Annotated in this window: 58 protein-coding genes, 1 other RNA gene and 2 pseudogenes (1 of these 61 running past the window's edge); 28 read left to right on the forward strand and 33 right to left on the reverse strand. The window is 38.2% G+C overall.

Annotated elements, in window-relative coordinates; all coding sequences use genetic code 11:
- Window positions 1–311: pseudogene (locus CL42_RS17175) on the forward strand (hypothetical protein); the annotation flags it as partial.
- Window positions 312–460: 149 nt separating this feature from the next.
- On the forward strand, window positions 461–937 hold the full coding sequence (locus CL42_RS00010) for a hypothetical protein (RefSeq protein WP_035263591.1): 477 nt from the start codon (window positions 461–463) through the stop codon (window positions 935–937).
- 44 nt (window positions 938–981) lie between these two features.
- Here the strand turns inward: CL42_RS00010 and CL42_RS16415 are convergent, their stop codons facing one another.
- From CL42_RS16415 to prmB, 3 genes are all read right to left on the reverse strand, one after another.
- On the reverse strand, window positions 982–1,335 hold the full coding sequence (locus CL42_RS16415; protein ID WP_155756931.1) for a hypothetical protein: 354 nt from the start codon (window positions 1,333–1,335) through the stop codon (window positions 982–984).
- Window positions 1,336–1,433: 98 nt separating this feature from the next.
- Window positions 1,434–2,519, reverse strand: a complete 1,086-nt coding sequence (aroC, locus tag CL42_RS00020) for a chorismate synthase (protein WP_035263593.1) — start codon at window positions 2,517–2,519, stop codon at window positions 1,434–1,436.
- Between the two features lie 14 nt (window positions 2,520–2,533).
- Complete coding sequence (gene prmB, locus CL42_RS00025; protein WP_035263595.1) at window positions 2,534–3,544, reverse strand: 50S ribosomal protein L3 N(5)-glutamine methyltransferase; 1,011 nt, start codon at window positions 3,542–3,544, stop codon at window positions 2,534–2,536.
- Between the two features lie 371 nt (window positions 3,545–3,915).
- Between prmB and CL42_RS00030 the strand changes: the two genes are divergently transcribed.
- From CL42_RS00030 to CL42_RS00055, 6 genes and pseudogenes are all read left to right on the forward strand, one after another.
- Window positions 3,916–4,125 (forward strand): cold-shock protein, encoded by a 210-nt coding sequence (locus CL42_RS00030; protein ID WP_035263597.1) that lies wholly within the window; start codon window positions 3,916–3,918, stop codon window positions 4,123–4,125.
- 124 nt (window positions 4,126–4,249) lie between these two features.
- On the forward strand, window positions 4,250–4,555 hold the full coding sequence (locus tag CL42_RS00035; protein ID WP_035263599.1) for a hypothetical protein: 306 nt from the start codon (window positions 4,250–4,252) through the stop codon (window positions 4,553–4,555).
- A 143-nt stretch (window positions 4,556–4,698) separates the two neighbouring features.
- Window positions 4,699–6,071: pseudogene (locus CL42_RS00040) on the forward strand (ABC1 kinase family protein).
- A gap of 226 nt (window positions 6,072–6,297) precedes the next feature.
- Complete coding sequence (locus CL42_RS00045) at window positions 6,298–7,593, forward strand: acyl-CoA dehydrogenase family protein (protein WP_035263601.1); 1,296 nt, start codon at window positions 6,298–6,300, stop codon at window positions 7,591–7,593.
- Window positions 7,594–7,623: 30 nt separating this feature from the next.
- The gene (locus CL42_RS00050; protein WP_035263603.1) at window positions 7,624–8,823 is read left to right on the forward strand and encodes an acyl-CoA dehydrogenase family protein; all 1,200 of its coding nucleotides are present in this window, start codon (window positions 7,624–7,626) and stop codon (window positions 8,821–8,823) included.
- Window positions 8,824–8,896: 73 nt separating this feature from the next.
- A complete protein-coding gene (locus tag CL42_RS00055; RefSeq protein WP_035263605.1) occupies window positions 8,897–9,382 on the forward strand; it encodes a GNAT family N-acetyltransferase in 486 nt (161 codons plus the stop codon).
- A gap of 38 nt (window positions 9,383–9,420) precedes the next feature.
- Here CL42_RS00055 and CL42_RS00060 read toward each other — a convergent pair whose 3' ends face one another.
- Complete coding sequence (locus CL42_RS00060; protein WP_035263607.1) at window positions 9,421–10,632, reverse strand: alkane 1-monooxygenase; 1,212 nt, start codon at window positions 10,630–10,632, stop codon at window positions 9,421–9,423.
- Between the two features lie 188 nt (window positions 10,633–10,820).
- Between CL42_RS00060 and CL42_RS00065 the strand changes: the two genes are divergently transcribed.
- Entirely contained in the window at window positions 10,821–11,753 is a 933-nt protein-coding gene (locus CL42_RS00065) for an AraC family transcriptional regulator (protein WP_035263609.1), read from the forward strand.
- Window positions 11,754–11,829: 76 nt separating this feature from the next.
- On the opposite strand, the gene CL42_RS00070 is transcribed toward CL42_RS00065, so the two are convergent.
- The 3 genes from CL42_RS00070 to CL42_RS00080 all read right to left on the reverse strand — a co-directional run bounded on the left by CL42_RS00070 (window position 11,830) and on the right by CL42_RS00080 (window position 14,693).
- The gene (locus CL42_RS00070) at window positions 11,830–13,695 is read right to left on the reverse strand and encodes a SurA N-terminal domain-containing protein (protein WP_035263611.1); all 1,866 of its coding nucleotides are present in this window, start codon (window positions 13,693–13,695) and stop codon (window positions 11,830–11,832) included.
- A 128-nt stretch (window positions 13,696–13,823) separates the two neighbouring features.
- Window positions 13,824–14,096 (reverse strand): HU family DNA-binding protein, encoded by a 273-nt coding sequence (locus CL42_RS00075; RefSeq protein ID WP_035263613.1) that lies wholly within the window; start codon window positions 14,094–14,096, stop codon window positions 13,824–13,826.
- 168 nt (window positions 14,097–14,264) lie between these two features.
- A complete protein-coding gene (locus tag CL42_RS00080) occupies window positions 14,265–14,693 on the reverse strand; it encodes a phasin family protein (RefSeq protein ID WP_035263849.1) in 429 nt (142 codons plus the stop codon).
- 233 nt (window positions 14,694–14,926) lie between these two features.
- Between CL42_RS00080 and CL42_RS00085 the strand changes: the two genes are divergently transcribed.
- From CL42_RS00085 to fdx, 8 genes are all read left to right on the forward strand, one after another.
- On the forward strand, window positions 14,927–15,577 hold the full coding sequence (locus tag CL42_RS00085) for a hypothetical protein (protein WP_035263616.1): 651 nt from the start codon (window positions 14,927–14,929) through the stop codon (window positions 15,575–15,577).
- Between the two features lie 139 nt (window positions 15,578–15,716).
- On the forward strand, window positions 15,717–16,190 hold the full coding sequence (locus CL42_RS00090; protein WP_035263618.1) for an Rrf2 family transcriptional regulator: 474 nt from the start codon (window positions 15,717–15,719) through the stop codon (window positions 16,188–16,190).
- A gap of 1 nt (window position 16,191) precedes the next feature.
- Window positions 16,192–17,409 carry an IscS subfamily cysteine desulfurase gene (locus CL42_RS00095; RefSeq protein ID WP_035263620.1) on the forward strand — a complete coding sequence of 406 codons (1,218 nt, stop codon included), beginning with the start codon at window positions 16,192–16,194 and terminating at the stop codon, window positions 17,407–17,409.
- 103 nt (window positions 17,410–17,512) lie between these two features.
- Complete coding sequence (iscU, locus tag CL42_RS00100; protein ID WP_035263622.1) at window positions 17,513–17,899, forward strand: Fe-S cluster assembly scaffold IscU; 387 nt, start codon at window positions 17,513–17,515, stop codon at window positions 17,897–17,899.
- Window positions 17,900–17,929: 30 nt separating this feature from the next.
- Complete coding sequence (gene iscA, locus CL42_RS00105) at window positions 17,930–18,250, forward strand: iron-sulfur cluster assembly protein IscA (RefSeq protein WP_035263624.1); 321 nt, start codon at window positions 17,930–17,932, stop codon at window positions 18,248–18,250.
- A gap of 101 nt (window positions 18,251–18,351) precedes the next feature.
- Window positions 18,352–18,867, forward strand: coding sequence for a Fe-S protein assembly co-chaperone HscB (gene hscB, locus CL42_RS00110; protein WP_035263626.1), 516 nt, complete (start codon window positions 18,352–18,354; stop codon window positions 18,865–18,867).
- A gap of 37 nt (window positions 18,868–18,904) precedes the next feature.
- A complete protein-coding gene (gene hscA / locus CL42_RS00115; RefSeq protein WP_035263628.1) occupies window positions 18,905–20,764 on the forward strand; it encodes a Fe-S protein assembly chaperone HscA in 1,860 nt (619 codons plus the stop codon).
- A gap of 16 nt (window positions 20,765–20,780) precedes the next feature.
- The gene (gene fdx, locus CL42_RS00120; protein WP_035263630.1) at window positions 20,781–21,119 is read left to right on the forward strand and encodes an ISC system 2Fe-2S type ferredoxin; all 339 of its coding nucleotides are present in this window, start codon (window positions 20,781–20,783) and stop codon (window positions 21,117–21,119) included.
- A gap of 65 nt (window positions 21,120–21,184) precedes the next feature.
- Here the strand turns inward: fdx and CL42_RS00125 are convergent, their stop codons facing one another.
- The 7 genes from CL42_RS00125 to CL42_RS00155 form a co-directional block, all read right to left on the reverse strand.
- Entirely contained in the window at window positions 21,185–22,627 is a 1,443-nt protein-coding gene (locus CL42_RS00125) for an adenylate/guanylate cyclase domain-containing protein (RefSeq protein WP_035263632.1), read from the reverse strand.
- A gap of 52 nt (window positions 22,628–22,679) precedes the next feature.
- On the reverse strand, window positions 22,680–23,117 hold the full coding sequence (locus tag CL42_RS00130; RefSeq protein WP_035263634.1) for an HIT domain-containing protein: 438 nt from the start codon (window positions 23,115–23,117) through the stop codon (window positions 22,680–22,682).
- A 224-nt stretch (window positions 23,118–23,341) separates the two neighbouring features.
- On the reverse strand, window positions 23,342–26,800 hold the full coding sequence (mfd, locus tag CL42_RS00135; protein WP_035263636.1) for a transcription-repair coupling factor: 3,459 nt from the start codon (window positions 26,798–26,800) through the stop codon (window positions 23,342–23,344).
- Window positions 26,801–26,901: 101 nt separating this feature from the next.
- A complete protein-coding gene (locus CL42_RS00140; RefSeq protein WP_035263638.1) occupies window positions 26,902–27,252 on the reverse strand; it encodes a hypothetical protein in 351 nt (116 codons plus the stop codon).
- A gap of 99 nt (window positions 27,253–27,351) precedes the next feature.
- Window positions 27,352–28,137, reverse strand: a complete 786-nt coding sequence (locus CL42_RS00145; protein ID WP_035263642.1) for a glutathione S-transferase N-terminal domain-containing protein — start codon at window positions 28,135–28,137, stop codon at window positions 27,352–27,354.
- 30 nt (window positions 28,138–28,167) lie between these two features.
- Window positions 28,168–28,677, reverse strand: coding sequence for a ribonuclease E activity regulator RraA (gene rraA, locus CL42_RS00150; protein ID WP_035263643.1), 510 nt, complete (start codon window positions 28,675–28,677; stop codon window positions 28,168–28,170).
- An 11-nt stretch (window positions 28,678–28,688) separates the two neighbouring features.
- Complete coding sequence (locus tag CL42_RS00155; protein ID WP_035263645.1) at window positions 28,689–29,354, reverse strand: nucleoside-diphosphate sugar epimerase; 666 nt, start codon at window positions 29,352–29,354, stop codon at window positions 28,689–28,691.
- Between the two features lie 215 nt (window positions 29,355–29,569).
- On the opposite strand from CL42_RS00155, the gene rpsT reads away from it, so the two are divergent.
- Window positions 29,570–29,839 carry a 30S ribosomal protein S20 gene (rpsT, locus tag CL42_RS00160; protein ID WP_035263646.1) on the forward strand — a complete coding sequence of 90 codons (270 nt, stop codon included), beginning with the start codon at window positions 29,570–29,572 and terminating at the stop codon, window positions 29,837–29,839.
- A 77-nt stretch (window positions 29,840–29,916) separates the two neighbouring features.
- On the opposite strand, the gene CL42_RS00165 is transcribed toward rpsT, so the two are convergent.
- The 3 genes from CL42_RS00165 to CL42_RS17180 all read right to left on the reverse strand — a co-directional run bounded on the left by CL42_RS00165 (window position 29,917) and on the right by CL42_RS17180 (window position 32,023).
- Window positions 29,917–30,654: a histidine phosphatase family protein gene (locus CL42_RS00165; RefSeq protein WP_035263648.1), complete on the reverse strand. Its 738-nt coding sequence runs from the start codon at window positions 30,652–30,654 to the stop codon at window positions 29,917–29,919.
- A 61-nt stretch (window positions 30,655–30,715) separates the two neighbouring features.
- On the reverse strand, window positions 30,716–31,564 hold the full coding sequence (locus CL42_RS00170; RefSeq protein WP_035263649.1) for a 3'(2'),5'-bisphosphate nucleotidase CysQ family protein: 849 nt from the start codon (window positions 31,562–31,564) through the stop codon (window positions 30,716–30,718).
- 321 nt (window positions 31,565–31,885) lie between these two features.
- Window positions 31,886–32,023 carry a hypothetical protein gene (locus CL42_RS17180; protein WP_171076720.1) on the reverse strand — a complete coding sequence of 46 codons (138 nt, stop codon included), beginning with the start codon at window positions 32,021–32,023 and terminating at the stop codon, window positions 31,886–31,888.
- Window positions 32,024–32,320: 297 nt separating this feature from the next.
- Here CL42_RS17180 and CL42_RS00175 point away from each other — a divergent pair, with 297 nt between their 5' ends.
- The 4 genes from CL42_RS00175 to CL42_RS00190 all read left to right on the forward strand — a co-directional run bounded on the left by CL42_RS00175 (window position 32,321) and on the right by CL42_RS00190 (window position 35,321).
- Window positions 32,321–33,013: an HAD-IA family hydrolase gene (locus CL42_RS00175; RefSeq protein ID WP_035263650.1), complete on the forward strand. Its 693-nt coding sequence runs from the start codon at window positions 32,321–32,323 to the stop codon at window positions 33,011–33,013.
- Window positions 32,997–33,437, forward strand: coding sequence for an RNA-binding S4 domain-containing protein (locus tag CL42_RS00180; protein ID WP_035263651.1), 441 nt, complete (start codon window positions 32,997–32,999; stop codon window positions 33,435–33,437). Before CL42_RS00175 ends, CL42_RS00180 begins: the two co-directional genes overlap by 17 nt.
- Before the next feature lie 146 nt (window positions 33,438–33,583).
- A complete protein-coding gene (gene recA / locus CL42_RS00185) occupies window positions 33,584–34,627 on the forward strand; it encodes a recombinase RecA (RefSeq protein WP_035263652.1) in 1,044 nt (347 codons plus the stop codon).
- A gap of 67 nt (window positions 34,628–34,694) precedes the next feature.
- Entirely contained in the window at window positions 34,695–35,321 is a 627-nt protein-coding gene (locus CL42_RS00190) for a regulatory protein RecX (protein WP_035263653.1), read from the forward strand.
- A 27-nt stretch (window positions 35,322–35,348) separates the two neighbouring features.
- On the opposite strand, the gene ffs is transcribed toward CL42_RS00190, so the two are convergent.
- Window positions 35,349–35,445, reverse strand: an RNA gene (ffs, locus tag CL42_RS16590) — signal recognition particle sRNA small type.
- A gap of 285 nt (window positions 35,446–35,730) precedes the next feature.
- Here ffs and CL42_RS00195 point away from each other — a divergent pair.
- Complete coding sequence (locus CL42_RS00195; protein ID WP_035263655.1) at window positions 35,731–36,558, forward strand: YbgF trimerization domain-containing protein; 828 nt, start codon at window positions 35,731–35,733, stop codon at window positions 36,556–36,558.
- 46 nt (window positions 36,559–36,604) lie between these two features.
- On the opposite strand, the gene lpxA is transcribed toward CL42_RS00195, so the two are convergent.
- The 12 genes from lpxA to rimO form a co-directional block, all read right to left on the reverse strand.
- Window positions 36,605–37,393, reverse strand: a complete 789-nt coding sequence (gene lpxA / locus CL42_RS00200) for an acyl-ACP--UDP-N-acetylglucosamine O-acyltransferase (protein WP_035263657.1) — start codon at window positions 37,391–37,393, stop codon at window positions 36,605–36,607.
- Window positions 37,390–37,872, reverse strand: coding sequence for a 3-hydroxyacyl-ACP dehydratase FabZ (gene fabZ / locus CL42_RS00205; protein ID WP_035263658.1), 483 nt, complete (start codon window positions 37,870–37,872; stop codon window positions 37,390–37,392). Before fabZ ends, lpxA begins: the two co-directional genes overlap by 4 nt.
- Before the next feature lies 1 nt (window position 37,873).
- Window positions 37,874–38,944 carry a UDP-3-O-(3-hydroxymyristoyl)glucosamine N-acyltransferase gene (gene lpxD, locus CL42_RS00210; protein ID WP_035263660.1) on the reverse strand — a complete coding sequence of 357 codons (1,071 nt, stop codon included), beginning with the start codon at window positions 38,942–38,944 and terminating at the stop codon, window positions 37,874–37,876.
- A gap of 3 nt (window positions 38,945–38,947) precedes the next feature.
- Window positions 38,948–39,436 carry an OmpH family outer membrane protein gene (locus CL42_RS00215; protein WP_035263662.1) on the reverse strand — a complete coding sequence of 163 codons (489 nt, stop codon included), beginning with the start codon at window positions 39,434–39,436 and terminating at the stop codon, window positions 38,948–38,950.
- A gap of 29 nt (window positions 39,437–39,465) precedes the next feature.
- Window positions 39,466–41,976, reverse strand: coding sequence for an outer membrane protein assembly factor BamA (gene bamA, locus CL42_RS00220; protein ID WP_035263663.1), 2,511 nt, complete (start codon window positions 41,974–41,976; stop codon window positions 39,466–39,468).
- Between the two features lie 41 nt (window positions 41,977–42,017).
- Window positions 42,018–43,373: an RIP metalloprotease RseP gene (rseP, locus tag CL42_RS00225; RefSeq protein WP_035263664.1), complete on the reverse strand. Its 1,356-nt coding sequence runs from the start codon at window positions 43,371–43,373 to the stop codon at window positions 42,018–42,020.
- A gap of 1 nt (window position 43,374) precedes the next feature.
- The gene (gene ispC / locus CL42_RS00230; protein ID WP_035263665.1) at window positions 43,375–44,571 is read right to left on the reverse strand and encodes a 1-deoxy-D-xylulose-5-phosphate reductoisomerase; all 1,197 of its coding nucleotides are present in this window, start codon (window positions 44,569–44,571) and stop codon (window positions 43,375–43,377) included.
- Window positions 44,572–45,396, reverse strand: a complete 825-nt coding sequence (locus CL42_RS00235; protein ID WP_035263666.1) for a phosphatidate cytidylyltransferase — start codon at window positions 45,394–45,396, stop codon at window positions 44,572–44,574.
- A gap of 2 nt (window positions 45,397–45,398) precedes the next feature.
- Window positions 45,399–46,145, reverse strand: a complete 747-nt coding sequence (gene uppS / locus CL42_RS00240; protein WP_035263667.1) for a polyprenyl diphosphate synthase — start codon at window positions 46,143–46,145, stop codon at window positions 45,399–45,401.
- Between the two features lie 8 nt (window positions 46,146–46,153).
- Window positions 46,154–46,708: a ribosome recycling factor gene (gene frr / locus CL42_RS00245; protein WP_035263669.1), complete on the reverse strand. Its 555-nt coding sequence runs from the start codon at window positions 46,706–46,708 to the stop codon at window positions 46,154–46,156.
- 76 nt (window positions 46,709–46,784) lie between these two features.
- Entirely contained in the window at window positions 46,785–47,513 is a 729-nt protein-coding gene (pyrH, locus tag CL42_RS00250) for a UMP kinase (protein ID WP_035263670.1), read from the reverse strand.
- A 47-nt stretch (window positions 47,514–47,560) separates the two neighbouring features.
- A complete protein-coding gene (rimO, locus tag CL42_RS00255) occupies window positions 47,561–48,904 on the reverse strand; it encodes a 30S ribosomal protein S12 methylthiotransferase RimO (protein ID WP_035263671.1) in 1,344 nt (447 codons plus the stop codon).
- A 361-nt stretch (window positions 48,905–49,265) separates the two neighbouring features.
- Between rimO and glnL the strand changes: the two genes are divergently transcribed.
- From glnL to CL42_RS00270, 3 genes are all read left to right on the forward strand, one after another.
- On the forward strand, window positions 49,266–50,375 hold the full coding sequence (glnL, locus tag CL42_RS00260; RefSeq protein ID WP_035263674.1) for a nitrogen regulation protein NR(II): 1,110 nt from the start codon (window positions 49,266–49,268) through the stop codon (window positions 50,373–50,375).
- Window positions 50,362–51,852, forward strand: coding sequence for a nitrogen regulation protein NR(I) (glnG, locus tag CL42_RS00265; protein ID WP_035263676.1), 1,491 nt, complete (start codon window positions 50,362–50,364; stop codon window positions 51,850–51,852). The genes glnL and glnG overlap by 14 nt, the downstream gene beginning before the upstream one ends.
- 104 nt (window positions 51,853–51,956) lie before the next feature.
- A complete protein-coding gene (locus CL42_RS00270) occupies window positions 51,957–52,610 on the forward strand; it encodes a hypothetical protein (RefSeq protein WP_035263677.1) in 654 nt (217 codons plus the stop codon).
- A gap of 32 nt (window positions 52,611–52,642) precedes the next feature.
- Here the strand turns inward: CL42_RS00270 and prpC are convergent, their stop codons facing one another.
- Window positions 52,643–53,773, reverse strand: coding sequence for a 2-methylcitrate synthase (gene prpC / locus CL42_RS00275; RefSeq protein ID WP_035263678.1), 1,131 nt, complete (start codon window positions 53,771–53,773; stop codon window positions 52,643–52,645).
- Between the two features lie 4 nt (window positions 53,774–53,777).
- Window positions 53,778–54,662 carry a methylisocitrate lyase gene (gene prpB, locus CL42_RS00280; RefSeq protein ID WP_035263679.1) on the reverse strand — a complete coding sequence of 295 codons (885 nt, stop codon included), beginning with the start codon at window positions 54,660–54,662 and terminating at the stop codon, window positions 53,778–53,780.
- Window positions 54,663–54,880: 218 nt separating this feature from the next.
- Between prpB and CL42_RS00285 the strand changes: the two genes are divergently transcribed.
- Together CL42_RS00285 and argF are read left to right on the forward strand one after the other, a co-directional pair.
- On the forward strand, window positions 54,881–55,534 hold the full coding sequence (locus CL42_RS00285; RefSeq protein ID WP_035263681.1) for a TetR/AcrR family transcriptional regulator: 654 nt from the start codon (window positions 54,881–54,883) through the stop codon (window positions 55,532–55,534).
- A gap of 117 nt (window positions 55,535–55,651) precedes the next feature.
- Window positions 55,652–56,572, forward strand: coding sequence for an ornithine carbamoyltransferase (gene argF / locus CL42_RS00290; RefSeq protein ID WP_035263683.1), 921 nt, complete (start codon window positions 55,652–55,654; stop codon window positions 56,570–56,572).
- 49 nt (window positions 56,573–56,621) lie between these two features.
- Here argF and CL42_RS00295 read toward each other — a convergent pair whose 3' ends face one another.
- Window positions 56,622–57,671, reverse strand: the 3' portion of a protein-coding gene (locus CL42_RS00295) for an MFS transporter (protein ID WP_035263684.1). The gene runs 243 nt beyond the window's last position; only the last 1,050 of its 1,293 coding nucleotides appear in the window; its start codon lies off the right edge, out of view; the stop codon is at window positions 56,622–56,624.

The raw sequence follows: 57,671 nt of genomic DNA on the forward strand, positions 1-57,671 counted from the left end.
TTACCAATCTATTTGATCGAAAATCTTTTGATATCAAGCAAGTGATTTTCACGCTAGATGGTCAAACTTATCCTTACACAACTTTAACTCAAACCAATACACGATCAGTCAACAATTCCGATCTCATTAACTCTTCAAATTACATTGATGTACCAATGAATTTTGTCGTTATGTTTGATCAGTCTAAATCTATCGATATTGCTGTAGTGACAGATCAAGGTGCTATTACGCATAGCATTTTAAAAGATGGGCATGCATCATTTGCCTATCAAACATTTAAAAGTGGCTACCAACAATTTAAGCAAAAGTAAAAAAAAGACCCACTATGGGTCTTTTTTTAATCATCGATACAAAACTGCAACGTGTTATTAGACTGCTAGGCATTTCATTTTTTAGAATTTTTCGTTAGATTTAACAAATTGTGTACACAGTTATAATAAACAAGACAATAGGTAAAATCATGAAAATCAAACTAGCGCTTATTTCAGCATTGGTTGTATTAACAGGTTGTGCAGGAAGTTATCCAGAACGTGTTGTAACCAAAGGACCTCTCATCTGTGCTACTGATGAAATTTGCCCTGAGCTTGCACTCCGTTGGAATGATGAAAAGCGTAATGGTTTTAAAATAACTGCAGATGTAAATGACACTATACAGCACGATATAAAACAATTGAACTTTATTGTTGATGGTCAGCCTTATGTCTATTCAACAATTCAACCAACCCAATATGCAACTGCAGCTGGTGTAACGAATTCATCTAATTTTATTGTCGTTCCTGTAAGTTTTTTAAACTCATTTAGAGACGCAAAACAAATTGATCTAAAAATCGTGACAGCTAACGGCGAAGTGACTCGTCCCATCCTGCAAGCTGACGGTCAGAAGTCTTCTGCTTACTTAACATTTATCAAAGGTTATACAGGTCAAACTATCGAATAAATGAATTATTCACTAAAAAGCCAGTTCGTTGAACTGGCTTTTTTTTAAGGCTTACAACTTTTTTGATAACTTGTTCCTAAATCTTGGAATGATAACTCAAAAGAATTTCTCATTTTTTTTGCAAATAATGCTTCTTCTTTTGCTTTAGCCATATGAATATTCTTTTGTGCTATTCGCTCTAAAGCATATAATGCATCTGCATATTCACAAGCTCTTTGAATGATCAACGAAATATTCTGCTTACTATCGACCGATTGATGTAATCGAATTTGACTCGCTTCAATTTCGTTATAAATTGACTTCACTTCAATATCAAACTGAGATTGTGTTAAGCCATTCGCATAACTATACGATAATCCGCATAAGACCATCGCCCCTACCAATATCCTTATTTTCAATTGAATTCCCCATAAAACGTTCAATTGCAATTTTAAAATTATATTAAAAAGCCAGATCAATCATCTGGCTTTTTACATCATACGCTTTTTTACTTTGGTTAAATTGGCTCAAATGGCGCAACAACGTCGGCATTTTGGGCACGATGACGCATAAAGTGATCCATTAACACGATTGCAAGCATCGCTTCAGCGATTGGTGTCGCACGAACACCCACACAAGGATCGTGACGACCTTTAGTAAGAACATCCGTATCTTCACGATTAATGGTAATCGTTTTGCCTGGTGTGGTAATAGAAGCAGTAGGTTTTAGTGCAATTGATACACGAATATCTTGACCACTTGAGATACCACCTAATATACCACCAGCGTGATTCGCTAAGAAGCCATCAGTTGTCAGTTCATCACGTGTTTCATGACCAAATTGTTCAGCCACGCCAAAACCATCACCAATCTCTACACCTTTAACCGCATTAATTGACATCATCGCATGAGCGATATCAGCATCTAAACGGTCGAAAACAGGTTCTCCCCAGCCTACGGGTACTTTAGAAGCAATAATTTCAAGTCGTGCTCCACAGCTTGTTCCTTTTTCACGCAATGATGTCACAAGTGCTTCAAAGCGTGGTACGGCATCAACATCACCACAAAAGAATGGATTATTCGGCACTTCATTCCAATCTAGTTTTTCTGTTTTTTCAGTTCCGATTTGTGTTACATGCCCTCGGATTTCAATACCAAACTTTTCAAATAAGAATTTTTTAGCAATTGCACCCGCTGCAACACGCATCGCTGTTTCACGTGCGCTTGAGCGACCACCACCACGGTAATCACGAAAACCATACTTTTGTGTATAAGTATAGTCTGCATGACCTGGACGGAAAGTTTGTGCGATATTACCGTAATCTTTAGATTTTTGGTCTGTATTACGAATTAAAAGACCAATGGATGTCCCAGTGGTTTTACCTTCGAACACACCTGAAATAATTTCAACTTCATCTGGTTCTTTGCGTTGTGTTGCAAATTTAGAGGTACCTGGTTTACGACGATCTAAGTCTATTTGTAAGTCCTCAGCTGATAACTTCAGACCTGGTGGAACTCCATCTACAATCGCCATCAAACCAACACCGTGAGATTCACCACAAGTTGTTACACGGAACAATTGTCCAATACTATTGCCAGCCATGTTCAACAACTCCTTTAAACTTGAACAGATTGAATGAATAAATCACGATATTGACGGCATTGTGCTGCAGTCAGTGCAAAAATACCTGATCCACCACGTTGGAATTGCAACCAGTAGAAATCAACAGTATTAAAGTTTTGCTTCATCGCCCATTCTGAGTTGCCCACTTCAATGACGATTAAACCATCTTCAGTTAAATAGTCTGCGGCTTGAGCCAGCATTTTACGCACAAGATCCAAACCATCTTGACCCGCTGCCAATGCCAATTCTGGCTCGTGATGAAACTCATCTGGTAAATCTGCCATATCTTCAGCATCGACATACGGCGGATTAGAAACAATTAAATCATATTGATTTTCGGCAGGTATTTTAGCGAAAAGATCAGATTCCAATAAAGCGACTTGATACTGTTTATTGTGATGCTCACAGTTGATTTGTGCAACTTCAAGGGCTTCTTTTGAAATATCAGTAGCATCGACTTCAGAATCAGGGAATGCATATGCCAAAGCAATTGCGATACAACCAGAGCCAGTACACATATCCAAAATACGCTGTGGAGTTTTAGGATTTGGATTCACTGGCAAATTATTGACCGCTTCACCCATTTCACCATTTTCAGTCAAACAATAAGGTGCAAAACGATTTTCAATCAGCTCAACGATTGGTGAGCGTGGAATCAGTACACGCTCATCTACATAAAATGGTTTACCAAAGAAATAAGCAAGATTTAATAAATATGAAGTAGGAACACGGTCATTGATACGACGTTCGAGTAAACTCAAGAATTCCGCAACTTCGCTTGGCAGCAATTTTGAGTCTAAAATCTCAGCATCGGCATTCCAGTCTAGTGACAAAGTTTGTAAAACTAAAGCAGAACTTTCAGCAAAATAATCTTCAGTACCTTGACCTAAGTGTGCATCGTATTGACGTAATGCTGTAACTCCAAAACGAATAAAATCTCGAATAGTTGTTAAGTTTTCAGCGGCTTCCTGTAGATGTTCAGGGCTAATAGTCGGTCGATCCACTTAAGGCGTCTCCAAGGTCAATTTTTTAAAAACGGTCTATGATACCTTGTTTTATCCTATTAATAAAAAGTTCTATCCGTGTTATTCGGCAAATTTGTATTGAAAATTTGAATAGTTAGAATTATCCATTGAATAAGGTCTACTCATTCAGGTTTTAAAATAGCGAGAAAGTTGATTAAAACTAACGATATTGAAAATAATCGTGTATACTCGAAGCCAACTAGAAAATTTATGTTGTTTCATTAAATCTTTTATTTCGCAGTGTTAGTCATAATCCTACGTTTGGTTTCAGATTTTAAGTTTCATTTTTTTTCCAAGTTACATCATTGAGTTCAAACTCATAACATTAAAGTTTTATTAGGATTCCTATTATGTCTAATACTGTTAAAGGTACAGTTAAATGGTTCAACGAAACTAAAGGTTTCGGTTTCATCCAACAAGAAAACGGTCCTGACGTTTTTGCTCACTTTAGCGAAATCAAAGGTTCAGGCTTTAAAACTTTGGCTGAAGGCCAACAAGTTGAATTCAGCGTAACTCAAGGTCCTAAAGGTCCTAACGCTGTTGACATCGTAGCAGTTTAATTAACTGTTAAAAAAAAGCGGGCTTTGCCTGCTTTTTTTTGTCTCTCGAAAAGCTCACCAGACTTGAAAAAGAAAATTTAGACTCAAACTAATAAAAGTTAAAGTGAATTTCAAAAGTTAAAGTATGAGTTATAAACACAATAATTTAATGGCAATGCGTCAAAATTACTGGAGTGATGATTCTTCCCCTCGTGTCACAACAGAAAAACAATTTCTTAAGCAATTTTTGATGGATCATCAAGTTTTTGAAAATCCAAGTTTGGATGATGTTAAATATTTTGTCTTCAGCTTACCTAGCGTCATTATTATCAAAGCATATGCCCTTGGATTTATTCATGAAACTGTTGTCAACTTAATGAAGTTATTCATCTCTGAGTATCGCGTGTCTCTGTCTAATCGAGCTCAACTCCCAGTTAAATATCGACTTTAAAAAGCTTAGGCTATTTCAGTTTGAATAAATTGACCATTTATACACCTGATATTGAAATACTTGAACTATTTTAATACGTTCATAACATGTAATATTCAATACAATGATTTCTCTGCGCGATTCGCTTAAAGGACCTAAACTTCATGTCAGATCAGAATGAAAAGCTTAAACAATTAAAAACTTCTTCAATGGATCGCCGTCTTTCGATTGCGAAAGCTTCTCTACTGGCTGGCACACGCTGGGCTGCTTCAAGTGCGAGTTCTATTTTTTCAAGCGAAGAAGAAAAAGAAAAAAACGTAAACAAGCGATGAAAGAACAAGCTGACTATCTCGTTGCTGAAATCGGTAAATTAAAAGGCTCTATCGTCAAAATTGGTCAAATGATGGCGTTATATGGTGAGCATTTTCTACCTGAAGAGATCACGCAAGCTTTAAACACTTTAAATAATCAGACCGTTGCCCTCGCGTGGCCTGCGATCCATGAGCAACTGCGCAACCAACTTGGCTCTAAACTCGATGATCTCACCATTGATCATGAGCCTTTAGGCACCGCATCATTAGCACAGGTTCACCGTGCAACACGTAAGTCTGATGGTCTTGAATTGGTGCTCAAAGTTCAATATCCCGGTGTAGCAAGCGCAATTGACTCAGATATGAGCTTGTTTAAGAACATGCTCAAACTTACACGCATGGTTCCTCAAACTCGTGAATTTGATCAATGGTTTGATGAGGTTCGCGAAATGATGCACCGTGAAGTAAATTACAAAATTGAAGCTGAAACAACACGTCGTTTTAGAGCGCGTTTAAAAGATGATCCGCGTTATGTTGTTCCACAAATTATTGATCAATATTGTACAGATCAAGTGCTTTGTATGACTTTTGAGCGTGGTGTTCCGATTAATAGCCCAGTCATGCTTTCACTCCCTCAGGAACGTCGCAACAAATTAGGTGAAGCATCGCTTGAAATTGCCGTTCGTGAAGTATTTGAATGGGGCGAGATGCAGACTGATCCTAACTTTGGTAACTACCTAGTACGCTTAGGTGACGGCGCGCAAATTGAAGATAAAATCATTCTTTTAGACTTCGGTGCGATCCGTCAATTTGATGATCAACTCCTCAAGGTAGCTCGTAATTTAATTACCGCGGGCTATCATCATGATGCTCAAGCCATGGTCAATGCTATGACAGGTTATGAGTTTTTCGATGCAATGCCATTAAGCATTAAACCTGACATGGCAAAAGTGTTCCTTCTAGCTACTGAAGCTTTTAGTACTTATAGCAATAATCCAGACCTACCAACAGGCATTATGGATGAACAGCAGCGCTATGATTGGAAACAAAGCCACCTGCATAGCCGTGTGATGCAACGAGCATCCAAGTCGATGGCATCGCGCTATTTTTCAGTTCCACCAAAAGAATTTATGTTCATCAGTCGTAAGTTCATAGGTGCATATACATTCATGACTGTGATCGAAGCAAAAACAAATGTACGTAAAATGATCCAATCATATATTTAATGAACTAAGACCATAGTGATCTATCGTGTCACTATGGTCAATTTATTAAATAAAAAATTTAATTACTAAAAAGAATATATCTTAAATTTCATTAAAATACCTATTGAATTACCATTTATCTGTTTGGTCAAAAAAGTCTTTTAAGCTAGTCATTTTCGACATAGTCATTTCACTAAACACATGTCACGATCTTGTTGTATAAAAAACCATCAGGGAATTTACAACAATGAATGATATCGCAAACAAAGCGCAAGGTTTAGGCTTAGCCTTGATCACTAAGCTCGCAGGCAGTGATTTAATCGATCAATTAAAACTAAGAAAAATTATCGAACGCTCGCTTTATCAAGGTTCTAAGGCTGGATTTAAAACCTTGGGCTCTACACAGAAAATTTTTAAACAAAAATCCAATACTCCGACTCAACGTCTATCCAATCAGCAAAAAGGGTTATTTGATCTCAGCCTTTCTGAAGAACAACAGATGACTGTTGATGCGATGCAACAATTTGCTCATGAAGTTCTCTACCCCCTAGCACATACAGCCGACCACCAAGCTACTTTTCCAGAAAACTTATGGGCTCAATTTAAAGATTTAGGTGTCAATTATTATGCATTGCCTGAACAATACGGCGGCGTTGCTTCAGAAAAGAATGTGGTTACAAATGTGCTGATCGCAGAGCAACTTGCACAAGGTGACTTCTCATTAACAGCTACATTACTCTCCTCGTTCTCAGTCATTAATGCAATTACACAGTGGGGTTCAGCAGAGATTCAAAATAAGTATTTGTCGGCATTTAGCGAACAAGATGATCTATTTGCAACTTTTGCTGTTCAGGAAAATACACCTGCTTTCAACCCTTTCCAATTAAAAACAAAAGCGACACGCCAAGGCGATCATTTTGTCATTAATGGTGAAAAAACTATCGTTATTCTAGGTGAGCAGGCAGATCTTTTATTGGTTTCCGCAGATTTAGATGGAACAGCTCAGGTTTTCATTGTTGAGCGAAATGAAACGATTTCATATAAAGCAAATCCAGCAATGGGGCTTAAAGCAACCCAATCTGTGAGCCTAAAATTTAACAACACACCAGCATTTAAACTAAATGAGCAAGATTTTGATTATTCAGCGTTCATTGATCTGGGCAATTTAATGTGGTGTGCAATGGCAGTGGGTACATGCCAAGCGGTTAAACAATATTGCATTCAGTATGCCAATGAACGCACCGCATTTGGTGAACCAATATCCCACCGTCAAAGTGTTGCATTTATGATCGCGGATATGGCTATTGAAATTGATGCTATGAAAATGTTGGTTTTGAATGCTGCAAGCCGCGCAGAATCAGGTTTAAGTTTCCATCGTGAAGCATACTTAGCACGAATTTTGTGTGCAGAAAAATCAATGAAAATTGGCACTGATGGCGTACAACTCTTAGGTGGACATGGCTTTACCAAAGAACATCCAGTTGAACGTTGGTATCGGGATTTGCGTGCTACTGCCATTATGCATTCTGGTTTACATGCTTAATCAAATAATAAAAATTTAAGGACAAAGATGATGAATTTAGAGAATCCGAAAAAATTTAAAATGCTTGTTGATCAAGCTCATCAGACAGCGTTAAACGTGCTTCGCCCTATTTCACGCAAATATGATAAAGCTGAACATGCTTATCCCAAAGAACTCGACATGTTAGCATCCCTATTGGATGGTATGAATGAAGGTGGCGATGGCATGAATGCTGGCGCTGCCGTCAATAAACGTGGAGATACGACTCAAGGCAACAAAAATGGCGTGAACATGTCTACTGCTTTGGGTGTAATTGAGATGTGTTATGGCGATACTGGTTTATTACTTACCATGCCTCGCCAAGGATTAGGTAACTCTGCAATTGCTGCTGTAGCCAATGAAGAGCAACTTGAACGCTTCAAAGGAACTTGGGCTGCGATGGCAATTACCGAGCCAGGCTGTGGATCTGATTCTGCAGCAATACGCACCACAGCGACTAAAGATGGTGATGATTATATTTTAAATGGCGAGAAAATTTTCGTCACTTCTGGTGAACGAGCTGATTCAGTCGTGGTTTGGGCAACACTCGATAAAAAACTTGGGCGTGCAGCAATCAAATCATTTGTTGTTCCTAAAGGCACGCCTGGCATGACCGTTGAACGTCTTGAACATAAACTCGGAATTAAAGCTTCAGATACTGCTGTCATTCGCTTTATCGATTGTCGTGTCCCTGCTGCAAATTTATTAGGCAATGCTGAAATCGATGTTGCAAAAGGTTTCGCTGGCGTCATGGAAACTTTTGATAATACACGCCCTCTTGTGGCCGCAATGGCAGTTGGGTGCTCTAAAGCGTCTTTAGAGCGTATCAAGGAAATTTTTAAAGACCAACTAGATGCTGAATATGCCACCCCCTACCTTCAATCCTCAAATATTGCAGCTCAGATTTATCGTATGGAAGCAGAATGGGAAGCTGCTCGTTTATTAACCCTAAAAGCTGCATGGATGGCTGACAATAAAAAGCCTAACTCGCGTGAAGCTTCAATTGCAAAAGCGAAAGCTGGACGAATTTGTAATGAAATTACATTGAAGTGTGTCGAACTTGCTGCAAGTGTTGGCTATACCGAAGATGAGTTGTTGGAAAAATGGGCGCGTGACTCCAAAATACTAGATATCTTCGAGGGTACACAACAAATTCAACAGCTTATTGTTGCGCGCCGTGAACTTGGAAAATCATCAAGCGAATTGAAATAAATCACGTTGAATTAAACTCAACTCCGATGAAACTTAGATATACTCTGTGAAGATTTACTAAGTTTCATCGATTATGTACTTTATTCGAACTATTCAACTCCAAGATAATCCCCATATTGCAAAAATCATTCGTGAAGTCTCAGTGGAGTTTGCTCTCGCTGCTGAATCAGGCTTCGCAGTAGCAGATCCAATTCTAGATCAACTCTATGACGTTTATACAAAACCTCACTCCATATATTGGGTTATTAGCAATGACCAACACGAGGTCTTTGGTGGTGGGGGCATTGCACCTTTGCTGGGCCACGAAAACACCCTAGAGATACAAAAAATGTATTTTATGCCCTCAATACGAGGTTTGGGTTTTGCAAAACAAATTCTAGAAAAATGTATCCAATTTGCACGAGATCAGGGTTACACGCAAATTTATCTCGAAACCACAGCATCTCTCTGGCAGGCTGTAAAATTATATGAAAAATTAGGTTTTCAACATCTACAACACCCATTAGGAAATACTGGACATAGTGATGCATGCGAAATACGCATGTTAAAAGTATTATAAAAAAACCGACCCATGGTCGGTTTTTTTATTTTTGAGGGTTAGCCCAATAATTTATCAATAACACCAAATTTTTTAAAAATTTTTGCTCGTCGTTTAGGATGAATATTGGCTTTATTTAAATCGCCACCATAATGGTCAAATACGCGCTTATCCATAATTTTAAACCATAACTTAGGTATTAAAACTGGGATCAACATCGTCGCATATCCACTTGGCAACACTGGCGCTTCTTCAAAGTTTCTCAATGCTTGGAATGGTCGTGTCGGATAAGCATGATGATCCGAATGGCGCTGCAACTGGTATAAGAATAGATTGGTTGTGATGTTATTATTATTCCAACTATGTTCAGGCATAGTACGCGAATAACTTCCATCTTCTTTCTTCTCTCGCAATAAGCCGTAGTGCTCAAGATAGTTGACCATTTCGAATAAAGTCACACCATAAAGTGACTGAATGGCTAAGAATGGTAAAATTTTCTTACCATACAGTTTTAGCATCGTTGCGTGAAAAGTTGCACTAATGGCTGCGCCGTGAAATAGTTCATTTTTCAGTGAAAAGAACGATTCACCTTTACGATTTAATCGATGTTTCTCAATCTGTATTGCCGACTTCAAGCCACCGCTAATGGTTCTTGGAAGAAACTCATAAAAGGTCTCACCCATCTTAGAGGTCGCTGGATCTTCTGGAGTAGCAGCACGTTTATGATGCCCATATGGGTGCTCAATACGGAAATGATTGTATCCAAGTGGTGCTAGTGTCACGTGTGACCAATAATGATCTGCACGCTTTGGACGATGGCATAGTTCATGGGCAGTATTCACACCAATACCGTTGATCAACCCCATAGTACAACCAATCAACAACTGATCCAACAATGGGGTTTCTTTACGAGAGACCACGTATCCAGCAAAAAAATTGGCTGCATATTGTAAAGGAACAAACATTTTTACTATACGATCATAGTAAGGATCACTGACTAATTTTTTGATCTGCTCATCACTCGGATTATTCTCATCAGTACCGACCAAAGCATCAATGGTGGGAATAATTACGTGTAATAATAAAGGTCCACCTAATGCAAACAATTTTTTAGTTGCTTTAGGTCCGTATTGATATCCAGCCAAAAAGCCCATCCCTAATACAGGCAGTGCTGGACTAAGCAACCATAAGTAACGCTTCTTATCCAGTTGTAAGCCTTGCGCTATCGGGTTCTGACTCAATAACTCTTCAACTTTTACCTTTGCATTCACTTGCAATTTTCCTTTTCTATTTCTTATTTTTATCTTTGGTCATTTCAAATTTCAAATACAGTCGTAATCGTCCAAAAAAGCTATTGAGTCGTATTTCCACAACGATTTTGAAGATAAAATACATTATAGAAATCTTTACACATGTTAAGATTCAGCAATTGTAAGCGTATAGGGAATATACGAAAAACATGGATGCCCTCAGTCAAGTTTTTGAAGATATTCACCTCAAAAATACGGAATATCTCTACCTTCAAGCACAAGGTAAATGGGCTTTTGAGTTAAGTCATCAAACAGCCATGATTACCTATATTTTATTATACGGTGAAGCCTTTTTTAAATTTCAAAATGGCGAACAGCTACACTTAAAAGCTGGAGATATGGCAATTATTCCTTCTGGAATGTCACATCAAGCCTATAGCCATCAAGAACAAAGATTAGTCAACATTACTCAAATAGATCATTTATTTAAAGGTTTAAGAGATGATGAAATTATCCTCGGTGACGAAGATGATAAATCTGAGAAATCTCTCATCTTCAGTATACGATCTAATATGGACAGTATTATGGGTGGACCATTGATTCAAGCCTTACCCACTTATATCCATTTAAACAATGCACTGAATGCTAGAGAGCCGGAGTGGTTAAGGATCGGGCTTTATTTCGTGGCTGATGAAACCAAGATGAACCGACCGGGTCGCCATAAGATTATGGATCACGTGGTGAGTATTATGTTAATCGAATGCGTGAGAGATTACATTTCCACGCTTACAGATCAGAATAACTGGTTAAATGCACTTACTCACCCACAACTGAGCCCTGCATTTTCAGCGATTCACAGCCAACCAGAACGAAACTGGACTGTAGAATCATTGGCAGAAACTTGCTTTATGTCGCGTTCAAAATTCGCTCATTTATTTCAAAATATGGTGAATGAAACACCATTAGCATACTTACAGAAACACCGTTTAAGATTAGCCAGTCAACTTTTACGCTTGAGCCAGCTTTCAATTCAACAAATTGCGCACAAAGTTGGTTATTCATCAGAGACTGCATTTAGTCAAGCCTTCAAAAAACATTATCTATGCAGTCCAAGCCAATATCGTAATACTTATTTGAATTAATCGAATTGAATAAATCATAGCAAAATAAAAAAAGACACCGAAGTGCTTTTTTTATGAAGATAGAATTACTGGTGAGTTACTTGATTTTTGCAACTGACTTTAAATACTCAGTGTAATCTTTAAGTAATTGTGTACCACGATAGTTTTGATAAAGCTGTGCAAGCTGCTGTTTTTCTTCAGCCGAAATCGAATCCATAGATGGTTTATTTACCTCAGCCACACCGATAATTACCATTTCATTTGGTAATTGAGCTGTAGTCACAGACCACATTCCTGCTTTAGGTGCAGGCACACTAAATGCAGCACGTTCAATTTCTCGTTTAAGACCTTGAGAACGAGTAAAAACACCAGCATTTACGAAAGATTGCTGATGCTTAGTTAAAACCTGCTGTGAAGGTAGTGTTTTAAAATCCTTTAACATTGCAGCAACTTTTGCTTGAGCAGCTTCATATGCCTTTTGATTCAACAGCTTTTCTTTAACCTTCGCTTTAGCTACTGATAAAGGTTGAACACCAGCTTCACGGTATTCACGAACTTTCAACCAAACTGTATCACCATTCGCCAATTGTATATTGCTGGTCGCATTACGATCACCATTTTTTACGTCTTGACTAAAGATCTTAGCTTTTACAGCAGGATCCGCTAGGACTGTATTTTGAGTGGCAAGAGTTACATTATTCGCAGTAACCAATTTAGCCGATTTTAATTCCTGAGGGACTACATCTAAAGCATCGCTACTTACAACGAGCTCATTCAAACCATTTACTAGATCAGAATAAGCATTGGCATTTTTAGATTTTAATAAATCAGCTTCAAGACGTGCTTTTTCAGACTCAAAACTAGCAACATTCACTTGAGCAGCTTTAGTTTGAATAATATGTACACCAAAATCGGTTTTTACTGGCTTAGAAATCGTACCTTTTGAAGCTTGAACTGCATTATCAAAAGCATCACCGAATACACCGGCTTCATAACCATCAACTCGACCCGCATTATCTTTGGAACTAGAATCTTCAGAATACTGTTGAGCAGCCTCTGCAAAAGATAATCCTGATTGAATTTTTGCATAGACATCATTGGCTATTTTTTCAGCCTCAAGCGCAGTACGATTATCTGTTGTAATCAAAATATGTTGGACTTCAACTTTAGCATTTTTATTTTGTTGAGTTACATATTGATCATAAGCTTGTTTTAATTCTGCATCTGTAACAGTTGTTGTGGCATTTGCTACCATAGCAGGCGTTACCAATACATAATCAAGATCAACTGAGGCAGGTTGCTTAAACAGCACTTTATGTTTTTCATAATAAGCAGCGACTTCAGCATCAGTTATTTTTAAAGACGTTTTGTAATCATCCAATTTTACAGATGACATAAATAACGTACGTTGCTCACCTTGAAGATTTGCGATTTGCTGAATATCACTTTGGCTTACCAAAGAATTATCACGAATGCTTGAAACTAACATTTGAAGCGCATGATCTTGTCTTAAATTTTGGATTAGACCTTGGCTCGTCATATTAATTGATCGAAGATAGTTTTCATAAGCTTGTTGTGAAAATTTACCATCAACCTGCAGACTTGGCTGTTGAGCAATCATTTGTTCAATCTGAGCATCACTTAAACTGATGCCTAACTTTTCAGCCTGCTGAACCAATAAAGCACGATCAATTAAACTATCTAGAGCCATTTGTTCAATATACGATTGATTCAGAAGTGATTCATCACCTTGAACCATTTGTAAGAATTGATCTTTATAATTCTTCGTTTGAACTTCTAGCTCTTTATTAGAAATTTCTAAATCATTAACGGTTTTAGCAATCCCATCTTTGTTTCCGCCACCGAAATAGCCTTCAATACCGACCAATGCCAATGGTGTCAAAAATAATACTAGAAGGACTTTGCCGAGCCACCCTTTAATGAGTTTACGAAACGATTCCATAGGTATTCCAATATTTTATTTCAAAGCGATTCTAACTGATAATCTAAACCGAATATATCAGATGAAGCCATAAATTTTCTTTTTAATAAAAAACGCGCCAAGTCGGCGCGTTTTGGACTTAATAAGAATTAAGCTACAGAATCTTTTAAACCTTTACCAGCTTTAAAGCTAGGAACTTTGCTTGCTTTAATTTGTAATTCTTCGCCAGTTTTCGGGTTACGACCAGTGCGTGCAGCACGATCTTTAACGCTGAAAGTACCAAATCCTACTAAAGTAACAGAGTCACCTTTTTTCAGCGCTTCGCCAATAGAAGCAATAGTCGCGTCCAATGCCTTACCAGCATCAGTCTTAGACAATCCCCCTTTCTCTGCAATTGCATCAATCAATTCTGATTTATTCATGAAGATTACGTCCTCTTATATCGTTTGTTTAAAATCCAAGGCTTGTATTTTAAAAGGCCATGACGACTTTATAGCAATGCTTTGGGGGGAAACGCAATACTGCTCGACCTGTTTTGATCAAAATAAGCGACAAAAAATACCAAAATTACAGTTTTATCTCTAAATCCATCATTTTTTTTCGAGTTTAGCTCGTAAAGCTTGATTTTCAGCAATGAGCACATCTAATTTCTGGTGAATATCTAAAATCATATTCTCAAGATGTTGTACATCTTTAGTTGAGACGAGCCCAATACGATTAAGCGAAGTACTCACCCCGTGATCTAAAAGTTTTTCCACCTTATCTTTTTTATCCGTAACAGACTCTTTAGTTTTTTCCGCAACTTTGTTTACTGTTTGATCAGTAAATTCAACCGTTTTAGATTCAAGCTCTTCACCAACTTTGACTAAAGAGTCAAACATTTTATTACCTTCTTCCTCTGCGCGAGAAAAAGCACCTAAACCAGCAAGCCAAATTTGTTTAGTATATTTACGAAAATCAAGTGTGGACTTACGTTGATACTTTGTTTTACGTAAGTTTGCAGGTTGTGAGTTGTCCATTAATTCCTGTTCTTTATTGTTATTTACATCTTGATCCACCGTTACACTCCTGTATATTTTAGCCTCTAAACTGACTATTCGTGCATAAAATACATTGATAATATCAAATATCGCTATTGAACCTTGTTCAAAACTGTTCTACAAAGCAATGATAAATGATGTAATCTTAGACTTAATTTAAGTTTGTGTTAATAGAACTTTTTAGATTTATTAAATTTGAATAGGATTTATTTATGAGTGAATCGCAACAACAACAAGGTCATACCCGTTTGTTGCTTAACATTGTTATGTTAGTTTTAGAGACATTCTATTCTTTCGTCTTAAAACATGACCGTGTTGTTCGCCTTCAAGCAAAAAAATTTGTAGAACAACAAATTACAATTAAAATGAATAGCTATATCCCCTATTTTGACTTTTATATCCAATTTACGGATAAAGGCATCTTATTTGACCTTCAAGCGCCAGAAAAAGAACCTGACCTCAAGGTAAGTAGTACTTTAGTCGATATCATTCAAATTTTCGGGTTTGCAAACCGCAGAAGTTTGAAAAAAATGCGTATTGAAGGTGATCAAACCCTTAAAGACGAATTCAGAGATTTAGCATTACATCTCTCAACACCGAAATTACTTTCAGATTGGAAAAACTGGTTAACAACAGCTTCTGAAGACCAAGATACAAAGGCTTCGAGAAAACGCATTGTACCATTACTTGAAAAAATTGACTTACAAAGATCTAAAATCAATACACTTCAAGTAGAGGTAAAACAATATAAAAATCGTATTCGTCGCATGCAAACCAACCAAAAACGTATCAATATTGCGTTCGGGATAGTTTCGGTTCTATTCGTGGCTTTAATCGTGTATAATTTATTGATTATTTATTAAAATAATAAAGTTTTATCTGTTTAAATCCTCGCCATATTTAATTCCGATTAATTTAGTTGGTTTTTAGAAAAAATACTTGACTAAATTAGTCGGAATTCATAAAATTTCATCATCTAGCCTTTTACACGTGTATCGAATCATGCGCTTAACCACTCGCGGTCGCTACGCAGTGACTGCATTACTTGATCTAGCTTTGCAGCCGACTGAACAAACCATTACTTTGGCAGAAATTGCTACTCGCCAAACTATTTCTGTGGCTTATTTAGAACAACTATTTGCTAAATTAAAGCGTCATGGCTTGGTTTCGAGTGTACGTGGTGCTAATGGTGGATACCATTTAGCGCGTAATGCTTCTGATATTACGGTCTTAGAAATTATTGAAGCTGTAAACGAAACTGTTGATGCAACACGTTGTGACCACAAAGGTAACTGCCAAAATGGCGCAATGTGTCTAACTCACGATTTATGGCAAGAACTCTCCCTCCACATTGCCGATTACTTAGCTAAAATCTCTCTTGCTGATTTAGTTGCTCGCGATAACGTTCAAACTGTTGCGATCCGCCAGAATACAGCTCCATTAGATTCAGCCCTTTTATCGGTTACAGGTATTTGACATGAAACGTCCAATTTATCTTGATTATGCTGCAACGACTCCAGTCGACCCACAAGTTGCTGAGCGCATGATGGAATGCCTTACATTCGATGGGACTTTTGGTAACCCTGCATCACGTTCGCACGCATATGGTTGGCAAGCTGAAGAAAAAGTTGAATACGCTCGTGAGCAAGTTGCAAATCTTGTAAAAGCAGATCCACGCGAAATCGTTTGGACATCTGGCGCTACAGAATCTGACAACCTTGCACTGAAAGGTGTTGCACAGTTCTACGCTTCAAAAGGCAAACACATCATTACGAGTAAAATTGAACATAAAGCAATTTTAGATACTTGCCGTGAATTAGAACAAGAAGGCTTTGAAATTACCTATCTTGAACCAGAAGCTCAAACAGGTCTAATTACTCCTGAAATGGTTCAAGCTGCTTTACGTCCAGATACAATTCTTGTTTCATTAATGATGGTCAATAATGAAATTGGTACTGTGACTGATGTTGCCGCTATTGGTGAATTAACTCGTGCGAATAAGACATATTTTCACGTAGATGCCGCTCAAGCTGCTGGTAAAGTTGAAATCGATTTATCAACCATGAAAATTGATTTAATGAGTTTCTCTGCTCACAAAATTTATGGCCCTAAAGGTATCGGTGCACTTTACGTACGTCGTAGTCCACGTGTGCGTCTTAAAGCTCAAATGCATGGTGGTGGTCATGAGCGCGGTATGCGTTCTGGTACGCTTGCAACTCACCAAATCGTTGGTATGGGTGAAGCATTTGAACTTGCAGGTAAAAACCTAGTTGCTGAACAAACTCGCTTACGCACTCTACGTGACAAACTTTGGAATGGTCTACAAGATCTTGAACAAGTTTTCTTAAATGGTCATCCGACTCAAAACGTAGCAAACTACTTAAACGTAAGTTTTAACTTCGTTGAGGGTGAATCTTTAATGATGTCACTTAAAGATGCTGCTGTTTCATCTGGTTCAGCTTGTACTTCTGCAACATTAGAACCTTCTTATGTTCTTCGTGCATTAGGCTTATCTGATGAGTTAGCACACAGTTCAATTCGCTTCAGTTTTGGTAAATATACGACTGAAGAAGACATTGATCACGTACTAGAAGTGACAAAAGCTGCTGTAGAAAAATTACGTGACCTTTCTCCACTTTGGGATATGTACAAAGAAGGGATTGATCTGTCGAAAGTTGAATGGACAGAACACTAATTTAAACCAAACACATGCATCTTATTAAGCTTAAATATTGAAATTTAATAAGATGCACCCATATTAAATATTATCAGCCGACCCTGAGGTTTGGAGACGCATCATGGCTTATAGCGAAAAAGTGATTGATCATTACGAAAATCCTCGTAATGTTGGTGTTTTAGATAAAAACGCAGAAAACGTAGGTACAGGTATGGTCGGTGCACCAGCTTGTGGTGACGTTATGCGTCTTCAAATCCAAGTGGATGAGAATGGTGTAATTGAAGAAGCTCGCTTCAAAACTTACGGATGTGGTTCTGCAATTGCTTCAAGTTCACTTGTAACTGAATGGCTAAAAGGTAAAACTTTAGACCAAGCACAGCAAATCAAGAATATTGATATTGCAAATGAACTTGCGCTTCCTCCTGTAAAAGTACACTGCTCTGTACTTGCAGAAGATGCAATTAAAGCTGCTGTAGAAGACTACCGTAGCAAAAAAGCGAAAGCTTAATTTAGCGCTTGATGATTGAATGGAGTTTTCATGATCAATTTAACTGAAAATGCTGCAACTCATATCAGCAATTATTTATTGAATCGCGGTAAGGGTGAAGGTATTCGCGTTGGTGTGAAAACTTCAGGTTGTTCTGGATTGGCTTATGTTCTCGAATTCGTTGATGAAGTTGACGAACATGATCAAGTCTTTGAACAGTTTGGGGTTAAAGTTTTCGTTGATCCGAAGAGCCTTGTTTATCTAGAAGGTATGGAAATGGACTATGTTAAAAATGGTCTAAACGAAGGTTTTGAATTCAACAACCCAAACAAAAAAGGTGAATGTGGTTGTGGTGAATCTTTCACTGTTTAAGATAATCATTCTCTTTTTACCTGATTAAAACAGTGCCCTGCACTGTTTTAATTCTATTCAGCGCCCACTTTTATTTTTCACTATTTTGGAATTTCCAATCCATGAATCATTTTGAGTTGTTTAATCTCCCTGTAGCACTCGATATTGATTTAGCAACTTTGAAAGCTAACTTTCTAAAATTGCAGCAACAATATCATCCAGATAAAGCTGAAAATAAAGACCAAGCCTTGATCAAATCTAGCGAAATCAATCAAGCTTATAAAGTTTTATCTCAAGTTGACAGCCGTGCTGGATATTTACTTACACTCAAAAAACAAGACTATCATTTAGATCAATCCATCAATGATTTCGAATTTTTACAATCTGCATTAGAAATTCGTGAACAGTTAGATGAAGCTCAAAGTTCTGAACAACTTTCATCTTTAAAAACTGAAGTGCAACAATGGATTAATGGTTTAGTTCGCGAATTCAAAATAGACTATGAAGCTGAAGATTGGGCTGAGTCTCGCGATACTGTTCGAAAATTACGTTTCTTCCAAAAAGTGATGAATGATATACATCAAGCTGAAGATCGTATTCTCGATGATGAAGATTTTGACTTAGATGACGAATTCTAATTTTATTTTTTTGTTTTATTTTCAAGGGATTTAACACATGGCACTCTTGCAAATTGCTGAACCTGGACAATCAAGTGCGCCACATGAACATCGCATTGCTATTGGTATTGATTTAGGTACGACCCACTCTCTTGTAGCAACTGTGCTTTCTGGCAAACCTAAAGTTCTAAACGATGAACAAGGTCAAGTGTTACTTCCTTCTATCGTACATTATGCTGAAAACTCTACTGTGCTCGGCAATGACGCAAAACCGTTTATAACTCGTGACCCACAGAATACTATTGTTTCTGTAAAACGTTTTATGGGACGCTCAAAAGCTGATATTAAATTTCAACACCCGTATCAATTGGTGGGTGAAGACAATCAGATGCCTGCTTTTGAAACAGCACAAGGTCGTAAAACACCTGTTGAAATTTCTGCTGAAATTCTAAAAAATCTAAAAGATCGCGCTGAAGCAAGTTTAAAAAATCCCATAAATGGTGCTGTCATTACAGTACCTGCCTATTTTGATGAGGCACAACGTCAAGCAACACGAGACGCTGCACAGCTCGCTGGTTTAAACGTACTGAGATTATTAAACGAACCTACAGCAGCAGCTGTAGCGTATGGTTTAGATCAAGCAACAAATTTAAGTACAGATCAAAATTATGTGATTTACGACTTAGGTGGTGGTACTTTCGACGTATCCATCCTACGTTTCTCACAGGGTGTATTTGAGGTACTCTCTACAGGTGGACACACTGCACTTGGAGGCGATGATTTAGATCGTCTTATCGTCAAGTGGGCTAAAAAATCACTCAATATCGAGACCTTAGATGATAACGAGTATGCACACTTCCTTGTTGCAGCACGTAAAGCGAAAGAAGCTTTATCGGATCAAGATCAAGTTAATCTTCAGCTTTTAGAAAACGAATTAACATTGGATCGTGCAACGTTTGAAAGCATCATTAAAGTTGCTCTAGATAAAACGATTTCAGTGTGCAAACGAGTATTACGTGATGCTAAATTGGAATTAGACGATATTAAAAATGTCGTTTTAGTTGGTGGCTCTACTCGCTCTTATGCGGTACAAAAAGCTGTAGCAGAAGTATTTAGTCAAGAACCTCTGTGTACCATTAATCCAGATGAAGTCGTTGCAATTGGTGCTGCAATTACTGCCAACCAATTAATTGGTAATAGCACCGATGGTTCTTTACTACTTGATGTAACACCGTTATCACTTGGTATTGAAACCATGGGTGGATTAGTAGAGCGATTAATTTCACGCAATACTGCAATTCCTGTCGCTCGTCGTCAAGAGTTCACCACGTATCAAGATGGTCAAACTGCGATGTTAATCCATGTTGTCCAAGGTGAGCGCGATTTAGTAGAACATTGCCGTAGTCTCGGACGTTTTGTTTTACGCGGCATTCCACCGATGACTGCTGGTCAAGCACGCATTGAAGTGACTTATCAAGTCGATGCTGACGGTCTCTTATCGGTATCTGCTCGTGAAACAACATCTAACGTCTCAGCTCAGATTGATATTAAACCATCATACGGTTTATCTGATACTGATATGGAGCGCCTACTGGTTGATGGTTTTAAATTTGCAGCAGAAGATAAAGCCCTTCGTCATTTACATGAAACTAAAGTTGAAGCTCAACGAGAACTTGAAGCTCTTTCTCAAGCGCTTAAAGCTGATATTAAACTCTTGACTGAACAGGAAGCTCAGGATTTAATTTCTGCACAAACTCATTTGGCTCAACAACTTGAAACTTCTGATATTGAAGCAATTGAAGCTGCTGTTGCTGCGTTAAAAGTTCATAGTGATGCATTTGCTGCAAAACGAATGAATCAACATATTGATCATGCTCTCAAAGGCACTAAGCTTGACGATTGGTCAAACTCAAACTAAACATAGGTAAAAATTTATGCCACGTATTAAAGTTCTTCCACATGCGCAAATTTGCCCTGAAGGTGCTGAGTTTGAAGTTGAGCAAAATGCCAATCTTTGCGAAAGCCTTCTAAAAAATGGTATCAAAATTGAACATGCTTGTGATATGTCTGCAGCTTGTACGACCTGCCATGTCATTGTTCGTAAAGGTTTTGATGGTCTTGAAGAAATGAATGATGTAGAAGCAGATTTACTCGATCGTGCTTGGGGTCTAGAGCCAGATTCACGTCTTTCTTGCCAAGTAAAAATTGAAAATGATGATTTAGAAGTTGAAATTCCGAAGTACACGATTAACCATGCTTCTGAAAATCATTAATCATTTGTAAAACTATATAAAAAAGGTCACTTAAGTGACCTTTTTATTTGTGTAGATATAAAATTCTAATTTAGATATTTTACTTCATCAGATAGTTTTAATTTCACAATACCAGAAGAGTTGGTTAAATCCTGCTGAAGTTTAATACGTTCAATCATTTTTTCTAAAACTGCGATTAATTCAGCATATTCGTAATTTTGTACTTCTTCCATATTCAGCACCAGCTGAAACCCTTTGTACTCATAATCAAACCAATGTTGATGGGTTTGCTTGGTACTATATTTTTCCATGACCTGCCAACTTTTAATTGAACCATGAATCCCTTTCAGCTCTATAGGTTCCTGAGGTGCACAAAGATAATAGTTTTTAACTAATTTATAAGTCTCATCCGAGATTAAAATTTCATCAATTTCTGCAGCATTTTGAAGTCTTGCAGCTAAATTCGCATCCCGCCCAACAATGGTATATGCCATTCGATGAACTGCGCCATAGTTACCAACGTGACAATAACCTGTACTAATGCCCATACGTATATGCAATGCTGAGTATCCCATTTTCACCCAGCGTTCACGCAAAAATTTCATTTGTTGACGCATTGCCATCGCCATATCGATGCAATTTTTGGCATCTTGTTCAACCCCTTGCGAATCTGGATCTCCAAAGAAAATGAGAATCGCGTCTCCCATAAACTTGTCAATTGTTCCACCATATTGCTTAGCAATTTCAGTCATATGGCTCAGATAGTCATTCAAAACAAAAGCTAAGTCATCTGGAATAAGAGTCTCTGAAAGCTCAGTAAATCCCTGAATGTCAGAGAAAAAAATCGTAATTTTTTTACGTTTATATTCAAGTTTCGCTTCAGTTTCACCACGCATGATTGATTGCCACAATTGAATTGGTGCATAGCGGCTTAACTGATTCGATAACTCAATATATCGATTCATTTCTTTAAAATAAGTTTGACGTTGAACATCTAATTTTTTTACACGTCGATTCTGATAATAATTAGCAAAATTCACAAAAAGAATCGCACATATACACGAGACTACGGACAATTCGATTGAAGTTTGCTGGAAATAATCTTCAAAACCAAAAATAAAAATTGTACAAATATAAAAAACAATGATTGCAACTAAAATTGCAATCGAACTCACCATCATCGAAATTTTATTATTAACGGCTGTAAACACCAATCCGAACAGAAATACAAATGTTGGCAACAAACTTAAATGCACTGCTGCTAAGGCGGTAGCAACAACAACAACATCAATAATAAAGAACGCAAAACGTCTGGTTTTACTACCGTAACGATATTGGATACTGTGTGAAATTCGGGGTGCCAATAGAATCAGCAAGAAAATAAATAGAGGGTATAAAATCTGATAATTTTGGTTTTGTGAAGTGAAATAATAGATCACAACAAGAATCGCGATCATCACATACCCCATCATCCTGAGGAGTACTTCAAATTGCTGTGGCTCTTTATCCAGCATTCGTTCAAATGGCAATTGCTATTACCTCAATTCACATTATTTTTATTCTTCCCTGAAATTGACGTATTTACTCCATACGCCAATCGAAAGGCATGTCACCTTGACCACGAAGCGCGAGCATGAGCGTTTGACGCATATGCGCTAAAACATCATTACTGTAAGGAACTGCAGGTGAAGCACCCCAAACAGGCTTAGGCCATGCAGAATCATTCTGATAACGAACTACATGATGAAAATGAAGTTGAGGAACCATATTTCCTAGTGCTGCAACGTTCATTTTATCCGCACGGAAAACTCGAGATAATTGACTAGATAACCAGCTAGATTCTCTTAAAAATTGTTCTTGGTCTGCTTGGCTTAATTCATATAATTCAGTTACACCAGGAACACGCGGTACCAAAATCAACCATGGAAATTGCATGTCATTCATTAAACGACAAGTTGAAAGTGGAAAGTCGCCAACAAAAAAAGTATCTTGAGCAAGTTGTGGATGCAAACTAAACATATATTTATAAATGACGCAAAAATTAAATGGATAGCTAATACTAACACAACAGTTTTGGACTGAGTATTATTAGTCATGTGTTTCGATACAAAAAAATATGTATTTCATTGATTTGAATCTCACTCATTCATTGCAATGCATCGCTAAAAAATCAACCTATAAAGTTGACTGTCAGCCAGTGCATTTTGAGCAATGAACAAGTATAGATTCAAGCCCAACTTAGATCAGTTGAGCCCTCTCATCAATTCATCTAAAAGATCATTAATAAACTGAATTCTTTTGTCATTTTCCTCAAGCATAACCATCACTTTCAGACGTTGACCACCGTCCATTCTAAAAAATGTCGGATGTTTTTGCATCATTTGGATAATACTCATCGCTTGAACAGGAGTATCAGGTGAAAATTCAATTTGGCCACCCTGCTTACTCAAATCAATCTTGGTAATACCTAATTTTTCTGCTTTTATACGCACCTGATGAACAGTAAAAAGATATTTCACTTGTTGAGGTAGCACACCAAAACGATCGATAAGCTCCATACGGATATGATCGAGTTTTTCTTGTGTATCCGTATTACTAATTCGCTTATAGAACAATAAACGCTGATGTACATCACCTAAATATTCATCTGGAATTAATGCAGGCATATGTAAACTAATTTCAGCCGTGAGTGACAAAGGGGCATCAAAGTTAGGAGTCTTACCATTTTGGATGGCTTTAGTCGCTTTCTCAAGCATTTCCATATATAGACTATATCCAATTGCATGCATTGAACCACTTTGCTGCTCACCTAGAAGCTCGCCTGCTCCACGTATTTCTAAATCCTCTGTCGCCAATACAAAACCAGCGCCTAAAGTAGAAGCACGCTGAATGGCATCAAGTCGTTTTTCAGCATCACCTTTTAAGCCTTTAATAGACGGAACCATCAGATACGCATAGGCTTGATGATGAGAGCGCCCCACACGACCACGCAGTTGATGAAGTTGTGCCAAACCTAACTTGTCTGCTCGCTCGATGATAATTGTATTGGCATTTGGTACATCAATTCCCGTTTCAATAATGGTCGAACACACCAATACATTATATTCTTTATGATAAAACTGCTGCATGACCTGTTCTAACTCACGCTCACGCATTTGACCATGCGCAACTGCAACCCGAGCTTCAGGAACTAACAACCGAATATTTTCAGCCGCTCGTTCAATGGTATCCACTTCATTATGCAAAATATAAACCTGACCACCACGTAATAGTTCACGCAAGATCGCCTCTTTCATCGTGGCATCGGTCTGCTCATTGACAAAGGTCTTAACAGCGAGACGGCGTGCAGGTGGTGTAGCAATAATTGAGAGGTCACGCATACCTGAAAACGCCATATTTAAGGTACGCGGGATTGGCGTAGCGGTTAGCGTCAGCATATCTACATCGGCACGCATCGCTTTAATACGTTCTTTATCTCGCACACCAAAGCGATGTTCTTCATCAACAATCATCAATCCAAGTTGTTTAAACTGGACATTTTCCTGCAAAATTTTATGCGTTCCAATGACGATATCAACTTTACCCTCTGCCAAATCTTCGATCGTTTTTAAGTGTGTTTTATTTGAGCCAAATCGAGATAACACTTCAATACGGATAGGCCAATCAGCAAATCGATCTTTGAAAGATTCATAATGCTGTTGCGCAAGTAAAGTTGTTGGAACTAAAACAGCAACTTGCTTATTGTTCTGTACAGCAACAAAAGCAGCTCTCATCGCTACTTCTGTCTTACCAAATCCAACATCACCACAGACTAAACGATCCATTGGTTTAGCTTGTTGCATGTCGTATAAAGTCGCTTCGATAGCATTCGCTTGATCAAGCGTTTCTTCATAAGCAAAACCACTGACAAACTGCATATAAGTAGTGTGATCTAATTCAAATTGAATACCTGGTTTTGAGTGGCGTCTTGCTTGAATATGAAGAAGTTCGGCTGCAACATCATGTATCTGTTCTAGTGCTTTGCGCTTAGCTTTATTCCAAGCATCAGTACCAAGTTTATGCAGTGGTGCTAAATCAGGATCACCTCCACTGTATCGACTAATCAGATGCAAATTGGTGACAGGAACATAGACTTTGGCATCATCAGCATAATTAAGTTGCAAAAATTCGTGGTCTTGATCATCAATACATAAAGTCACTAATCCCGCATAGCGACCTACACCGTGATCAATATGAACTACAGGAGCACCTATACTTAATTCAGTTAAACTTTTAACTAAGAACTCTTCAGAAACTTCATGCTGGCGTTTTCTACGGCGTTGTACAACACGATGCTCATAGAGTTGATTTTCTGAAATGACAGATATTTGTCCTTTAATCTCCAAGCCACGCTCAAGTGGTGCATGCGTTACTGCTACTGAATATTGTTGATTAATAAACTCCTGATAATGCTCTACAACAGGAATTTCACCCATACTTGCTCGCAAGGAGTCCTTTAACGATTCACGACGTCCCGCACTTTCAGCGACGAGTAAGACAGGGTGTTGCGCAGCATCAATAAATGATTTTACAGCATGAAATGGCTGTTGATGTTTAGGCTCTACCGCTAAACGAGGTGGCTGTTCAGCAGAGGTATTAATTACACCCGCTTTAGGTTCAAAAACTTCGTCAGATGCGATAATACGAGGAAACTGATTGAGTTGTTCAAAAATTTGATTTTGTTGAAAGAAGATTTGTTCTGGAGCTAATAAAGGTTGATCAACATTATGACGTCGGTCTTCATAACGCTGATAAATATCTTTCCAAAATTGAGTTAATTCACTTTCAATATTGCGATCTGTAATGACAATGGAATGATTTGGTAAGTATGATGTAATACTACTTTGTTCTAGCATTTCTTTTTTTGAAAAGAACAGCGGAAAGTAATAGTCCAATCCCGGTGAAGATATACCCTCCATTACATCCTGATAAATTGGATTTTTTTTCGGGTTCGCCGTTGGAAACTCTTCAGCATAACGGTCTCGAAATTGAGCTCTACCTTCTTTTAAAGGAAACTCTTTAGCTGGTAAAACCTTAAAATGTTCAAGTTTCGTCGTGGTCCTTTGAGTTTCTGGATCAAAAAATTTTAAAGAATCAATTTCATCATCAAACAAATCTATTCGAATTGGAGCATCTTGCCCCGAAGCAAAAATATCAACTAAACTTCCCCGAACAGCAAATTCTCCATGATCATATACAGTATCGACCAAATGATAACCAGCCTGAATCAGGCGTTGTTTCTGCTTTTCTAAATCAAATTTTTGCCCAACGCTAATATCAAAATGCTCACCTAACACCCAAGACGTCGGCGCAACACGTTGTGCCAAAGTTGTGCTTGAAATGAGTAGTATCCCTTTTGCTGGCATATTAGAGAGCACTGATAATCTTTCTGAGACAATATCTTGATGCGGAGACAACCGATCGTAAGGTAAGATCTCCCAATCTGGAAAGATGGTGGGCTTCACACCATAAAATTCAAGTTCACTCTCAAGTTGAGCTAAATGTTGATTATTTCTAGCTACCAGAACAAAGAGTCGATCAGAGTTTTGACTTATTTCTTTTAAAAGCAAAGCGATGGCAGAGCCTTTAAGCGCCCCTAACCATCTTTTTTCGCCAGATTTTATTTGTGATAGATTAAGTTGAGAAATTTCTTTTTGGAACATGAAGATCGCTTTAAAAGTCTGGTAGGACATTGCACTATTTTATCATGTTCAAAATCGAGAATGAGTTATTTTTAGATATCACAAACATTCAGTCGCAAACATTAGCGCTCACGTTTGAATTCACGATAATAATCATTGAGCAATATCACGAATTTTTTTAACTGTTCTAGATTCTGTTGATTATTACCTAATCTCGTAGTAAAACGACCTGTATTCAACTCAAGATCTATTTTCTCTTTGATCAACATTCCCCGATAAAATAAATTTTCCAAATCATCAAAACGAGTAACCTTTCGGTTCGAAAAATATGACAATCTTTCATTTAGTTCATTCAAAACAACGTCATCGATAATATATCCTAATTCAGGATCATAACGAATTTGATGAGTCTGTAAATAAACTTGCTCAGCCGATGGTTTTTTTTGAAACAAATCAGAAATTTTTTTAAACATAGTTTGGGAAGAAAAGCTGAAAACTCAAAATGATGGTCTATCTTAGCATCTGGTCACGAATACACCTATATTCATGACCAAAAAGCACTCAAACTAAAATTAACCGTAATTTTTTCTTAAATATTCTACAATCTTCTTCGATTCGAACAACTTTACGCCTGTGTTAGGATCAACTAAGTACGGGACTTGTATATCCTTCCCTTTGCGATTCATTACCTTTACAACCTGCTCGCGTTTACCGCCAGCCAAAGGAATATATTTCCCAGGCTTCAATCTTAAAATCGCTGGTCCTTGATCCTGCCAACGCTCTTTAGCGACATTGTGAAACTTAAAAGGTAATTCAAGTTCTGTGAGTTCAGCGCGCACGATTCTGGTGTATGGACTCGCTTCAAACCCCCACAGCTCAATTAAATGCTTGGGTTGTGGTCTCTGCTTAATCGCTTTATTTATAAAAATCCCACGAGCACCATTAATCAGTGTTCCAGCTAGAGCAACTACAGGCAATTTGGGGTAATGTGAGAATTGCTTCGGTGTTTGACCTTTCTCACCATAATGCTTAAAAAGATAGTGAATAATATCCTGAGACTCGTAAAGTTTAGCCCCAGTATTTTCATCAATCAAAAAAGGAAATTGAATCTTACCACCAAGTGTTTCCACTTGATCTCGATAGACCCTTCCACCTTTCGGACAAGGATACACTTCGTAGTCAAGATTAAGTAAAGTCAACACCTCTCTTACACGACGACAGAATGGTGATCCTTCAAATTCGTAAAGCTTTAATGCTTTTTCTGGCTGTTTAGGAAACGGTGTACCTGAAGTCCCACGTCCACCTTCTGCAACAGCTGAAGCTAGCGCCTGAGCCACTTTTAATTGATGAATCACCATACTGATTACCTCGTTTTTGTTTTATTTAAATTAATCGACTAATTTTGTCTTGGACACAATAATTCCATTATTGTCTGCATAGATATAATCACCTGGTTGGATTGTGATATTTCCAATTTGAATCGTGATATTGGTTTCGCCCACCCCTTTGCGATTACTTTTTTGAGGTATAGCCGCAAGTGCGTGCACGCCTAGATTTAAACTCGCAATGGCATCAACATCTCTAACACAACCATTAATAATGACACCACTCCACCCATATTTAACGGCAGACTCAGCAATCATATCTCCCATCAATGCACAACGCATGGAAGAACCACCATCTACAACTAAAACTTTGCCTTGCCCATCTGTAGCGAGTAACTCTTTTACTCGTGAATTGTCCTCAAAACATTTAACAGTGACAGCTTCACCCCCAAAGCTTTTTACACCGCCGTAACTTTTGAAGAATTTTCCATCAATAGATGGATACAATACTTGAATATCTAAATCAGGATGGTCATCCAGTAAATCACACGTCACAAATGTTGGCGTTGTCACTTTTTATACCCTCAGTTATGTTTTTGAATCTCTAAATTATCATAAATCTTAATTTTTTCATTTTGAGTTCTTGCGCTCACGACCATAGTATTAGCGACTTGCTCTGCTGTCACTGGCTTATATTTGAATGTATTTGGCAGAAATTGCGATACTCGCTTGAAAATACTCTGAGAAATATCTTCGAGTGTCCTTGTTTCAGCTCTTTCACCAATTAAGAGTGAAGGTCGAATGATCGCCAATTGATAGAGTGATAATGATTTTAGATAATTTTCTAACTTTCCCTTCACTTGATTATAAAAGAATGGAGATCTTTCATTCGCACCTTCCGCACTTACAATTGCAAAAAAAGTATCGGTATTCACGAGCAAATCAGCAAAATGAGCATTTATCTCAAAATCGATATTGTAAAAATTTTCTTTAGAGCCTGCTTTTTTAATTGTACTTCCTAGGCAACTAAACGCATGTGAGAATCCAGAAGCGTCCTCATCATTTAACATTAAAAAGTCATCAATGACCAACTGATCAACTTTAGTGAACTTTTCAAATTGTTCATCATGCTTACGAACAACTACGACAATTCTGTCGCAATCTACCAATTGATTCAAATGATTTACCAAAGATCGACCAACTAAACCAGTTGCCCCTATAACTATTGCACTTTTAATATTTTTAATCATTTTTTCGCCATTCCTTCCAATATTCATATAATCTAACGCGCTAACCGCATTTTATCTGCATCAAAAATGTTGTCAAAGCATGTCAAGACTTGACTTTGCCGCATCATTTAATCACAATATGGCACTTGTTTACGGGCTGGTGTAAATTCTTCTAATGTTTGTATTTAGTTGAAATTTCAGCCCGCCCAGACCAATCAATTTCAAGGAGTGCACGAGTGGCAAACTCTGCTCAAGCAAAAAAACGTGCTCGTCAAAACGTTAAAGCACGTAAACACAACGCAAGCTTACGTTCTATGGTTCGTACTTACCTTAAACGCACAGTAGCAGCGATCGCTGCAGGTGACTATGCAGCAGCTTCTGAAGCTTACAAAACTGCAGTACCTGTAATCGACCGTATGGCTGACAAAGGTATCATCCACAAGAACAAAGCTGCTCGTCATAAGAGCCGTTTAAATGCACAAGTTAAAGCTTTAGCTTCTAACTAAGTTGCGTTAAAAAAAGCCCTTTAAGGGCTTTTTTATATCTTAAATTTATCAATAATGCTTAAAAAATATTAAAATTACTATCTTTCTTGCTCTATAAATTCACGAATAGACAGCTCATTAGATTCACCACGCCATATCCATTTCAATTTTGCATCTATAAATGCTTCACCTTCAAACCAAACAAACAAACCTTCCATCATTTCTGGCCAATCCTGCTGACGAATCTGTGTTTTACCTGAAATCACAGCCAGAATACCAGCCAGAATAGTGTCATGGCTAACCGCCAAACTTAATCCATGATTCTGTTGAGGGTGAGTTTGATAAAGCAAATGTAAAACATCAACCACACCTGTAATTGGCTGCTTCATCCCAGGTAAGGTATTGTTTACAAAGCTATTGATAAAGCCCAAAGCACCTTGTTGCTTAAAATATGGCGCAGCTTGATCGATATCTAAAACGAAGCTACCAGGCTCGACCAAAAGCCCCTGCTCAACAATTTTAATATGATGGGTATTTGACTTAGGATTGATTTGATCAGCACCTTGAATCATCAGTGCTGCAGTATCAATACAACGTTGAATTGGACTAGAAATACAGTGTTCAATCACACGATCTGTTTGATCAATAAGATAAGCCCCCCAAGCCTGCGCCAGATCCTTACCTTGATCTGTTAATTGCAAATCATATCCAGCGAGTCCTTGGCCCACCACCATTTCACGTATTGAGTGGCGAGTAAATAGTGTAACAGGCACAGCAACATCGGGCAGTAAATCAACCGCTCTGAGCATACTTGGAGGAAGCAACTTCAGCGACATAATAATTCTAATAAATGAAATTAATTTGACTATAACACGATGAAATTATAGTTCCACTCCCCTAAAGTACATTTGACAACGCATCTAAAGCCAATTGCCTCATTTCAGGATCACGATAGGCGATAAAACCATTATTCAAAACAGTATCACGCTGATTATAGGTAAATGGCACAGAATCTAAGGTCACTAACCCCCCCCCTATACTCTCTAGCAAGCCTTGTCCAGCACTGGTGTCCCACTCAGAGGTTGGATGAAATCTTGGGTAAATATCTATCTCACCTTCAAGCATCATGCAAAATTTATAAGCACTTCCAGCTTCACGACGTATAACCGGTATTTCTCTTTCAATATAATCAATATATTGTTGATACTTAGGATTTTTACTACTATGACTCAGTCCAATTTGGATGGCATCGACTGGTGAGGCTTTAAATTTGCAATATTTTTCCCAAATATTGTTCATAAATGAATATTTATAAGGAAGATCCGTCAAATAGCCCATATACATAACTTGCTCTGTCGGCACGACTATAACTGAAAATACAGTTTGATGGTTCTGAATAAGACTCAGATTAATCGTAAATTCATCACGCTCATGAATAAACTCCTTCGTACCATCCAAAGGGTCTAGCATCCAACATTGAGGCCATTCATGTCGCTCTGAATAATCACTTTCTTCAGAAATGATCGGAATATCAGGTGTAAGTTTTGCAAGCTCTCTGAGCAGATATTGATTGACCTTTAAATCTGCTTGAGTTACAGGAGAATGGTCATCTTTTTCGTTGATTTTAAAATCACGTCCAGCACAATAGTTTTGATATTCTTCTAATAATATTTGGCTTGCAACAGCCAAAATCGGAACCAAATTTAACATTTGTTGATCTTGGGGAGCATGCGTTGTGATAAACATGGATAAAACCTATTTTTTCTGGCGCTACACACTCTAAGCACGACGATCATATTAAGAACCTCAGCCTAAAATGCAGCGTGATTTAATTTGCATTGTTGGATTTATATTTATAGGAGCAAACCTATAAATATAACCACTTTGAAACACATAACCCATTTCAATCATAAGAACTCTAACACTTTTAAAACAAAATCCGAAGCGTGATTGCCAACAACCCTCAATACATCTTAAATAACACCCGCAATAGTTCCAAAAATCAGAGCGCGCCTTAGAGTCAGTATCAACAATAAAAAACAAGCCTTCTTAAAGAAGGCTTGTTTTTTATTTTTGCTCTTTGACTGGACTTTCAGGCTGTTCATTCGGTTTTTTTACAGGCTCTTTATTTTTAAAAGAGTCCTGATTCCCTTTATCCTCATTAGATTCTTTGTGTGGTTTCGAACTATTATCATGTTTTGTCATACTTCAAACTCCTATGCACCATTTTCAAAAAATATGATGCTTTCATAGCGACTTCTATACTATTTTTGTATTCATTTTCAAGATCTAAATTTGTGACCTCACACATCTAATTCGATATAATATGAATGGAATGAAATATAGAAGTCACCACGCACACCCATTCTTGAAGTTCAATTTTAAAATGCTGATGCGAGTCCAACCTTTTGCATCAAATGATGGTGTAAATCCATATTTAAATAACACCCATTTTGTTGTTTTTATTTGTGCTAAATTGCAACAATACCTGAGGAAAGATGAATGAATAAACCCATCATCATGTTCGACATGGATGGAACCCTACTCGATCTTGCTTTTGACGATTTAATTTGGAATCACAAACTCCCTGAGCGACATGCCAAAACTCATCAAATCAGTTTAGAGCAGAGCAATCAAATTCTATTTAAATTTTATCAAGATCATAAGCACACGCTCGATTGGTATTCTACGCGCTTTTGGACAGCCAAAGTCGGCGTTGATACTTTCCAGCTTCAACACGATCACAAAGAATTCATCAAGCCGAGACAGGGATGCATTGCGTTATTATCAAGCCTTAAGCAAGCTGGATACCGAATATGGTTAGTCACCAATGCTGATGAAAGAGGATTGGCATTGAAAATGAATCAAGTTGACCTCACCTCTTATTTTGAAGTGATGATCAGTAGTGAAACAATCGGTTTTGCTAAAGAGCGTTTTGAATTTTGGGATCAATTACAGCACATGCACCCATTTGAACCTCGTCACTGCGTTCTCGTTGATGATACTGCGGTTGTACTCGAAGGTGCTAAATCTTTTGGTATTGAGCATCTAATCACAATTACCCAACCATCTAGCGCTCAACCTGAGCGTGAAAGGTCTAAACTTCAGTATCCTGCAATCAATTATCTAAGATCATTAATCCCCTATTTAGACCAAATTAACCATGAGAAAGAAATGAATGTCAAAACAGCATGAAACTAAAATCACAGATTCAATGCGAATTGATAAGTGGCTTTGGGCAGCACGCTTTTTTAAAACCCGCTCAATTGCCAAAGCAGCAATCGAAGGTGGTAAAGTTCATCACAACAATGATCGTGTTAAAGTTTCCAGAGAAGTACGTGTAGGAATGGAGTTAACGATTCAGCAGGGATTTGAAAAGAAAACCGTCATTGTGAAAGCATTATCATCTGTACGAGGCGGGGCACCTACTGCACAATTACTATATGAAGAAACTGAAGTCAGTATCGCGCGTCGTGAGTTGCTTTCTGCACAAAGAAAATTGCATAATCTTGCACGACCAGATCATCGACCAAGCAAAAAAGATCGACGTGATATTACAAGATTCCGTCAACAAAATGGTCAGCAATATGACGAAGTTTGGTCATACGATGATGAATAAGTTAAAGCGACAAATACTGTCGTTTTGAAGTTTAAAATTATAGAACAGTCCGATTTTTTCTGTCACTATAAATGCCGTGGACATTAGACTTAATTAAAGACATCCACTTAAGTTATCAGTGATTTACATCGTTTTGAGGTTATGAGATGGATGATAATAAAAGCAAAGCACTGAGTGCTGCTTTAAGCCAAATTGAAAAACAATTTGGTAAAAATACGGTAATGCGCCTTGGTGACAATACTGTTCAAGCTGTAGAAGCTGTATCTACAGGCTCTCTTACACTGGATATCGCATTAGGTATTGGTGGTTTACCTAAAGGCCGTATTATTGAAATTTATGGTCCAGAATCATCAGGTAAAACCACCATGACACTTCAAGCGATTGCGCAATGTCAAAAAGCTGGTGGTACTTGTGCATTTATTGATGCTGAGCATGCTTTAGATCCTCAATATGCTCGCAAACTTGGTGTAGATATCGATAACTTATTGGTGTCACAACCTGATCACGGTGAACAAGCACTAGAAATTGCAGATATGCTGGTACGATCTGGCGCTATCGATTTAATTGTTGTCGATTCTGTAGCAGCCTTAACCCCTAAAGCCGAAATTGAGGGTGAAATGGGTGACTCTCATATGGGTCTACAAGCACGCTTGATGAGCCAAGCATTGCGTAAAATTACAGGTAATGCAAAGCGCTCCAACTGCATGGTGATCTTCATTAACCAAATTCGTATGAAAATTGGAGTCATGTTTGGAAGTCCAGAAACCACTACTGGTGGTAATGCGCTCAAATTCTATGCTTCTGTACGCTTAGATATTCGCCGCATTGGTCAAGTGAAAGAAGGCGATGAGATTGTTGGTTCTGAAACACGCGTTAAAGTGGTGAAGAACAAAATGGCACCTCCTTTCCGTGAAGCATTATTCCAAATCATGTACGGTAAAGGTACAAATCAGCTTGCTGAATTGGTCGATCTCGCTGTACAACAAGAACTTGTTCAAAAAGCTGGTGCTTGGTATTCATATCAAGGCAACAAGATTGGACAAGGTAAGAACAACGTGATTCGTCACCTTGAGGAAAATCCTCAACTTGCACAAGATCTTGATCGCATGATTCGTGAACAATTGTTAACCACAGCGACACCAGCTCCAACTGAAGAAAATGACGAAGAAGCAGATTTATTTGAAGTATAATTTTTCAAAAATTTGAAATCGAAGCGCCCAAATTCTGGGCGCTTTTGTTTAAGTGCATGGATTTAAAATGTCAGAGAAGTTTCCCAAGTTCATTCATTATGAGCAATTAAAATCAATAATGAATGAAGATGAACCTCAACATCTCATCAATGATCAACACTCGGCTAGTCAACACCTAACCGATCAAGCACCAGATGAATGTGATTTAGATGATACTCATTCATCAGTTCTAGCACAGAATAAAGGCTTAACAGGGACTCGTTTGAGATCGTATGCATTTGCAGTCTTAACTCGCAAAGAATACTCAAAAAAAGACTTAATTGATAAACTTGCTTTGTATGCACAAAATAAGGAAGAGGTTTTGAGCTTAGTTGATGAGCTAGCGCGAGAAAATTATCAAAGTGATGCTCGCGTTGCAGAAATGACGGTACGCAGCCAATTACGTAAAGGAAAAGGTCCAAATCGAATAAAGCTAGCGCTTAAAAGCAAACACGTTGATAAAGCGTTGGCTGAACCAGAAATGGAAGAAATAGATTGGTATGAACAAGCATACTTATTGAAGGTCAAAAAATATGGCTATGAAGTTGCTCAGGACGCAAAATTAAAAGCAAAACAAATTCGCTTTTTACAATATAGAGGCTTTGAAATGGATGCGATTATGAAAGCTATAAAACGAAAAGAGAATGAAGAATAAGAAATAAAATTATTATAATGGTGGCAACCCTACTAGCAAAACTCCGGCACATTATAGTTCTGATACCGTTGCTACCTTCCGGTCCTGGCGGGGTTCTCAGAGTACAATTGCGAAGCCACCAGCAGGGCTACCATTGCAAGAACAGAGTATAGAGATTTTTAACGATCTTGCAAGACCATAATGGGCTTTAAAGGCACTAAAAAAGTTCAAGTGAATATTTACTAATCTATTAACAACAAACTTGATATTTTTCATCTAAATAACTTCAACTTAAATTTCTTCATTTATACAGTTTCATTGTAAATTTATATTGATTTTAAATGCTATGACGTTTTTAATGATCTGATTATTAAGAATTGAAAATACTCAAAGTTCAAATTTGAGTATGGACACATATGGAATAATGAACATGCTCAATAAGCGTACTTTTCTTGCACTAGCATTGATGAGCTCAACATCAGTTTTTGCCAATATTCCTATCGAATCAAAAGGATTAAGCCAAAATTCGAGTTTGAACCAAACAGCAGTCGCAGCGAATAACACCGCTACAGCCCCTACCAACACCAGTTGGCAGCTTATCCAACAAAATCAACGCTTAGAAAATCAAATTCGTGCACTTCAAGGCAAATTAGAAGAACAAGAACATCAAATTAATCAACTGACCAACGAATTAAAAAATCGCTATACAGATCTAGATCAAAGATTAGAACTCCTTCAACAAAAAATTGATCCTGTGGAGGAGTCCAATGCCGATGATCCTAATGCTGCACCACCCATTCCTAACGAGCCAACTGCACCAAGCACTAGCACTAACTCCAATACCACAGCATCACAAAATGCAACGAACTTGAATCAAACCAACCAACAAGAACTTGATAAAGCGGCTTATACAGTTGCCTTAGATGCATACAAACAAGGTGGCGCAAAAAAAGCCATTGCACCTATGCAAAACTTTGTACGTAACAATCCAAATAGTGTGTATACAGGTAATGCCTATTTTTGGTTAGCTGAATTCAATTTAGCAATTGAACCACCCAATTATGAAGAAGCAAGAAAACACTATGAAACTGTCGCTTCGAAGTTTCCAAATTCAGGAAAAGCACCGCGATCTTTATATCAGCTGTATAGCATCGCGAAAGATGTAAATAAAAACGCTCAAACTGCTGAAATTTATAAAAATAAACTACTAAGCACCTATCCTGACTCAGAAGAAGCTGGATATTTCAAAAAAAGTTAAATAAAAAAGACATCATAAGATGTCTTTTTTTTGCTAGCAAAAGCTCTTAACGAACAATACCGCGCTTAGATTCATTTAGAGAATCTATGAGGAGCTGAGCTTCAGAAACATTTGGTAAAATTTCAGCAGTAATCTGCTCAATGGCTTGTTGTGTCGTCAGACCACTTTTATAAATCAACTTAAATGATTCTCGTAAACCATTGATTACATCTTTGGACCAACCCTTACGACGCATACCTTCTACATTCATTCCAAATGCATGCGCCGGATTACCAGACACCATCACATAAGCAGGAACATCCTTCAAAATCAATGATGCTCCACCAATCATGCTGTATGAGTCGATTTTACAGAATTGATGAATACCGGAGTTGCCACCGACAACAACGAAGTCACCAACATGCACATGACCTGCGACACCAACATTGTTTGCAAAAATGTTGTTATTACCCACCACACAGTCATGCGCAATATGCGTATTGACCATCAACAGATTATTACTACCAATTTTAGTAATACTTTGATCCTGCACTGTACCGCGATGCAGACTGCAATGCTCACGAATTTTGTTGTTGTCTCCAATCTCAAGCCAAGTTTCTTCACCTGCATACTTAAGATCCTGACACACCTCACCCACACTGGCAAACTGGAAAATTTCGTTTGATTTACCGATGCGAGTATATCCACCAACCACCACATGAGAATGTAATACTGTCCCACTATCAATCGTCACATGAGGACCAATAATCGAATAAGGACCAATTTTTACATCAGAAGCAATCGTTGCCGTAGGATCAATAATTGCTGTAGGGTGGATTAAATCACTGTTACTCATGCTTGCTCTAATTTCTGATGAGAGATAATAATTTCAGCTGTCGCTGCAATTACACCATCAACGCTCGCACTACAAAGATACTTGTAAATACCACGTTTCTGCATTACAAGCTCTGATTTTAACACGAGTTGATCACCAGGAACGACTTGTTTTTTAAAACGAACTTTTTCAGCGCCAGCGAAAAGAAAAAGTGAACCAGGTTTGGGTTTTTCATTGTTCATGATAAAGCCAAGAACGCCAGAAATTTGTGCCATCGCCTCAACGATTAAGACACCCGGCATGATTGGATAACCTGGAAAATGACCTTGCATAAACTCTTCATTTATGGAGACATTTTTAAATCCGACAATTCCATTCTCAGTCACTTCTGTAACACGGTCTACCAATAGAAATGGATAACGATGCGGCAAATATTCACGAATTGTTTGAATATTCATCGGCAATTCAGGAATTGAAAAAGATAAAGTAGACTCTGTCATATTATTTACGCAATTTTAAAGTTGATTCGATTGACTCTAACTGAGCCTGCATATCATCTATTTGTTTGACTAATTTGGTCAATGGCACATCTGCTAATTGTCTTAGACGAACAACTGTTCGTTTCCAACGAGAATTTTCGAGCAATCCCATTCCTGAAGAATATGTACCAGCTTCTAAAATGCTACCTGTGACCATTGACATTCCAGTTAGCGTCACATTATCTACAATTTTTAGATGTCCTGAGATACCACAAGCACCTGCAAGGATACAGTTTTTGCCAATCACAGTACTGCCCGCGATACCGCATTTTGCAGCAATCGCAGTATTTTCACCGATTTGAACGTTGTGTGCGACTTGCACAAGATTATCAATAATCACACCATCATGAAGTATAGTGTCATCCAAAGCGCCACGATCAATACTACAGTTAGAACCAATTCTGACATCATTTCCAATTTGAATAGACCCGAGTTGAGCAATTCGGTTCCACTTACCTTGATAAGGAGCAAAGCCAAAACCCTCTCCTCCAATTACGGTATTCGCATGGATACGAACACGTTTAGCAATTTTAGATCGACCCGTAATCGTGACATGCGAATCAATGAAACAATCCTCACCGATTTCAACATACTCATCAATTTTAGTTTGCGAATGAATTACTGTATTTGAACCAATCACGGCATGTGGGCCAACTACAACGTAATGACCAATGTATACATTATCTCCAATCATAGCACTCGGATCGATTACTGCGGTGGCCTCGATTCCACGTTGCACAGTTTTAGATTCGAACACATGAGTTAAAATCGCGAAAGCAAGATACGGATTTTGTACGACAATAAAATTATTATGCTGATTAAGCTGAGCCTGCATCTCAGAAGTGACAATTAAGGCACCTGCTTGAGATGAAATCGCTTCGTCTAAATACTTATCAGAATTTACAAAAGAAATTTGGTTTGAGTTCGCTTGAGTTAAACTTGCAAGACCCTCTAGCAACAGATCTGCATCACCAATAACTTGGCCTTGTACAAGTTTGGCCAAGTGATCGAGACGAAATTGATTTGATTTCATTGACTATTTGATTGCATTAACCTTTTGAATCATTTTAGCAGTTAAATCGTATTTTGGGTCATATGCCAAGGCAGCATTTTTATTTAAAACTAAATCAAGATTATTTTCTTTGCGCAATTGTTCAGCAATTTGTTTAATTCTTGAGTCAAAAACTTTGTTTGTATTTTGAATGGTGCTTTGAACACGTGATTGAACAGTCTGTTGTAAAGATTGAAATTCGTTCATCTTCGTTTGATATTGAGAGGATAGTTGCTGGGCATTCGATTGATTGGCTTGAGCTGATTTAGCCAACGCTTCAATTTCTTTACCTAACTGTTCCAACTTTACCGTTTGCGGTTTAATTGTCTGCTCAAGCTGAGCATTCTGCTGCTTTAAATACGTGCTATTTTCTACCACTTTTTCTAAATCGATTACCCCATATCCTGCTGCATGTGCAAAGCCAACTACAGATGTGAGTAAAGCCGTTGATATCATTGTTTTAAATATATTCATTATTATTCCTTTTAAGGCAAAAGGCCGTACTAGAAAGTACGACCAATTTCAAATTGAACAGACTTAGTTTCATCACCAGGCTTATCATTCAGTGGGTACGCATAGCTTAATGATAGTGGACCAATCATCGTAATCCATGTGAAGCCTACACCAACACTATAACGCATATTTCCGGCATCGAAGCCAAAGTTATCTTTACAGTACTGTCTAGCATCGAATGCCGTCGGATTGGTTGCGCCAAAATAAATATTTCCAGTAGGTACGTCACATTGAGTGTCGAACACTTGAGCACCTTCTGCAAAAATAACAGGACGGACCTGTCGCGCCCAGTCGCCTTTGAAAGGAACTGGTAAGATTAATTCAGTGCCAAATTGAACTAATGCATTACCCCCCACCTCTTCAGGGTTTCTATCTTCTCTAGTTAGAGCAGCATCTGTAATACTCGGATATTTTGGACCTAATGTGCTATTATCATAACCACGAACAGACCCATATCCACCAGCGTAATAGTTTTTATAGAATGGTAAATCATTACCGAAACCTACCTTACCATAACCACGCCATACAAAATCCTTTCCTAAAGGAATAAAGGCTTGAGTATCGTATGTTAACTTCTGATATTCAACATCACTACCCGGCAATGCAATCTCTGCATTAACACGATGAGACATACCCGACGTTGGGAAGCGTGGATTATTTAATGTGTTGTAAGACCATCCTAAATTTAAACTATAAGTAAAGAAATCACCTTTAAACTCATTCTCATAAGTAATTAAGTCTTGATCATTAGGTCCACAAGTTGCTGGATCACCTACAACTTTACCCTCTGGACACACCGGGTTTGATATACCAGTCGCCCGACCACCATGCTCTTTAAGATAATCTCTAACATAAGTAGAAACAAATGGCCCAGTCGTTACTTCAGTCTGATCAATATTAATACCAGCACTTAAGCTCTGATTCTCATCAATTGGGTAACCAAAGCTCAGACCACCACCGAAGCTATCTGTAACATAATTGTTAACGTTATAGTCTTCGTCTAATTTCGTCTTACGATAATAGAGATTGTAACCACGGCTGACACCATCAATTGTAAAGTATGGATCAGTAACACTTAGGTTATAATAATCTTGTGTCTCAGAACGAGAAAGATCAATCGCTACACGGTTACCTGTACCTAAGAAGTTAGTTTGACTTAAGCCTGCTTGGAATGTGATACCACCATTTTGCGAATAACCAACAGCTAAAGTACTTGATCCTGAGTGTTGTTCTTCAACAGCGATATTCAAATCGATTTGATCAGGCGCTCCTGGAACACGTACAGGCTTAACATCAACTTTGCTGAAAAATCCAGTACGCATCAAACGGACTTTAGAAAGATCAATTTTTTCATTACTCGCTAATGCACCTTCCATCTGGCGCATTTCACGACGTAAAACTTCATCAGCAGTCTTGGTATTACCTGTAAAATTAATACGTCTAACCGTAACTTGCTGACCCGGATTGATGTAATAATTCAAATTAACTTTTTTTGTTTCATTGTCAATTTGAGGCACAACATTAATTTCAGCATAGTAATAACCAGCATTACCATACTTACGCTGTAACAACTGTTTTACTGCATTCACCAACTCTTGTGAGTAAGTTGCATCATCTTTATAAATCTTTAGTGCACGAAGATCTTCATCTTTATATAAAGCATCACCTAAAAATTTGGTTTCACCAAATTTAAATTGCTCACCCTCATTCATTGAAACTTCAATAAAAATATTTTTTTTATCTTCACTGATATTCAAATTAGAGTTGGTAATTTCAAAATTGATATAACCTTTATTAAGGTATAAAGCTCTTAATGCTTCAAGGCTTGCTGCCATTTTTTCACGCGCATAGCGATCATTTCTGGAAATGACAGATAACCATCCGCTTTCCTTGACAGCAAAGACTTGCTTAATTTCATCGTCTTTAAATACAGTATTACCAATTAAATTAATTTCAAAAACTTTAGCTGGTTTACCTTCAATGAAATTAATATTGACATCTACACGGTTATTAGCTTTTGCAACAGTTTCAACCTGAATATCAGCATTGTAGCGACCTTGTTGTGAATACTGTTGTTCAAGCTCGGTTTCTAGCGTCTGAAGTGCAGATTTAGTGAGCACCTCACCTTCAGCTAGACCCATTTTCTTCAAGCCCTCTTCCAAGGCTTCTTTTGGAATGAGCTTATTACCCTTAAAATTGATTTTAGAAATAATAGGACGTTCAACGACTTTAAAAACCAAAACATCGTTTTCTTTAAAAACTTGAATATCATCAAACGAATTAGAGGCATACAAGGCACGAATCGCATTCGCAATCACTGGATCATTAATGCGATCCCCAGCATTCACCGGTAACATTGCGAGTACATTAGCCTGCGTTAGTCGAACTAATCCATCAACACGCACATCCCGCGCGATAAACTCGTCTGCTGCATATACTTGTTGTACTGCTGCCATTGCGCTAACGAGTGCCAATGGCATAAATAAATGTTTGTGCTGCATGCCTATTGTTTTCCAGTAAGTTAATTATCCATCTATAACGCTTATAAACGCATAAAATCATTAAATATTGCGAGAAACATCATACTTCCCAGCAACACCATACCAATTTTTAATCCAACCAATTGTATTTGTTCAGAAACAGGTTTACCACGAATTAATTCAATTATGTAATAAACTAAATGCCCACCATCCAACATCGGAATCGGAAGCAAATTTAATATCCCCAAACTTACACTCATTAATGCCATAAATGAAATGAAAGTTTGCCACCCCATTTCAGCACTTTGACCTGCAACTTTAGCAATCGTAATTGGACCCGAGAGATTATCCAACCCAATCAATCCACGAATCATTTTGACAATTGAGCCAAGGATCATAGAAGATAATTGACCCGTTTTTTCAACCGCAACCACAAAAGCTTCCGCTGGATTATATTGAATTGTATGCTTATATTCAGCAGGAATATTGATCTGACCAGATTGAGCTTGCACTCCCAACATTCCTGTCGTATTGCCCATATTGTCACGCTTTCCTTGCGGCATGACCTTTAATTGAACAATCTCGCCTTGACGCATCACTTCAATATTCAATAGTTTTTCTGGTGATTTTTGTACTATATCAACAACTTCAAACCAATCGTTAATTTTTTTATTATCAATCGCGACAATTACATCACCTTCTTTCATCCCTTGGCGTATAGCAGCACCATCTTCAGATAATTTATGAACAACTGGTTGAATATGAGGTCGATATGGTAAAAACCCCAAGACATCCAAAGGTGATTGAGACTGATCTTTTAGAAATTGCTGAATCGGTAAATTAAAAGTTTGTACCTGACCATCACGATCAGCTTGAATTTGAATCGTACCAGTTTCACCTACGCGATCAATCAGCGCATAATTCAATTTTTCCCAAGTTGGCGTCGCAGTTCCATCCACTGCTATGATTTTATCACCAGAACGCATCTCTACTTGTGCGGCTGGCGTATTTTCAATCACTTTACCAACTCGAGTGTTTAATTGTTCATGAGCTGGTAAGAACAGAATCCAAAAAAGTAAAACAGCAAAAATTAAATTAACAAGTGGTCCCGCAGCAACGATTGCAATTCGTTTTAAAGGAGATTGCCGATTAAACGCATAAGGTAAATCTTCCGCACTTACATTACCTTCACGCTCATCCAACATTTTTACATAACCACCTAAAGGTAATGCAGAGAGCTGATATTGGATACCCGATTTTTTAGAGGTCCACTTTAAAACTGTTGGACCAAATCCAATTGAATACACAAGAACCTTAACGCCAAGTTTTCGTGCTACCCAGTAATGTCCAAATTCATGAATTGCAATCAATGGACCTAGAAGCAAAATAGCCGCGACGATAATGAAAAGTATATTCATCTTAGGTACTCAGTGAATTCGTGAGTTGAATAGCATAGCGACGTGCAAGCGCATCAGTCTCTAAGATTAGCTCTAAAGAATCAGCATTTGAATTTTGAACATGACTCAAAGTTGATTCAACAACTTTAGGAATATCTAAAAATTTGATTTTATCTTTTAAAAATGCTTCAACCGCGATTTCATTTGCAGCATTTAAGATCGCAGGCGCCAATCCTCCAGATTTCATTGCTTCACGAGCCAATTGCAACGCTGGAAAGCGTATAGTATCAGGCTGCATAAAATTAAGCGTATCGTTTAGAAATAAATCTAGCGGAGGAACATGTGTTTCAATCCGATCTGGCCATGCAAATGCATGTGCAATCGGCGTACACATATCAGGATTACCCATTTGAGCCAAAGTACTACCATCAACATACTGAACCATTGAGTGAATAATACTTTGTGGGTGCACAACCACTGTAACAAAATGTTCTTGAATTGAAAATAAATGACAGGCCTCGATCAACTCGAGACCTTTGTTCATTAGCGTTGCCGAATCAACTGATATCTTCTGTCCCATTGACCAATTAGGGTGCTTACAAGCCTGTGCAGGTGTCACATTACTGAGCTCATCTAGCGTATGATGCAAAAATGGACCGCCAGAAGCAGTCAACAAAATTTGTGAGACACCTAACTGGGGTTTACCACCTGTATCTAATTGTAAATAATTTTGAGGCAGGCACTGAAATATTGCGTTATGTTCAGAATCTACAGGTAATAATAAGGCTTTATTCTCTTTAGCGGCCTTCATCATGATGTCACCAGACATCACCAACGATTCTTTATTTGCTAGAAGAACACGCTTACTAGCTTGAACAGCAGCGAGTGTTGGCAATAATCCTGCCGCACCCACTATCGCCGCCATCACGATATCAACCTGAGGATGCTCAGCAACAGCGATTAAACCCGACTCATCAGAGAGAATTTCGGTTGAAGTGATATTTTTTAATTTGAAAAATTGATGTAGTTCATCCACCTTGCCTGAAGGTACAACAGCATACTGTGGATGATATTGTTGACATATTTCGCTTAACTGCTCTACACGACTAAATGCAGATACCGCAAAAACATTGTACTTCTCTGGATGTCGATCAATGACTTTTAAGGTACTTTGTCCAATTGAACCCGTTACACCTAATATACATACTGATTGAGACATCTATAAATCTACACCAACAAGTTTTAAAACAAATATTCCCGCAGCAAAAATAGGTGCGGCAGCAAGCAATGAGTCAATGCGATCTAATACACCACCATGACCAGGCAAAATACGACCTGAATCCTTAATACCTGCACGACGCTTAATCATTGATTCAAATAAATCACCTTGAACTGAGCTAAATACTGTCAGCACAGATAGGAGTAAAAATAGAATATGCTCTACTGCGGTTAAATCTAAATAGTTAAATTGTACAAATAAGATAACAATGATGACTGTAATTACACCACCGATTAACCCTTCAATAGATTTATTCGGGCTCACCTCAGGTGCAAGCTTACGCTTACCAAGCTTCCTACCTACAAAATACGCCCCACTATCAGCACCCCACACTAAGAGGAATAGATACATGAGCCACCAAGGTGAACTTATCCAGACTTCGTATATTGCCGATACTGCAGCGCTAATAATCACTACACCAATCCAATTCAGTGAAGTGTTATACCACGCATCATAAAGAGGATATTGCTTAACCCAATAAATGGTAATAACCCAAGTAATAATCGAAGCACTCCACAACAGCAGTACTAGATCATCAAAATAAAGCGCAATTGCAGAAAATACCGCAGTGATTACACCAAAGCATCCTGCTTTAAATTTATTCACTTGATCAGTTTGACGAGGCATGAGTTTAAACCACTCATAGCCAGCCCCCCCGGCAGCGATAATCATTAACGCTAACATTGGATAAATGGATGTAGTTGCAAACATACAGCTCAAGACTACAGCCACTAAAATCAATGCGGTAATTATCCGCTCTAACATTATTAGTTCTCTATTTTCTCTTGTTGGACCTGCTCAGAGGTTTTTCCAAAGCGCCTTTCACGCCCTAAAAACACACCAAAGGCATGATCCAATTCTTCTGTTGTGAATTCTGGCCACAACGTCTCAGTAAAATACAACTCAGCATATGCAGATTGCCATAATAAAAAATTAGACAATCGATAATCACCACCAGTACGAATCAATAAGTCGACTGGAGGTAAGTCACCTAAACTGACATACTGAGCAAACAAATCAACATCAACTTGATCAACATCAATTTTTTGTTCTTTGACGAGTTGTGCGATTGTTTTAGCAGTTTGTGCGATATCCCACATTCCACCATAGCTCACAGCAATTGTGAGCGTCATTTCTGTGAAAGTAGCAGTCCTTTGTTCTGCTTGCAACATTAATTGTTGCAATTCTGGCGATAAACGAGAGCGATCCCCGATGAATCTAAGCCCAATCTGAAACTTTATCATTCGAGGAATTTGTTCATTAATCGTTTCTTCCAACAGTTTCATGAGCAAATCAACTTCGTATTGAGGTCGATTCCAGTTTTCACTTGAGAAGGCATAAACAGTAAGTGCTTTTACACCCACTTTACGACAATGCTCTACAATCGGATCAAGGACATTTTTTCCTTCACGGTGTCCATCACCTTTTTGTAGATGTTTCTTTTTTGCAAAACGATTGTTGCCATCCATAATGATGGCAACATGTTGAGGCAGAAGCTCTGCTGAGATGGTCATTATATAGCTTAGACCTTCATCAACTCTGCTTCTTTTGCTGCTAAACGCTTTTCAACTTCAGCAACAAATTTATCTGTGATTTTTTGGATTTCATCGCCAGCACGACGCTCATCGTCTTCAGAAATTTCTTTTTCTTTCAGCAACGCTTTAATATCACCTAATACATCACGGCGAATATTACGAATCGCAACTTTTGCATTTTCAGCCTCGTTACGTGCCACTTTTTGCATATCACGGCGTGTTTCTTCAGTTAATGCCGCCATTGGTACACGAATTGAATCAGCAGTAATTGGGTTCAAACCTAAATCTGACTCACGAATTGCTTTATCAATTGCAGCAACCATGGTGCGCTCGAAAGGTTGAACAAGCAATGTACGCGAATCTTCAACACCAATGTTAGCAACTTGGTTTAATGGCACATCAGAGCCATAGTAAGGAACCATTACGCCGTTAAGAATTGATGGATGTGCACGACCTGTACGAACTTTAGCAAAACCATGCTCTAATGAGTCCAATGATTTATTCATGCGCTCTTCAGCATCTTTTTTAAGATCGTTAATCATGTGATCTTCCTTACCTAATTCTCAAAATTTAAATCAAAATAGTGTTTAGTATAAATAGCTTTGAAAGCCACGTACATCAATTAGTAACGTGAGTACCTTCTTTTTCACCCATAACCACTGACAATAATGCACCTGATTTATTCATATCGAATACTTGAAGTGGAACATTATGGTCACGGCATAAGCAAATCGCGGTTAAATCCATTACACCAAGTTTCTCATCTAAGACTTGGTCAAATGTTAATGCATCATATTTAACAGCATCTTCGTATTTGCTTGGATCTTTATTGTAGACACCATCTACCTTCGTCGCTTTAAGAATTAAGTTAGCCTCAATCTCAATACCACGTAAGCAAGCAGCGGTATCTGTCGTAAAGAATGGATTACCAGTACCCGCCACAAACACACAAACTTCACCATTATTTAAATGACGAATCGCATCACGGCTAGAATATGATTCTACAACTGTACCGATTGGTAATGCTGACATTAAACGGGTTTTAATATTACGACGTACCAATGCATCTCGTAGCGCCAAACCGTTCATTACAGTTGCTAGCATACCCATTTGATCACCTGTTACGCGACCAACCAAACCATCTTGCTGTAATTGGCTACCACGATAAAGGTTACCACCACCCACAACGATACCAACTTGCACACCTAGACCAACCAAGTGAGCAATAGATAAAGACATTTGATCAAGCACTTGTGCATCAATACCCATATCTTTATTGCCTGCTAGCGCTTCGCCCGAAAGTTTTAGCAGAATACGACCAAAGCGTGGTTTTTTAGAATCTAACATCACAAACTCCAATATCCGAATTCATTTATATGTAATACTTCAAACAATTATGCGGTTTTAATTTCAATCAATTCTGCATAAAGGTCGTATTCATCCGCATCAGTGATTTTAACAACCAGTAAATCACCTGCTTTAATCTTGCTCTTATCAATATCTTCTACAAAGACATTTCCATCAATTTCTGGAGCATCTGCATAAGAACGCGCCACTGCAACTGGAAACTCTTCTTCTAGATCATCAACCAGCACGGTCATGGTTTGACCAATACGCTTTTGTAGCTTTGCAGCAGAAATTTCTTGCTGAACCTGCATAAAGCGTTCGTAGCGTTCCTGTTTAATTTCTTCAGGCACATGATCTGGCAGATCATTTGCAGTTGCACCTTCAACTGGAGAGTATGTAAAACAACCAACGCGATCGAGCTGAGCTTCTTTCAACCAATCTAGAAGTTGCACGAAATCCTCTTCAGTTTCACCCGGGAAGCCAACAACAAATGTTGAACGAATGACTAAATCAGGACACTTTTCACGCCAAACTTTTAAACGCTCTAGCGTGTTTTCACTATGCGCTGGACGCTTCATTAGTTTTAAAATTTTAGGGCTTGCATGTTGGAATGGAATATCTAAGTAAGGCAAGATCTTACCCTGTGCCATCAAATCGATAACTGCATCAACATGTGGATATGGGTAGACATAATGCAGACGTACCCAAATACCCAATTGACCTAATGCTTCACACATATCATAGAACTTAGTTTTTACAGGCTGACCATTCCAAAAATCAAGCTTGTATTTCGTGTCTACACCATATGCCGAAGTATCTTGAGAAATAACCAAGACTTCTTTAACACCAGATCGTTTTAAAGCCGCCGCTTCTTCTAATACTGAACCGACTGGGCGAGATACCAGATCGCCACGCATACTTGGAATAATACAGAAGGTACAACGGTGGTTACAGCCTTCAGATATCTTTAAATATGCATAATGTTTTGGTGTTAATCGAATACCTTGTTCTGGCACAAGATCAATAAACGGATTATGTTTAGGAGGTTCAGGAACATATTGATGCACAGCTTCCATTACTTCTTGATAAGCTGCTGCACCAGTAACTTTAAGTACGTTTGGATGCATTTGACGAATTTTTTCTTCATCTTTACCCAAACAACCTGTTACGATGACGCGACCGTTCGCACTCATCGCCTCACCAATCGCGTCTAATGACTCTTGTACTGCAGATTCAATAAAACCACAGGTATTAACAACAACTAAATCAGCACCGTCATAATCCGACGCTACATCATAACCTTCAGTTTTTAACTGAGTAAGAATTCGCTCGGAATCTACCAATGCCTTAGGACAACCTAAAGAAACAAAACCGACTTTGGGGGATTTCATGAATCTGCGCTCCACTAGAATCCGCGTATTGTATGTCTTTTCAATTCATAAAAACAGTTGAAAACCCCACTCTTTGCATAACGCACCAAAATATTCCCATAAATTTTAAAAAATATTGCAATCGCACCAATATGATGCATTATTAAATAAACCCAACTTTGCTTGAATATTTTGCAATCGCTTCGCGCTTTTTTTCTTAATAAATGAGTTCATTTTAGTTGTTTTTAACGATTTCAAACAAAGTTGGCTCATATTTTGCTTTATTTGAGGACGTTAAAATTAAATAACTCCCTCTTTGTGAGCAGTGATGGAAAAACTCATAGATGCAATTGCTCTATTTTAAGACAGGATTTTGAGGTTAATGAATCAACAACCAACGATTGATTACCGTTTACTCGTAGACAACTTGAGCACTGCGATACTTTTAGTCGATAGTGAATTAAATATTTTTTATTTAAATTCCTCATGTGAAGCACTCTTTGATATCAGCTTATTAAGAGCATCAGGTCAATCTGTGCTCAGTATTTTACAATCTCCAGGTGATTCATTTAACACAGAAGAAGCACTCACGAATACATTACTCACGGGGCAAGCTTATACCCGCCGTGAAGCGACTATTATTGTGAACTTTAAAGATGTACATGTTGACTATTCTGTTGCCCAACTTAACACTGGCAAAAGTTATCACCCCCTCCTTCTGATTGAACTCAATCCAATTGATCGAATGTTGAAAATTTCTAAAGAAGAAAATTTTATTCAACAACATCAGGTCGCACGCCAATTAATCAGAGGTGTCGCGCATGAGATTAAGAATCCATTAGGGGGCATACGTGGCGCAACTCAATTATTGGCACGTAGTTTAAATGATCCTGAATATAAAGAATTTACGGACATTATTATTAGTGAAGTAGATCGCCTGAGAAATCTTGCTGACACAATGCTCGGTTCTCGGCAGTTACCAAGCTATGAACCTGTAAATGTTCACGAGCCTTTGGAGCGTGTGCGTTCGTTAATTGTAAATCAAACGAAAAAGAAAATTAAAATTACTCGTGATTATGATCTTTCATTACCTGATGTTGAAGCAGATCGGGATCAACTTATTCAAGTGATGTTGAATATCAGTGTAAATGCTGTTCAGGCCATGACTGAAAACAAAGAGTTTTTTCAAGACACTCAACCTGAATTAACCTTGCGTACACGTATTCATCGCCTTGTCACGATTAACGGAACTTTACACCGCTCAACTGTTCGAATTGATATTGAAGATAACGGCCCTGGCGTTCCAGAAGAAATTTTGGAGTCCGTATTTTATCCATTAGTCACAGGACGCGCTAAAGGAACAGGCTTAGGTCTGAGCATCGCACAAAATATTATGCATCAACACAATGGAATGATTGAATGCCAATCCGTTCCGGGCAAAACCGTATTTAGTCTTTATATACCTTGGGAGTTAAACCATGTCGCGAAATAAAATTTGGGTAATAGATGACGATCGCGCCATGCGTTGGGTTCTAGAAAAAACATTTAAAGAAGAAGGTTTAGATGTTACCAGTTTCGAAGAAGCTCAATCTGCACTGGATCAGTTACTTGATGATACACCTGATGTAATTTTGACAGATATACGGATGCCAGGAATTGATGGTCTTACCTTTCTCGCTAAAGTCAAAGGTCATTATCCTGATCTACCTGTGATCATCATGACGGCACATTCGGATCTAGAGTCAGCAGTATCAAGCTATCAAACGGGTGCTTTTGAATATTTACCAAAACCATTTGATATTGATGAGGCTTTAGCACTTGTCAATCGTGCCATCATGCACATTAATAAGCTCCAACAACAAGAATCTGCGAAATCAACCGTACAGCCAATTCAATCAACTGAGATCATTGGAGAATCTCCTGCAATGCAGGAAGTCTTCCGAGCAATTGGACGTTTGTCGCAATCACACATTACGGTATTAATTAACGGTGAGTCAGGTACAGGTAAAGAGTTAGTCGCTCATGCATTGCATCGTCATTCACCTCGTAGCAGCAAGCCATTTATTGCGCTTAATATGGCTGCCATTCCGAAAGATTTGATTGAAACTGAATTATTTGGTCATGAAAAAGGTGCATTCACTGGCGCTAATACTCAGCGACAAGGTCGTTTTGAGCAAGCCAATGGCGGTACATTATTCCTTGATGAAATTGGGGACATGCCATTCGAAACCCAAACGCGCTTATTGCGTGTTTTAGCTGATGGCGAGTTTTATCGCGTCGGTGGACACATTCCAGTGCGTGTTGATGTCCGCATTGTCGCTGCGACTCACCAAGATCTAGAAAAATTAGTACATGATGGACGCTTCCGTGAGGATCTTTATCATCGTCTGAATGTAATTCGTATTCATATTCCTAAACTTGCTCACCGCTCGGAAGACATTCCGATGCTCGCACAACACTTTCTCGCACGAGCAGGTAAAGAACTTGGTGTAAGTCCAAAGATTTTACGTACAGAAACTATTGAATACATGAAACAGTTGCCTTGGCAAGGTAATGTACGTCAACTTGAAAACACATGTCGCTGGCTGACAGTGATGATTACTGGACGAGAGGTTTACCCAGAAGATCTTCCTTCTGAGTTAAAACAACTGCCAATCCAAAAATCTGATGATCCAAATCATCCACACAATCAAGCAGATCGTATCGCTATTCAGCATTGGGATGAGTTGCTTAGTCAGTGGGCTGTACAAAAACTCAAAAATGGTGAAATGAAATTATTGGATATCGCCACGCCTATGTTTGAACGCACCTTAATTAATGCGGCACTACAACAAACTCGAGGAAGAAAACGCCATGCTGCTGAGCTTTTAGGTTGGGGTCGCAATACCTTGACTCGTAAGCTAAAAGAATTAGGAATGGATACTGCTGAAGATGATGAAGATGAAGTCGTAAGCACTACAGCCGAGTAAACTTCTAGATTTAGGTTAATCAACACAATTGATTAACCTATTCTTCATCATAATTCTAAAATTTTAAATCATGCTCAATATAAGATACAAAAAGATGAGTCCAAATGAATAATAATCACTTAAAGCATAAAATTTATCTAGGTATCATCTTCTGCCTTATTTCTTCACCCTCCTTTGCCACAGTCGGCGGTCCCGAGACAATAGAAGTACTAGGTTCAGATATTAAAGATCAGAAAATATATTATTTACGCCATTACCATGATGAATCTGGTCGACCACCAACACTTTATTATTATTTGCTCAACAGCAGAAACCCACATAAAGCGATTGAGGTTCAATCCATTTATACCCCATTAAATAGCCGAAATCACATTACTGAAATTCAGCATGCGCTACGCAAAATTCAAAGTATTCAAGCTCGCCTTGTCAAACCAACACCATTAAGCCCCAAGACTGCTAAACTAAAATTCAATAGACAAAGAGAACAGACTGGAAATTTTTGGTTAAACGTGCCAGAAATTAAAGTAAGTAAATTCCAATCTCAGGTACAACTCAGCCAAAGCTCTGATCCTTCAATGTATAAAAGTCAACAATTCGAGAATATTCGATATCATCGTAATTTACCTCAGATCAAAAAACTTTACGCATTTCCTTACACTTTCCCCGATTATCGCGTTGCAGTCATTAGTTACATGAGTATTCCCACTGAAACAGGCTACGAAAAACAAGATGCCATTTTACTCAGCTCAACAAAATAAAAAGCTCCCGAAGGAGCTTTTTATTATGCTTTTTAAGCACGCTGTTCAATTGGTACAACTTTGCGTAATTCAGGTCCTGTGTAATCTGCACTTGGTCGAATAATACGGTTGTCCGCACGCTGCTCCATCACATGTGCCGCCCATCCTGTTACACGAGACATCACAAAAATTGGCGTGAATAGCTTCGTTGGTATACCCATAAAGTGATAAGCAGAAGCATGGAAGAAATCAGCATTACAGAATAATTTTTTCTCTCGCCACATGACTTCTTCACAACGTACTGATACTGGATATAAAACTGTATCTCCTACATCTTTGGCCAAGCGTTCAGACCATACCTTAATAATCCCATTACGTGGATCATTGTCTTTGTAAATTGCATGACCGAAGCCCATGATTTTTTCTTTGCGTTCAAGCATACCCAGCATTTCACGCTCAGCTTCTTCAGGAGAGCTCCACTGCTCAATCATATCCATTGCCGCTTCATTTGCACCACCATGCAGTGGACCACGCAATGAGCCAATCGCACCTGTAATGCACGAATGTAAATCTGATAACGTCGAAGCACACACGCGCGCCGTAAACGTAGAAGCGTTAAATTCATGCTCCGCATAGAGAATCAATGAAACATTCATGACTTGTTCATGCAATTCATTAGGTTTTTCGCCACGCAATAAATGCAAGAATTGAGCACCAATTGAATCGTCATCAGTACTTTCTTCGATACGAACACCATCATGGCTATATCGATACCAATAACAAATAATGGCTGGCAATGTTGCCAAAATACGATCAGCTACATCTTGCTGCTCACCAAAGGACTGTTCTGTTTCTAAGTTACCCAACATAGAAACACCAGTACGCATAACATCCATAGGATGTGAGTCTGCTGGGATACGCTCAAGCACTTCTTTTAGTGCTTGTGGTAATGCTCTCAGTGATTTTAGTTTTGCTTTATAGTCCGCAAGTTGTTGCGCCGTAGGTAGTTCACCAAAGAAAATTAAATATGCAACTTCTTCAAATTGGCAGTTTTCCGCCAAATCCTGAACATCATAACCACGATATGTTAAGCCTGCACCACTTTTCCCAACGGTTGAAAGTGCTGTTTTACCTGCGACTTGTCCACGCAATCCTGCGCCAGTCAATACTTTTCCTTCAGCCATTTTTTTATTTCTCCTGAGTGAATAGCTTATCTAGTGTGTTTTCGAAAGTATGATAATCAAGGAACTCGTATAATTCTTTTCGTTGTTGCATTTTATCAATAACATTCACTTGCGTGCCATCTTTACGAATTGAATGCATTACTTCTAATGCTGCTTTCTGCATCGCACGTGTCGCAGACAATGGGTATAACACCATTGAAATCCCCTGTTCTGCTAGCTCTTCGGTTGTATAATAAGGGGTATCACCAAATTCAGTGATATTCGCTAGCACAGGCACACCTACAGCATCACAGACTGTTTTATACATCGTTATATCAGTCATCGCTTCCGCAAAAATAGCATCAGCTCCAGCTTCAACACATGCACATGCACGATCAATGACGGCTTGAAGCCCTTCTTTTTGCAGCGCATCCGTACGTGCCATGACCACAAAATTAGAATCAGTTTTTGCATCAACAGCAGCCTTAATACGGTCTACCATTTCTTGTTGTGACACAATTTCTTTATTCGGACGATGTCCGCAGCGTTTTTGCGCAACTTGGTCTTCAATATGAACAGCAGCAGCTCCAGCTGCGATCATTTGCTTGATACTTCGTGCAATATTAAACGCACCACCCCAACCTGTATCAATATCCACAAGTAAAGGTGTATCTACACGTTCAGTGATACGACGAACATCTTCAAGCACATTATCTAAACTCGTCATTCCCAAATCAGGAAGACCATAGGAATAGTTTGCAACACCTGCGCCCGATAGATAAATTGCTTTATAGCCAACTTGTTTTGCCATCATTGCTGCATATGCATTTACAGTTCCGATGATTTGTAATGGCTTTTCCACTTCTAATGCTTGTCTAAATCTTAAGCCTGCAGACGATTGTTCTGTCATATTCCTTTCCACAGTGTTTACTATAATTATCGAGTTTTTAGTATATCTATAAATTTAGTTTGATATATGACCGTTTAGTATTTTTGCTCTAAAACTTTAGTCATATAAAAGTGAATTGTCATTCATTTTTTGATTTTGTTATTATTTAGAGTGACAGGCGTTAAGTGCTTTAATTTGTTATACTCCATCTTCAAATTCATTTTCACTATTGTTACTGCATGCAACATCCATTTCCACATATTGAAACTTCTGGTTGTGATATGCCCCATACTCGCCGTGGTCAAGAACGACGTTTAGCATTATTGCTAAGCGCCAATACGCTATTCTTGGAACGTGGCTACGATGCTGTGTCTTTGGATGATATTGTTCAACATGCTGGAGGCTCCAAAGCATCTATCTATAAATATTTTGGCGGTAAAGAAGGGCTTTTTACTGCAATATGTGATTATCGTCGTGAACTCTTTTTTAAAGATATCTGTGTTGCATATGATCCAGAACATGGCGATTTTAGATCTTATCTGATACATACATTACTTAACTTTCATCGCCACATTAAAAAAGAAGATCACACTGCCTTTATGCGTCTCGTGATTGAGCAATCCCTAAAAAATCCAGAACTTGCTCTTTATTTGCACGAAAAAGGCCCTAAACATATCCAGTTAGCGATCGCAAATGCATTAGAAAATGCGCATAAACTTGGCGTGTTAAAATGTGAAAATCCTTTATTTTCTGCTCAATTATATTTTGGAATCTTAAGAAATTTAGAATGGAAAATTTTAATGGGGATACCAGTACTTGAAACCGATCAAGAAACCATCGAATACATCAGCTATTCTGTCGATCGCTTCCTAGATGGGCACCAAAAAGTCTAGTTTTTTTGCAATTCTCTTTACATATAGTATATTAGTCGATTCTCGTTTTTTTCATCAACCAACAATTATTGGTCGTCTCACTCACTATTTTGACGAAACAATGATTGTGGAGTAACCATGGCTCTACGACATTTTCTTACTTTACGTGACCTTTCAACTGCAGAATTAAATCGCATTATTGATCGTGCTATAGAATTAAAACGCATGCAGCATAATCATGAAGTCTACCAACCCTTTGTTGGTAAAGTAATGGGAATGATTTTTGAAAAATCGAGCACACGTACCCGTGTTTCTTTTGAAGCTGGTATGACCCAATTTGGTGGTAGTGCAATTTTCCTTTCGTCCCGGGATACACAATTAGGTCGCGGCGAACCGATTGAAGATTCAGCTCGCGTTATTTCAAGTATGCTTGATATTGTAATGATTCGTACTTTTGGCCACGATATTGTCACTCGTTTTGCAGAATATTCTAAAGTCCCAGTTATTAATGCACTGACCGATGATCACCACCCTTGCCAATTGCTTGCTGATGTTCAAACATTCGTAGAACACCGTGGCTCAATCCAAGGCAAAACCGTTGCGTGGATTGGTGATGGTAATAATATGTGTAACTCATATATCGAAGCTGCACATATGTGGGGCTTTAAACTCAAGATTGCATCACCAAAAGGTTATAAACCAAAACCTGAATTTCTCTCTGAATTCGCGCACTGCGCCGAAGTTGTAGACTCTGCTGAAGATGCTGCAGTGAATGCTGACCTTATCGTTACTGATGTTTGGGCCAGCATGGGACAAGAAGAAGAGCAAAAAATTCGAGAAAAAGCTTTTGCTGATTTTCAAGTCAATGAACGTCTAATGGATCTTGCTCATCCAGACTGTTTATTTATGCACTGTTTGCCAGCCCATCGCGGTGAAGAAATTTCAGAAAATATGCTCGATCATAAAAATGCTGTGGTATGGGATGAAGCTGAAAACCGCCTTCACGCTCAAAAAGCACTTGTTGAGTTCCTCATCAATGAAAGCTTAAAAAAAGATTAATTTCATCCACTAAAAAAGCACCCTCGGGTGCTTTTTTATTTTCTAAATCTTAATGATCATCTTTTAAATATTTAGGTTCTTTGGGAAGTTGCCAACTACAAAAGAAACATACGATTAAAATAATGATTACGTAAATAAAAAATGAATTTTCAATTCCTGCGGCCTTAAACTGTAAGGCAACAGAAGGTGCAGAACCACCAAATACAGCATTACCTATCGCATAAGAGAAACCTACACCCAACGCACGAACATGCGGAGGAAACATTTCAGCTTTTACAATCCCACCAATAGAGGTATACAAACTAAGCAATAGCATAAGGAAAATCAGAAGCATCGCGACAATGAATGGAGTTTCGCTGAAATATCTCATCCCGATTGCCATGACTGGGTAGATAAATATAGCCATTAGACCACTAAATAACAGCATAGAATTTCTGCGACCAATACGATCTGATAATGCACCAAAGAATGGTTGTGCCACCATGAGAACAAAAATACAGGCTGTCATCATCAACCCTACCGTTTTAGGATCTATTCCAATGTTGGTAAGGTAAGTTTTTGAGTAAACTGTAATCACATAGAAACTAAGAGAGCCTGCTGAAGTATAACCAACTACCAAAAGGAAAGTTTTCCAGTGATTTTTAAAAAGCTCACGAAGTGTACCAGAATCTTCTTTGTCACTTTCATCACTGGATAAAGTCTCTTCTAATCTACTTCTCGCTAATAAAGATAAAATTGCTGCAACACCACCAATAATAAATGGAATTCGCCATCCCCCATCATAAAGCTGCTGTTCAGACATAAAAGCTAAGAATATTACACCCAATAAACTTGCAAGGAGTTGACCACCCGTGAGCGTTACGTATTGAAATGATGAAAAAAAGCCACGTTGACCTTTTAAACCCAATTCACTCATATAAGTCGCCACAGCACCATATTCACCACCAACGGATAAGCCTTGAAGCAGTCGAACCATTAATAATAAAAACGGTGCAGCCATACCCACTTGCTCATACGTTGGTAACGCTGCAAACATGAAAGAACTTATAGCCATCAATATAATTGAGATGACCATTGATTTTTTTCGACCGTGTTTATC

The organism is Acinetobacter sp. Ver3 (genome assembly GCF_000632455.1).
Taxonomy (GTDB): domain Bacteria; phylum Pseudomonadota; class Gammaproteobacteria; order Pseudomonadales; family Moraxellaceae; genus Acinetobacter.

Bases quoted from the DNA above. Each gene is read 5' to 3' on its own strand.
- pyrH (WP_035263670.1), bottom strand. From the start codon at position 47,513: ATGTTAGATTCTAAAAAACCACGCTTTGGTCGTATTCTGCTAAAACTT.
- CL42_RS00155 (WP_035263645.1), bottom strand. From the start codon at position 29,354: ATGATTAAAAATATTAAAAGTGCAATAGTTATAGGGGCAACTGGTTTA.
- glnG (WP_035263676.1), top strand. From the start codon at position 50,362: ATGTCGCGAAATAAAATTTGGGTAATAGATGACGATCGCGCCATGCGT.
- fdx (WP_035263630.1), top strand. From the start codon at position 20,781: ATGCCACGTATTAAAGTTCTTCCACATGCGCAAATTTGCCCTGAAGGT.
- CL42_RS00145 (WP_035263642.1), bottom strand. From the start codon at position 28,137: ATGGTGATTCATCAATTAAAAGTGGCTCAGGCGCTAGCTTCAGCTGTT.
- lpxA (WP_035263657.1), bottom strand. From the start codon at position 37,393: ATGAGTAACAGTGATTTAATCCACCCTACAGCAATTATTGATCCTACG.
- CL42_RS00285 (WP_035263681.1), top strand. From the start codon at position 54,881: ATGCAACATCCATTTCCACATATTGAAACTTCTGGTTGTGATATGCCC.
- CL42_RS00140 (WP_035263638.1), bottom strand. From the start codon at position 27,252: ATGTTTAAAAAAATTTCTGATTTGTTTCAAAAAAAACCATCGGCTGAG.
- glnL (WP_035263674.1), top strand. From the start codon at position 49,266: ATGAATCAACAACCAACGATTGATTACCGTTTACTCGTAGACAACTTG.
- CL42_RS00215 (WP_035263662.1), bottom strand. From the start codon at position 39,436: ATGAATATATTTAAAACAATGATATCAACGGCTTTACTCACATCTGTA.
- CL42_RS00050 (WP_035263603.1), top strand. From the start codon at position 7,624: ATGAATTTAGAGAATCCGAAAAAATTTAAAATGCTTGTTGATCAAGCT.
- CL42_RS00090 (WP_035263618.1), top strand. From the start codon at position 15,717: ATGCGCTTAACCACTCGCGGTCGCTACGCAGTGACTGCATTACTTGAT.
- CL42_RS00030 (WP_035263597.1), top strand. From the start codon at position 3,916: ATGTCTAATACTGTTAAAGGTACAGTTAAATGGTTCAACGAAACTAAA.
- uppS (WP_035263667.1), bottom strand. From the start codon at position 46,145: ATGACCATCTCAGCAGAGCTTCTGCCTCAACATGTTGCCATCATTATG.
- CL42_RS00130 (WP_035263634.1), bottom strand. From the start codon at position 23,117: ATGTTTAGTTTGCATCCACAACTTGCTCAAGATACTTTTTTTGTTGGC.
- CL42_RS00175 (WP_035263650.1), top strand. From the start codon at position 32,321: ATGAATAAACCCATCATCATGTTCGACATGGATGGAACCCTACTCGAT.
- aroC (WP_035263593.1), bottom strand. From the start codon at position 2,519: ATGGCTGGCAATAGTATTGGACAATTGTTCCGTGTAACAACTTGTGGT.
- CL42_RS00080 (WP_035263849.1), bottom strand. From the start codon at position 14,693: ATGGACAACTCACAACCTGCAAACTTACGTAAAACAAAGTATCAACGT.
- prpB (WP_035263679.1), bottom strand. From the start codon at position 54,662: ATGACAGAACAATCGTCTGCAGGCTTAAGATTTAGACAAGCATTAGAA.
- fabZ (WP_035263658.1), bottom strand. From the start codon at position 37,872: ATGACAGAGTCTACTTTATCTTTTTCAATTCCTGAATTGCCGATGAAT.
- iscA (WP_035263624.1), top strand. From the start codon at position 17,930: ATGATCAATTTAACTGAAAATGCTGCAACTCATATCAGCAATTATTTA.
- CL42_RS00270 (WP_035263677.1), top strand. From the start codon at position 51,957: ATGAATAATAATCACTTAAAGCATAAAATTTATCTAGGTATCATCTTC.
- CL42_RS17180 (WP_171076720.1), bottom strand. From the start codon at position 32,023: ATGACAAAACATGATAATAGTTCGAAACCACACAAAGAATCTAATGAG.
- CL42_RS00085 (WP_035263616.1), top strand. From the start codon at position 14,927: ATGAGTGAATCGCAACAACAACAAGGTCATACCCGTTTGTTGCTTAAC.
- CL42_RS00065 (WP_035263609.1), top strand. From the start codon at position 10,821: ATGGATGCCCTCAGTCAAGTTTTTGAAGATATTCACCTCAAAAATACG.
- CL42_RS00165 (WP_035263648.1), bottom strand. From the start codon at position 30,654: ATGTCGCTGAAGTTGCTTCCTCCAAGTATGCTCAGAGCGGTTGATTTA.
- CL42_RS00045 (WP_035263601.1), top strand. From the start codon at position 6,298: ATGAATGATATCGCAAACAAAGCGCAAGGTTTAGGCTTAGCCTTGATC.
- argF (WP_035263683.1), top strand. From the start codon at position 55,652: ATGGCTCTACGACATTTTCTTACTTTACGTGACCTTTCAACTGCAGAA.
- rimO (WP_035263671.1), bottom strand. From the start codon at position 48,904: ATGAAATCCCCCAAAGTCGGTTTTGTTTCTTTAGGTTGTCCTAAGGCA.
- rseP (WP_035263664.1), bottom strand. From the start codon at position 43,373: ATGAATATACTTTTCATTATCGTCGCGGCTATTTTGCTTCTAGGTCCA.
- ispC (WP_035263665.1), bottom strand. From the start codon at position 44,571: ATGTCTCAATCAGTATGTATATTAGGTGTAACGGGTTCAATTGGACAA.
- mfd (WP_035263636.1), bottom strand. From the start codon at position 26,800: ATGTTCCAAAAAGAAATTTCTCAACTTAATCTATCACAAATAAAATCT.
- lpxD (WP_035263660.1), bottom strand. From the start codon at position 38,944: ATGAAATCAAATCAATTTCGTCTCGATCACTTGGCCAAACTTGTACAA.
- iscU (WP_035263622.1), top strand. From the start codon at position 17,513: ATGGCTTATAGCGAAAAAGTGATTGATCATTACGAAAATCCTCGTAAT.
- CL42_RS00010 (WP_035263591.1), top strand. From the start codon at position 461: ATGAAAATCAAACTAGCGCTTATTTCAGCATTGGTTGTATTAACAGGT.
- prpC (WP_035263678.1), bottom strand. From the start codon at position 53,773: ATGGCTGAAGGAAAAGTATTGACTGGCGCAGGATTGCGTGGACAAGTC.
- recA (WP_035263652.1), top strand. From the start codon at position 33,584: ATGGATGATAATAAAAGCAAAGCACTGAGTGCTGCTTTAAGCCAAATT.
- CL42_RS00095 (WP_035263620.1), top strand. From the start codon at position 16,192: ATGAAACGTCCAATTTATCTTGATTATGCTGCAACGACTCCAGTCGAC.
- CL42_RS00055 (WP_035263605.1), top strand. From the start codon at position 8,897: ATGTACTTTATTCGAACTATTCAACTCCAAGATAATCCCCATATTGCA.
- bamA (WP_035263663.1), bottom strand. From the start codon at position 41,976: ATGCAGCACAAACATTTATTTATGCCATTGGCACTCGTTAGCGCAATG.
- frr (WP_035263669.1), bottom strand. From the start codon at position 46,708: ATGATTAACGATCTTAAAAAAGATGCTGAAGAGCGCATGAATAAATCA.
- CL42_RS00235 (WP_035263666.1), bottom strand. From the start codon at position 45,396: ATGTTAGAGCGGATAATTACCGCATTGATTTTAGTGGCTGTAGTCTTG.
- CL42_RS00075 (WP_035263613.1), bottom strand. From the start codon at position 14,096: ATGAATAAATCAGAATTGATTGATGCAATTGCAGAGAAAGGGGGATTG.
- hscA (WP_035263628.1), top strand. From the start codon at position 18,905: ATGGCACTCTTGCAAATTGCTGAACCTGGACAATCAAGTGCGCCACAT.
- CL42_RS00035 (WP_035263599.1), top strand. From the start codon at position 4,250: ATGAGTTATAAACACAATAATTTAATGGCAATGCGTCAAAATTACTGG.
- hscB (WP_035263626.1), top strand. From the start codon at position 18,352: ATGAATCATTTTGAGTTGTTTAATCTCCCTGTAGCACTCGATATTGAT.
- CL42_RS00070 (WP_035263611.1), bottom strand. From the start codon at position 13,695: ATGGAATCGTTTCGTAAACTCATTAAAGGGTGGCTCGGCAAAGTCCTT.
- CL42_RS00170 (WP_035263649.1), bottom strand. From the start codon at position 31,564: ATGTTTATCACAACGCATGCTCCCCAAGATCAACAAATGTTAAATTTG.
- CL42_RS00190 (WP_035263653.1), top strand. From the start codon at position 34,695: ATGTCAGAGAAGTTTCCCAAGTTCATTCATTATGAGCAATTAAAATCA.
- CL42_RS00180 (WP_035263651.1), top strand. From the start codon at position 32,997: ATGTCAAAACAGCATGAAACTAAAATCACAGATTCAATGCGAATTGAT.
- CL42_RS00195 (WP_035263655.1), top strand. From the start codon at position 35,731: ATGCTCAATAAGCGTACTTTTCTTGCACTAGCATTGATGAGCTCAACA.